Annotated in this window: 59 protein-coding genes, 1 pseudogene and 1 riboswitch (2 of these 61 cut by a window edge); of the genes and pseudogenes, 2 read left to right on the forward strand and 58 right to left on the reverse strand. The window is 29.3% G+C overall.

What is annotated here, in order from left to right; translation table 11 throughout:
- From VLK81_RS07255 to VLK81_RS07305, 11 genes are all read right to left on the reverse strand, one after another.
- Positions 1 to 435 carry the 5' portion of a hypothetical protein gene (locus VLK81_RS07255; RefSeq protein ID WP_070815058.1) on the reverse strand. Its footprint begins 6 nt before the window's first position, so the window shows 435 of its 441 coding nt (coding positions 1-435); its start codon is at positions 433 to 435; its stop codon lies off the left edge, out of view.
- Positions 428 to 634 (reverse strand): helix-turn-helix transcriptional regulator, encoded by a 207-nt coding sequence (locus tag VLK81_RS07260; protein WP_070672512.1) that lies wholly within the window; start codon positions 632 to 634, stop codon positions 428 to 430. The genes VLK81_RS07255 and VLK81_RS07260 overlap by 8 nt, the downstream gene beginning before the upstream one ends.
- 381 nt (positions 635 to 1,015) lie before the next feature.
- On the reverse strand, positions 1,016 to 2,548 hold the full coding sequence (gene guaA, locus VLK81_RS07265; RefSeq protein WP_324619963.1) for a glutamine-hydrolyzing GMP synthase: 1,533 nt from the start codon (positions 2,546 to 2,548) through the stop codon (positions 1,016 to 1,018).
- 55 nt (positions 2,549 to 2,603) lie between these two features.
- On the reverse strand, positions 2,604 to 4,061 hold the full coding sequence (gene guaB / locus VLK81_RS07270) for an IMP dehydrogenase (RefSeq protein ID WP_324619964.1): 1,458 nt from the start codon (positions 4,059 to 4,061) through the stop codon (positions 2,604 to 2,606).
- A 130-nt stretch (positions 4,062 to 4,191) separates the two neighbouring features.
- Entirely contained in the window at positions 4,192 to 5,835 is a 1,644-nt protein-coding gene (locus VLK81_RS07275) for a tryptophanase (RefSeq protein ID WP_324619965.1), read from the reverse strand.
- 238 nt (positions 5,836 to 6,073) lie between these two features.
- Positions 6,074 to 7,711 carry a chaperonin GroEL gene (gene groL, locus VLK81_RS07280; protein WP_324619966.1) on the reverse strand — a complete coding sequence of 546 codons (1,638 nt, stop codon included), beginning with the start codon at positions 7,709 to 7,711 and terminating at the stop codon, positions 6,074 to 6,076.
- A 17-nt stretch (positions 7,712 to 7,728) separates the two neighbouring features.
- On the reverse strand, positions 7,729 to 8,013 hold the full coding sequence (locus VLK81_RS07285) for a co-chaperone GroES (protein ID WP_324619967.1): 285 nt from the start codon (positions 8,011 to 8,013) through the stop codon (positions 7,729 to 7,731).
- A 168-nt stretch (positions 8,014 to 8,181) separates the two neighbouring features.
- Positions 8,182 to 9,057: a DNA-3-methyladenine glycosylase family protein gene (locus tag VLK81_RS07290; RefSeq protein ID WP_324619968.1), complete on the reverse strand. Its 876-nt coding sequence runs from the start codon at positions 9,055 to 9,057 to the stop codon at positions 8,182 to 8,184.
- On the reverse strand, positions 9,047 to 10,978 hold the full coding sequence (locus VLK81_RS07295; protein WP_324619969.1) for an ABC-F family ATP-binding cassette domain-containing protein: 1,932 nt from the start codon (positions 10,976 to 10,978) through the stop codon (positions 9,047 to 9,049). The genes VLK81_RS07290 and VLK81_RS07295 overlap by 11 nt, the downstream gene beginning before the upstream one ends.
- Positions 10,979 to 11,068: 90 nt before the next feature.
- Entirely contained in the window at positions 11,069 to 11,710 is a 642-nt protein-coding gene (locus VLK81_RS07300) for a redox-sensing transcriptional repressor Rex (protein ID WP_324619970.1), read from the reverse strand.
- Between the two features lie 167 nt (positions 11,711 to 11,877).
- Positions 11,878 to 14,319, reverse strand: a complete 2,442-nt coding sequence (locus tag VLK81_RS07305; RefSeq protein ID WP_324619971.1) for a cell wall-binding repeat-containing protein — start codon at positions 14,317 to 14,319, stop codon at positions 11,878 to 11,880.
- A 254-nt stretch (positions 14,320 to 14,573) separates the two neighbouring features.
- Here VLK81_RS07305 and VLK81_RS07310 point away from each other — a divergent pair, with 254 nt between their 5' ends.
- Together VLK81_RS07310 and VLK81_RS07315 are read left to right on the forward strand one after the other, a co-directional pair.
- On the forward strand, positions 14,574 to 15,227 hold the full coding sequence (locus tag VLK81_RS07310) for an AraC family transcriptional regulator (protein WP_324619972.1): 654 nt from the start codon (positions 14,574 to 14,576) through the stop codon (positions 15,225 to 15,227).
- 116 nt (positions 15,228 to 15,343) lie between these two features.
- Positions 15,344 to 15,694: a DUF1232 domain-containing protein gene (locus tag VLK81_RS07315; RefSeq protein WP_324619973.1), complete on the forward strand. Its 351-nt coding sequence runs from the start codon at positions 15,344 to 15,346 to the stop codon at positions 15,692 to 15,694.
- 345 nt (positions 15,695 to 16,039) lie between these two features.
- Here the strand turns inward: VLK81_RS07315 and VLK81_RS07320 are convergent, their stop codons facing one another.
- The 47 genes and pseudogenes from VLK81_RS07320 to hflX all read right to left on the reverse strand — a co-directional run.
- Positions 16,040 to 20,035, reverse strand: coding sequence for a leucine-rich repeat protein (locus VLK81_RS07320; protein ID WP_324619974.1), 3,996 nt, complete (start codon positions 20,033 to 20,035; stop codon positions 16,040 to 16,042).
- Positions 20,025 to 20,828, reverse strand: coding sequence for a cell wall-binding repeat-containing protein (locus VLK81_RS07325; RefSeq protein WP_324619975.1), 804 nt, complete (start codon positions 20,826 to 20,828; stop codon positions 20,025 to 20,027). Before VLK81_RS07325 ends, VLK81_RS07320 begins: the two co-directional genes overlap by 11 nt.
- A 233-nt stretch (positions 20,829 to 21,061) precedes the next feature.
- On the reverse strand, positions 21,062 to 21,787 hold the full coding sequence (locus VLK81_RS07330) for a PHP domain-containing protein (protein WP_324619976.1): 726 nt from the start codon (positions 21,785 to 21,787) through the stop codon (positions 21,062 to 21,064).
- Between the two features lie 7 nt (positions 21,788 to 21,794).
- On the reverse strand, positions 21,795 to 22,805 hold the full coding sequence (gene tsaD / locus VLK81_RS07335) for a tRNA (adenosine(37)-N6)-threonylcarbamoyltransferase complex transferase subunit TsaD (protein ID WP_324619977.1): 1,011 nt from the start codon (positions 22,803 to 22,805) through the stop codon (positions 21,795 to 21,797).
- Between the two features lie 2 nt (positions 22,806 to 22,807).
- The gene (rimI, locus tag VLK81_RS07340) at positions 22,808 to 23,263 is read right to left on the reverse strand and encodes a ribosomal protein S18-alanine N-acetyltransferase (RefSeq protein WP_324619978.1); all 456 of its coding nucleotides are present in this window, start codon (positions 23,261 to 23,263) and stop codon (positions 22,808 to 22,810) included.
- Complete coding sequence (tsaB, locus tag VLK81_RS07345) at positions 23,264 to 23,941, reverse strand: tRNA (adenosine(37)-N6)-threonylcarbamoyltransferase complex dimerization subunit type 1 TsaB (RefSeq protein WP_324619979.1); 678 nt, start codon at positions 23,939 to 23,941, stop codon at positions 23,264 to 23,266.
- Positions 23,938 to 24,372, reverse strand: coding sequence for a tRNA (adenosine(37)-N6)-threonylcarbamoyltransferase complex ATPase subunit type 1 TsaE (gene tsaE / locus VLK81_RS07350; protein ID WP_324619980.1), 435 nt, complete (start codon positions 24,370 to 24,372; stop codon positions 23,938 to 23,940). The genes tsaB and tsaE overlap by 4 nt, the downstream gene beginning before the upstream one ends.
- A 90-nt stretch (positions 24,373 to 24,462) precedes the next feature.
- Positions 24,463 to 25,071 carry an ECF transporter S component gene (locus tag VLK81_RS07355; RefSeq protein ID WP_324619981.1) on the reverse strand — a complete coding sequence of 203 codons (609 nt, stop codon included), beginning with the start codon at positions 25,069 to 25,071 and terminating at the stop codon, positions 24,463 to 24,465.
- Positions 25,072 to 25,135: 64 nt separating this feature from the next.
- Positions 25,136 to 25,253: riboswitch (FMN riboswitch) on the reverse strand.
- A gap of 31 nt (positions 25,254 to 25,284) precedes the next feature.
- The gene (locus VLK81_RS07360) at positions 25,285 to 26,505 is read right to left on the reverse strand and encodes a peptidase U32 family protein (protein ID WP_324619982.1); all 1,221 of its coding nucleotides are present in this window, start codon (positions 26,503 to 26,505) and stop codon (positions 25,285 to 25,287) included.
- 4 nt (positions 26,506 to 26,509) lie between these two features.
- Complete coding sequence (locus VLK81_RS07365; protein ID WP_324619983.1) at positions 26,510 to 27,163, reverse strand: O-methyltransferase; 654 nt, start codon at positions 27,161 to 27,163, stop codon at positions 26,510 to 26,512.
- Complete coding sequence (locus VLK81_RS07370; RefSeq protein WP_324619984.1) at positions 27,163 to 27,495, reverse strand: YlbF family regulator; 333 nt, start codon at positions 27,493 to 27,495, stop codon at positions 27,163 to 27,165. Before VLK81_RS07370 ends, VLK81_RS07365 begins: the two co-directional genes overlap by 1 nt.
- Position 27,496: 1 nt before the next feature.
- On the reverse strand, positions 27,497 to 29,164 hold the full coding sequence (locus tag VLK81_RS07375) for a ribonuclease J (protein WP_378142924.1): 1,668 nt from the start codon (positions 29,162 to 29,164) through the stop codon (positions 27,497 to 27,499).
- A complete protein-coding gene (locus tag VLK81_RS07380) occupies positions 29,161 to 29,598 on the reverse strand; it encodes a Fur family transcriptional regulator (RefSeq protein ID WP_324620503.1) in 438 nt (145 codons plus the stop codon). Before VLK81_RS07380 ends, VLK81_RS07375 begins: the two co-directional genes overlap by 4 nt.
- The gene (locus VLK81_RS07385) at positions 29,579 to 29,827 is read right to left on the reverse strand and encodes a DUF1292 domain-containing protein (RefSeq protein WP_324619985.1); all 249 of its coding nucleotides are present in this window, start codon (positions 29,825 to 29,827) and stop codon (positions 29,579 to 29,581) included. Before VLK81_RS07385 ends, VLK81_RS07380 begins: the two co-directional genes overlap by 20 nt.
- A 1-nt stretch (position 29,828) precedes the next feature.
- Positions 29,829 to 30,239: a Holliday junction resolvase RuvX gene (gene ruvX / locus VLK81_RS07390; protein ID WP_324619986.1), complete on the reverse strand. Its 411-nt coding sequence runs from the start codon at positions 30,237 to 30,239 to the stop codon at positions 29,829 to 29,831.
- 182 nt (positions 30,240 to 30,421) lie between these two features.
- Positions 30,422 to 30,676 (reverse strand): IreB family regulatory phosphoprotein, encoded by a 255-nt coding sequence (locus tag VLK81_RS07395; RefSeq protein WP_324619987.1) that lies wholly within the window; start codon positions 30,674 to 30,676, stop codon positions 30,422 to 30,424.
- Positions 30,677 to 30,696: 20 nt separating this feature from the next.
- Positions 30,697 to 33,306, reverse strand: a complete 2,610-nt coding sequence (gene alaS / locus VLK81_RS07400) for an alanine--tRNA ligase (RefSeq protein ID WP_324619988.1) — start codon at positions 33,304 to 33,306, stop codon at positions 30,697 to 30,699.
- 2 nt (positions 33,307 to 33,308) lie between these two features.
- Positions 33,309 to 34,508 carry an AI-2E family transporter gene (locus tag VLK81_RS07405; protein WP_324619989.1) on the reverse strand — a complete coding sequence of 400 codons (1,200 nt, stop codon included), beginning with the start codon at positions 34,506 to 34,508 and terminating at the stop codon, positions 33,309 to 33,311.
- Between the two features lie 89 nt (positions 34,509 to 34,597).
- Positions 34,598 to 35,029, reverse strand: coding sequence for a Fe-S cluster assembly scaffold protein NifU (gene nifU / locus VLK81_RS07410; protein WP_324619990.1), 432 nt, complete (start codon positions 35,027 to 35,029; stop codon positions 34,598 to 34,600).
- An 8-nt stretch (positions 35,030 to 35,037) separates the two neighbouring features.
- A complete protein-coding gene (gene nifS, locus VLK81_RS07415) occupies positions 35,038 to 36,222 on the reverse strand; it encodes a cysteine desulfurase NifS (protein WP_324619991.1) in 1,185 nt (394 codons plus the stop codon).
- A gap of 16 nt (positions 36,223 to 36,238) precedes the next feature.
- Positions 36,239 to 36,661, reverse strand: a complete 423-nt coding sequence (locus tag VLK81_RS07420; RefSeq protein WP_324619992.1) for an RrF2 family transcriptional regulator — start codon at positions 36,659 to 36,661, stop codon at positions 36,239 to 36,241.
- Positions 36,662 to 37,289: 628 nt separating this feature from the next.
- Positions 37,290 to 39,692 carry a leucine--tRNA ligase gene (gene leuS / locus VLK81_RS07425; RefSeq protein WP_324619993.1) on the reverse strand — a complete coding sequence of 801 codons (2,403 nt, stop codon included), beginning with the start codon at positions 39,690 to 39,692 and terminating at the stop codon, positions 37,290 to 37,292.
- Positions 39,693 to 39,707: 15 nt separating this feature from the next.
- Positions 39,708 to 41,096, reverse strand: coding sequence for an asparagine--tRNA ligase (asnS, locus tag VLK81_RS07430; RefSeq protein ID WP_324619994.1), 1,389 nt, complete (start codon positions 41,094 to 41,096; stop codon positions 39,708 to 39,710).
- Positions 41,097 to 41,476: 380 nt separating this feature from the next.
- Positions 41,477 to 42,781: a replication-associated recombination protein A gene (locus tag VLK81_RS07435; protein ID WP_324619995.1), complete on the reverse strand. Its 1,305-nt coding sequence runs from the start codon at positions 42,779 to 42,781 to the stop codon at positions 41,477 to 41,479.
- Between the two features lie 139 nt (positions 42,782 to 42,920).
- Positions 42,921 to 43,379 carry a transcriptional regulator NrdR gene (nrdR, locus tag VLK81_RS07440; protein ID WP_324619996.1) on the reverse strand — a complete coding sequence of 153 codons (459 nt, stop codon included), beginning with the start codon at positions 43,377 to 43,379 and terminating at the stop codon, positions 42,921 to 42,923.
- Positions 43,380 to 44,432, reverse strand: coding sequence for a cell division protein FtsZ (gene ftsZ / locus VLK81_RS07445; RefSeq protein ID WP_324619997.1), 1,053 nt, complete (start codon positions 44,430 to 44,432; stop codon positions 43,380 to 43,382).
- 235 nt (positions 44,433 to 44,667) lie between these two features.
- Positions 44,668 to 45,471, reverse strand: coding sequence for a cell division protein FtsQ/DivIB (locus tag VLK81_RS07450; RefSeq protein ID WP_324619998.1), 804 nt, complete (start codon positions 45,469 to 45,471; stop codon positions 44,668 to 44,670).
- A 13-nt stretch (positions 45,472 to 45,484) separates the two neighbouring features.
- A complete protein-coding gene (gene murG, locus VLK81_RS07455; protein WP_324619999.1) occupies positions 45,485 to 46,579 on the reverse strand; it encodes an undecaprenyldiphospho-muramoylpentapeptide beta-N-acetylglucosaminyltransferase in 1,095 nt (364 codons plus the stop codon).
- A gap of 2 nt (positions 46,580 to 46,581) precedes the next feature.
- Positions 46,582 to 47,691 (reverse strand): putative lipid II flippase FtsW, encoded by a 1,110-nt coding sequence (ftsW, locus tag VLK81_RS07460; protein WP_324620000.1) that lies wholly within the window; start codon positions 47,689 to 47,691, stop codon positions 46,582 to 46,584.
- A gap of 22 nt (positions 47,692 to 47,713) precedes the next feature.
- Positions 47,714 to 49,024, reverse strand: a complete 1,311-nt coding sequence (gene murD, locus VLK81_RS07465; RefSeq protein WP_324620001.1) for a UDP-N-acetylmuramoyl-L-alanine--D-glutamate ligase — start codon at positions 49,022 to 49,024, stop codon at positions 47,714 to 47,716.
- Between the two features lie 9 nt (positions 49,025 to 49,033).
- Positions 49,034 to 49,993, reverse strand: a complete 960-nt coding sequence (gene mraY / locus VLK81_RS07470) for a phospho-N-acetylmuramoyl-pentapeptide-transferase (protein WP_324620002.1) — start codon at positions 49,991 to 49,993, stop codon at positions 49,034 to 49,036.
- A gap of 9 nt (positions 49,994 to 50,002) precedes the next feature.
- Entirely contained in the window at positions 50,003 to 50,203 is a 201-nt protein-coding gene (locus VLK81_RS07475; RefSeq protein WP_324620003.1) for a PASTA domain-containing protein, read from the reverse strand.
- On the reverse strand, positions 50,190 to 51,005 hold the full coding sequence (locus tag VLK81_RS07480; RefSeq protein WP_324620004.1) for a penicillin-binding transpeptidase domain-containing protein: 816 nt from the start codon (positions 51,003 to 51,005) through the stop codon (positions 50,190 to 50,192). Before VLK81_RS07480 ends, VLK81_RS07475 begins: the two co-directional genes overlap by 14 nt.
- Entirely contained in the window at positions 50,998 to 51,192 is a 195-nt protein-coding gene (locus tag VLK81_RS07485; protein ID WP_324620005.1) for a hypothetical protein, read from the reverse strand. The genes VLK81_RS07480 and VLK81_RS07485 overlap by 8 nt, the downstream gene beginning before the upstream one ends.
- Complete coding sequence (locus tag VLK81_RS07490; protein ID WP_324620006.1) at positions 51,173 to 51,553, reverse strand: penicillin-binding transpeptidase domain-containing protein; 381 nt, start codon at positions 51,551 to 51,553, stop codon at positions 51,173 to 51,175. The genes VLK81_RS07485 and VLK81_RS07490 overlap by 20 nt, the downstream gene beginning before the upstream one ends.
- Complete coding sequence (locus tag VLK81_RS07495; protein ID WP_324620505.1) at positions 51,492 to 51,989, reverse strand: penicillin-binding protein 2; 498 nt, start codon at positions 51,987 to 51,989, stop codon at positions 51,492 to 51,494. The genes VLK81_RS07490 and VLK81_RS07495 overlap by 62 nt, the downstream gene beginning before the upstream one ends.
- Complete coding sequence (locus tag VLK81_RS07500; protein WP_324620007.1) at positions 51,982 to 52,197, reverse strand: hypothetical protein; 216 nt, start codon at positions 52,195 to 52,197, stop codon at positions 51,982 to 51,984. Before VLK81_RS07500 ends, VLK81_RS07495 begins: the two co-directional genes overlap by 8 nt.
- Before the next feature lie 31 nt (positions 52,198 to 52,228).
- Positions 52,229 to 52,678 (reverse strand): hypothetical protein, encoded by a 450-nt coding sequence (locus tag VLK81_RS07505; protein ID WP_324620008.1) that lies wholly within the window; start codon positions 52,676 to 52,678, stop codon positions 52,229 to 52,231.
- A 2-nt stretch (positions 52,679 to 52,680) separates the two neighbouring features.
- A complete protein-coding gene (rsmH, locus tag VLK81_RS07510) occupies positions 52,681 to 53,604 on the reverse strand; it encodes a 16S rRNA (cytosine(1402)-N(4))-methyltransferase RsmH (RefSeq protein WP_324620009.1) in 924 nt (307 codons plus the stop codon).
- Between the two features lie 12 nt (positions 53,605 to 53,616).
- On the reverse strand, positions 53,617 to 54,051 hold the full coding sequence (gene mraZ / locus VLK81_RS07515; RefSeq protein WP_324620010.1) for a division/cell wall cluster transcriptional repressor MraZ: 435 nt from the start codon (positions 54,049 to 54,051) through the stop codon (positions 53,617 to 53,619).
- 150 nt (positions 54,052 to 54,201) lie between these two features.
- Positions 54,202 to 54,937: pseudogene (gene lgt, locus VLK81_RS07520) on the reverse strand (prolipoprotein diacylglyceryl transferase).
- 49 nt (positions 54,938 to 54,986) lie between these two features.
- On the reverse strand, positions 54,987 to 55,208 hold the full coding sequence (locus VLK81_RS09800; RefSeq protein WP_407651962.1) for a lipoprotein intramolecular transacylase Lit: 222 nt from the start codon (positions 55,206 to 55,208) through the stop codon (positions 54,987 to 54,989).
- Positions 55,180 to 55,620 (reverse strand): lipoprotein intramolecular transacylase Lit, encoded by a 441-nt coding sequence (locus tag VLK81_RS07525; RefSeq protein WP_324620011.1) that lies wholly within the window; start codon positions 55,618 to 55,620, stop codon positions 55,180 to 55,182. The genes VLK81_RS09800 and VLK81_RS07525 overlap by 29 nt, the downstream gene beginning before the upstream one ends.
- The gene (locus tag VLK81_RS07530) at positions 55,621 to 56,346 is read right to left on the reverse strand and encodes a YebC/PmpR family DNA-binding transcriptional regulator (protein ID WP_324620012.1); all 726 of its coding nucleotides are present in this window, start codon (positions 56,344 to 56,346) and stop codon (positions 55,621 to 55,623) included.
- 23 nt (positions 56,347 to 56,369) lie between these two features.
- On the reverse strand, positions 56,370 to 57,032 hold the full coding sequence (locus tag VLK81_RS07535) for an IMPACT family protein (protein ID WP_324620013.1): 663 nt from the start codon (positions 57,030 to 57,032) through the stop codon (positions 56,370 to 56,372).
- Positions 57,033 to 57,049: 17 nt separating this feature from the next.
- Positions 57,050 to 57,637, reverse strand: coding sequence for a GTPase (locus VLK81_RS07540; protein WP_324620014.1), 588 nt, complete (start codon positions 57,635 to 57,637; stop codon positions 57,050 to 57,052).
- Between the two features lie 10 nt (positions 57,638 to 57,647).
- Positions 57,648 to 57,671: the 3' portion of a GTPase HflX gene (gene hflX, locus VLK81_RS07545; protein WP_324620015.1), read on the reverse strand. The gene runs 594 nt beyond the window's last position; only the last 24 of its 618 coding nucleotides appear in the window; the start codon falls outside the window, past its right edge; its stop codon occupies positions 57,648 to 57,650.

Below are 57,671 nucleotides of genomic sequence, written 5' to 3' on the forward strand. Positions count from 1 at the left end.
TTCTTTTTCAAATTTAGAACGCCAAAAGACTGCATATATTTGTATAGAAAGATAGATTGCAACTAGTATTATTATTTGTAACTTATCAACACCCATCAATGAAAACATAATAAGCATGGCTGCAAAGAGATAGGTCATTAAGTCGTAGGCCTTTGCCTTTGATTTTTCTGCAATCAATACGTTTCTTTCGTCCTTCTTATCAATTTCAAGCTGTCTGATTAACTCTTTGTTATTTTTTGTAGAGAAATATTTAATTATATTTCCCATGAAATGTCCGAAAACTCCACATCCAATACCGATAAATAAATACGGAATAGCGAGGACTGTCTTATTTACACTATCAATTCTTTTGTGAAGATAGAATCCCGTTAAAACCAGTGCTACTCCAAAAAATACTAAAATCCAATCTTTTAAGATGCTTTTGCTTCTATTCATTTTCTTCCTCCTCATAAATAAAAATGTCTTCAATAGTCAAATTAAAAAATTTAGCAATTTTAAAAGCTAAAATAATTGAAGGGTTATACCTTCCATTCTCTAGTGAACCGATTGTCTGCCTCGACACTTCAAGGATATTTGCCAGTTCCTCTTGAGTAATTCCTCGACTTTTTCTAATTTCTTCAAGTCTATTTTTCACATTTAATTACCTCCCATCAAATGACAAGTTAACTTTACATATATTGTAATTGTTTTTTGAATAAATGTCAAGTACGCTTTCCATTTTTTGTGATGATAAATTTTATTTATGGTGTTGGTTTATTATACATTTTTAATATTTTGTTTAGTCTTCTCTCTGGTCTTTTTCTTGCCATAAAAATTCCTCCTGATTATTATTATCTAATCAGGAGGAGTTTCTATACACAAACTAATTCAAAGTCTCAATTTTTTGTCCAAATGTAAACCACTTGGAACTATTATTTAATTTATTCTTTTTTACTTCCAGTACCATTTGAGTACCAATAGCCATTTTTCATTCTCTTTATAGCTTGTAATTAAGCCATTTTAGAAAATTTTGCTACTATTCCCATTCAATTGTAGCTGGTGGTTTTGTTGTTATATCATAGACTATTCTATTTATTCCTTTTACTTCTGATATTATTCTACTGGATATTTTTTCCAGTATTTCGTATGGAATTTTTGAAAAGTCTGCTGTCATAAAGTCTGTTGTTTCTACTGCTCTTAGGGCAAGTGTATAGTCGTAGGTTCTAAAATCACCCATTACTCCAACTGACCTATTGTTTGTTAGAACTGCAAAGTATTGGCTAATTGTTTTATCTAATCCTGCTTTTCTAATTTCATCTCTATATACAAAGTCAGCTTCTTGTAGAATATTTAATTTTTCTTCTGTTATTTCTCCAATTATTCTAATTGCAAGGCCTGGACCAGGAAATGGTTGACGATTTACTAAATAGTCTTCTATTTTAAGTTCTCTTCCAAGTTTTCTAACTTCATCTTTAAATAGTTCTCTTAGCGGCTCTATAAGGTCTTCGAAGTCAACAACATCTGGAAGACCGCCTACGTTGTGATGAGACTTTATTACTGCTGAATCACCAAGTCCAGATTCTATTATATCTGGATAGATTGTTCCTTGTGCTAAAAAATCTACTTTTCCTATTTTTTTTGATTCATCTTCAAAAACTCTTATAAATTCTTCGCCTATTATTTTTCTTTTCTTTTCTGGATCTGAAACACCTTTTAATTTTTCTAAAAATCTATTTTTTGCGTTAACTCTAACAAAGTTTAAGTCCCATCCTTTGAAGGCACTTTCTACTTCGTCTCCCTCATTTTTTCTCATAAGACCTGTATCTACAAATACTGCTGTTAGATTTTTTCCTACTGCTTTAGATAAAAGTCCTGCTAAAACTGAAGAGTCTACTCCTCCAGATAGAGCCAGTAAAACTTTTTTGTCTCCAACTTTATCTTTTACTTTTTTTATGCTTTCTTCTAATATATTTTCTATTGTCCAATCGCCTTTTGCTCCGCAAATGTTATATAGGAAGTTTTTAAAGATTTTTTTGCCTTCTTCTGTGTGGTTAACTTCTGCATGATATTGAAGTCCATATATTTTCTTTTCTTCATTTTCTATGGCTGCATATTTGCAGTTTTCTGTTTCTTGCAAGGCATAGAATCCTTCTCCAAGCTTTGTTGCCATATCTTGATGGCTCATCCAAACTATTGAACTTTTCTTTACATTTTCAAGTAGTTTTGAATCTTTTATATTTTTTATTTCAACTTTTCCAAATTCTTTATGATTTGTTTTTTCTACTTTTCCACCAAATAAATATGTTAAAAGCTGCATGCCATAGCATAGTCCTAAGACAGGTACTTTTAGATTTTCAATAATTTTCTTATCTATCTTTGGTGAAGATTCTTCATAGACGCTATTTGGACCGCCTGTAAATATAAGTCCTATTGGTTTTTTCTCATTTATTTTTTCTTCTAATCTTTTATATGAGATTACTTCAGAATATACGCCTTGCTCCCTAACTCTTCTAGCTATTAACTGGTTATATTGTCCTCCAAAATCTACTACATATATTGTCTCGTGCATTTTATCCCCCTTAAAAGAAAGGGATAACAAAATGTTATCCCTTTAAAATTTTATTTTATTCTAACCTGCTTGTGTAGTTAGGTGATTCCTTGGTTATTGTTATATCGTGTGGATGTGATTCTATTAGTGAAGCGTTAGTTATCTTTACATATTGTGTATTTTCTTGAAGAGATGTAATATCTTTTGCTCCAACATATCCCATTCCTGCTCTTAAGCCGCCTACTAATTGATAGACAACTTCTGCAAGTGATCCCTTATATGCGACCCTACCTTCTACTCCTTCAGGAACTAATTTATCAGCTTTATCTTGGAAATATCTATCGTTAGATCCTTGTTTCATAGCGGCAATTGAACCCATTCCTCTATAAACTTTAAATCTTCTTCCTTCGTATATTTCCATTTCTCCTGGTGATTCGTTGGTACCTGCTAAAAGTGATCCTAACATAACTACACTTCCACCAGCAGCTATAGCTTTTGCTATATCTCCTGAATATTTAATACCGCCATCTGCGATAATAGGAATATCATATTCTTTAGCTACTTTGTAACATTCCATAATTGCTGTAACTTGTGGAACTCCAATACCTGCAACAACTCTTGTTGTACAAATAGATCCAGGGCCTATTCCAACTTTTACGCAATCTGCTCCCGCTTCTATAAGTGCTCTTGTTGCTTCTCCAGTAGCTACATTTCCAGCTATTAATTGAAGGTCAGGATATCTTTCTTTTATTTCTTTTACCTTGTTTAAAACTCCTTGTGAATGACCATGAGCTGTATCTATAACTACTACATCAACTTTTGCCTTAATAAGTGCATCAAGTCTATCAAATACATCAGCTGTAACCCCTATTGCAGCTCCAACTAAAAGTCTTCCATTTGAATCTTTTGCAGAGTTTGGATATTCAATAGATTTTTCAATATCTTTTATGGTTATAAGTCCTTTTAACTTATTTTCGTCATCGACTAAAGGTAATTTTTCAATCTTATGTGATTTTAAAATATCTAGCGCATCTTCCATTGAAATGCCTTCTTTAGCTGTAACTAGGTTTTTGCTAGTCATTACTTCTGATATTGGTCTATCAAAATTTTCTTCAAATCTTATATCTCTATTTGTTATTATTCCTATTAAATTTTTATCTGATTCAACTATTGGAACGCCAGAAATTTTATAGTGAGCCATTAGGTCCATAGCATCTTGTACCTTATGGTCTTTTGATAAATAGAATGGATCTGTTATTACTCCATGTTCAGACCTTTTTACCCTATCTACCTCTGAAGCTTGAGCTTCAATGGACATGTTTTTATGAATTATACCTATACCGCCTTCTCTAGCCACTGCAATTGCCATTTTAGATTCTGTAACTGTGTCCATACCAGCTGACATTACAGGTATATTAAGCTTTATTTTCTTTGTCAATCTAGTTTCAAGTTTTACTTCTCTTGGAAGCACTTTTGAGTGTGCAGGCACAAGAAGTATATCATCAAATGTTAGTCCATCACCAAAAAATTTCATCTAATCCTCCTAATAATTTTTATGATTTGTATTAAATTATAGTATATTTTTTATTAAATGTAAATAGGAAAATTTAAGCTTTACTCTATAAAATCAAATTTAAAAAATATTAAAATTTTTATAATAAATGTTATTTATTGTTAGGGTATGGTTCTAGGAAAGCGTGGAAATGGCGCATTGGTAAATTTTTACCCCAGACAATTCTCATATTTGGAATACTCTCTCTATCTTCATATAACTGTTTTACTGCAGCAATTACATAATCCAAGTGTTCTTTTGTAAGTCTACTTCTATCAACCGCAAATCTTACTACATTTGCTAATTCAGCTTGTTGCTCTGGAGTTTTAAGGTCGTATTCCATAGAAAAATCACCAAGTTCAGCAACACGTATTCCATATCTACGAATAAGTTCTAGAGAAAATCCTTGTCCAGCAAAAGATTCGTGAGAGCGTTTACCATCAAAAAATTCATCCATATTAATGTAGACAGCATGTCCACCTGCTGGTAAAACTACTCCCTTTACTCCAGATTTATAAAATCCTTGTGCTAAATATTCACACTGTTTAACACGTTCATCCATATAGTTAAAATTACAGCTTTCATAAAGTCCAACACTTAAAGCCATTATATCTCTACCACTCATCCCACCATAAGAATCATTTCCATAGGAAGAAATTTGTTTTACTTTTATTCTAACTCCAACATCCATCTTAAGTGAACCATCTTCATTGAAATCAGAGAAATTTTTCCAAAATAGTCCTTTATCTCTAAAAGCTAACATTCCGCCCATATTGGCATGACCATCTTTTTTAGCTGACATGCAAAAACCATCACAATAAGAAAACATTTCACTTGTAATTTCTGCTATTGATTTATCACTATAGCCCTCTTCATTCATTTTTATAAAGTAAGCATTTTCTGCCCAGCGTGCGGCATCAAATATTAATGGAATATTGTACTTATGAGCAACTCTATTTATTTCTTTTATATTTCCTAATGAAACTGGCTGTCCGCATACTGTGTTGTTGGTTATTGTTGTAAATACAAGTGGAACATTTTCTGGACCAAGCTTTTCAATTAATTTTTCTAGCTTTTCTATATCCATATTTCCTTTAAATGGATTTTTTTCGTATTTCCCACCTTCAGGAATTTCATATAATATTTCTTTATTATATAAATTTCTAGGTATTGATCCCATTTGTTTTATATTTCCCTCAGTAGTATCGAAGTGTCCATTGGAAGGTATTGTAAAAACTTTTCCAGGATGTCTTTCATTTAAAATATTCCTAACTATTTCCATAAGAACAGACTCAGCTGCACGCCCTTGTTGGATAATAAATGAGTTTGGTCTTTCCATTTGAGAAGCTCCAGCATTAAATAAGCCGCCTTCATATTCACAAAGGTAGACTTCATCCATCATCTTTTCTACATCTCTACAATCAGTTCTTACAAGGTCTACGATTTTCTTCCAGTTTTTTTCACCTTTTCTTTCAAAAATATCTCTAAAAGTGTCAAGAAGAACATAGTATCCTGTATTTCTTCCGTATGCCTCGTCGCCATAAAATAAAGATGCCCATTGGGTATTTGTCATGGCAGTTGTACCTGAATCTGAAAGCATATCTACTGTTAAAAGTCCTGAAGGAAATGCAAATTCGTTGTAGTGAGTTGCTTTTAATGCTCTTTCTCTTTGCTCAACTGTTACATCCGCTAAATCTCTTACTGCAAATGTGAAATGTCTTGGTTTTGGAACATCTAAAGAATATTCTTTAGTCATTACTATTACCTCCTTAAGTATTAGCCTAGTTTTATTTTGCTCAATTTAATGTAGTTTTTAATTTATAAACAATAGACTTTTTTAAACTTTTTAATAAAAATATTTTTCTTGTTAAGTCATTTTTATTATATCTATTTATCAAGGAATAGTCAATTTATATAAATTTATTTTTAATATTATAATCAAATAAAAAAAGACCAAATGAAAAGTCATTTGGTCTAAAATATTTTTGGGTAAATTACATCATGCCGCCCATTCCACCCATGCCGCCCATACCTGCCATTGCAGCTGCCGGGTCTTCTTTTTCTACATCTGCTACAGCAGCTTCAGTAGTTATTATCATAGATGCAACAGATACAGCATTTTCAAGTGCAGATCTTGTAACTTTTGTAGGATCAACTATTCCTGCCTTAAACATATCTACATATTCTTCAGTAATAGCATTAAATCCAACGCCTTTTTCTAACTTTTTAACTTGTTCAGCTATAACTGATCCTTCAAGTCCAGCATTTATAGCAATTTGTCTAACAGGTTCTTCTAGTGCTTTTACAATAATATTTACACCTGTTCTTTCATCGCCTTCAGTTTCATCTAGAAGTTTTTTAACTTCTTCTATAACATCAACTAAAACTGTTCCACCACCAGCTACTATACCTTCTTCAACAGCAGCCTTTGTTGCAGCAAGTGCATCTTCAATTCTAAGCTTTCTTTCTTTTAGTTCAGTTTCAGTAGCAGCTCCAACTTCAATGACAGCAACTCCACCAGCTAGTTTTGCAAGTCTTTCTTGTAATTTTTCTCTATCAAAATCAGATTCTGTAATTTCAATTTGTTTCTTAATTGAAGTTACTCTTTCATTTATAGAGTCTTCTTTTCCACTTCCTCCAACTATAACTGTATTTTCTTTTGTTACAGTTACTCTTCTTGCTTCTCCAAGCATTTCAGGAGTAGTTTCTTTTAAATCATTTCCTAAATCTTCTGTTACAACTGTTGCACCAGTTAAAATTGCAATATCTTGAAGCATTTCTTTTCTTCTATCTCCAAATCCTGGAGCTTTAACAGCAACTACATTTAAAGTTCCTCTTAATTTATTAAGAACCAAAGTAGCCATAGCTTCGCCCTCTATATCATCTGCAACAATTAATAGAGGTCTTGATTGTTCCATAATTCCTTCTAAGATTGGAAGAATGTCTTGAATGTTAGTAATTTTTTTGTCTGTTAAAAGAATTTTTGGATTTTCAAGATTTGCTTCCATCTTGTCAGTATTTGTAGCCATATATGATGAAACATATCCTCTGTCAAATTGCATACCTTCTACAACATCTAAAGTTGTACCCATGCTCTTTGATTCTTCAACAGTAATTACACCATCTTTACCAACTTTTTCCATAGCTTCAGCGATTAATTTTCCTACAGATTCATCTTGAGAAGAAACAGAACCAACTTGTGCAATTTCTTCGTTTGAAGACACTGTGTGAGATAAATTTTTTATCTCTTCTACTGCTTTATCTAAAGCTTTTTTTAGTCCTCTTTGAAGAATCATTGGGTTAGCGCCAGCTGCCACATTTTTTGATCCTTCTCTAACTATAGCTTGAGCAAGTAGAGTAGCTGTAGTAGTTCCATCTCCAGCAACATCATTAGTTTTTGTAGCAACTTCTTTTACAAGTTGAGCTCCCATATTTTCATATCTATCTTCAAATTCAATTTCCTTAGCTATTGTTACACCATCGTTAGTGATAAGAGGTGATCCAAATTTTTTATCTAATACTACATTTCTTCCCTTAGGTCCAAGAGTTATTTTTACAGTATCAGATAATTTATTAATACCACTTTCTAAAGACTTTCTAGCATCTTGTGAATATTTTATTTCTTTACTCATTTATTATCCTCCTTAAATTATTTTTCAACAACAGCAAGTACATCAGAGTACTTAACGATAGTAAATTCTTCACTATCTATCTTTACATCTGTTCCAGCATATTTTGAATATATAACTAAATCTCCAACTTTAATATTTGCACTTTTCTTTTCACTCTTTAAAATTTTATCGCCAATTTCAACAACTTCTGCAAATTGTGGAGCTTCTTTTGCTGAAGATGGAAGAAGTAAACCAGATTTTGTCTTTTCTTCAACATCACATTTTTTTATAACAATTCTATCATCTAGTGGTTTTAGTTTCATATATTTTCTCCTTTATAATATAATTTTTATTTGTTAGCACTCATCGCTTCCGAGTGCTAACACTTACAATATAATAATACTATCTAAATCTAATATTATCAAGTCCTAATTTCTTTTAAAATAATCAAAATATAGTTAAAAAAAGCTTTTATTTATATATAAGCATAATTATTTTGCTTTATTCTCTTTTTTTCTTTCTTTTCCTATATTGTTTTCTCTGCCATAATAAAATAGATATTGTTGTGCGTAGCCAGCCAAATTTCCAAAATATTTATTAGCATATAATTTTATTTTACTTTTAGGTACTTCTTCTCCGATAAAAAGTTCTTCCATGACTCTTTTAATCCAAACATCAACAGGAAAAACTTCCGCTCTTCCAAATCCAAAAAGAAGTATGCAGTCTGCAACCTTTGGACCTACTCCAGGAAGCTCAATTAGTTTTTCTCTTAGTATGTCTGTTTCCATATTTTTTAAAAGATTTATATTAAAACTAGGTTCTAAAAGCATTTTTGAAGCAGTTACAATTCTCTCATCCCTAAATCCAACTCTAGCGTACTTTCTAAGATCTTTAGGATCAGCACTAGCTAGTCTTTCAGGACTTGGAAAAGAATAGTATCTTCTCTTTTCATCTTCAAATATTAAATCTCCATACATGGAAGATATAGTTTCTATTGATTTTTTTATTCTAGGAATCATATTATTTGCAGATATTATAAAGCTAATTATAGTTTCGAACTCGTCTTGCTTTAAAATTCTTATTCCATATCCAAATTCTTTCGCTTTATTTAATTCTTCATTATCAATTAAAGAATTTTTAATCTTTCCATAATCTTTTTTTAGGTCAAAATACTTTTCCCAAATTTTGCTATCAAAATCTTCTAGTGGAGAATTGATATAGATTTTATTTTCTTCTTCTCTTATATATATAACCTTGCCCTTATGGATTGAGGTAAAGTGGTCTCCATCATCGTACCATCTAAAAGCTTGCCCGCATTCAAAAATATGTTTTATATTAAAATCTTTTTTTTCAAATTCAATTATCACTGTCTAATTCCTCTTCCAAGGCTTGCCACTTATCAAAAAGCAAATCTATCTCTTCCTTGTTATTTTTAATGATGTTATTTATTTCAAAGGCTTTTTTGTAGTCTTCATAAACTTCTTTTTCTGTAAGTTTATTATTTAGATATTCAATTTCCTCTTCAAGCTCTTCTATTTTATTTGAAACAAATCTAATGTCAGCCCTGATTTTCTTTATATTTTTCTTTTTCAGGTTATCATTTTTCTTAATTTTCTTAAGTTCTGTTTTAGTAAATCCAGAAAAATCATCTGATAACTCTTCTTTTTCTATTCTTCTTTCTTCTAATTTTTCCAAATAATAATCATAATTTCCTAGAAATACTTCACATCCATCTCTATCTACAACAATAAGTTTATTTACAACTTTATTAAGAAAATATCTATCATGACTTATTATAAGAAAAGTTTCCTTGTAATCCTTAAGTGCATTTTCTAAAATCTCTTTAGATTCAATATCTAAATGGTTTGTAGGTTCATCCATTATTAGAAAATTAGGTTTTTTTAGCATTATCTTAAGTAGGCTAAGTCTACCCTTTTCCCCTCCAGAAAGCGAGGATATTTCCTTAAAAACATTTTCACCAGAATATCCAAAAGCTCCAAGATAATTTCTTATTTCACTTAAATCCATATAGTCATAGTTATCATAAATTTCTTCTATAACAGTGTTTTCTTTATTAAGTGATTTTTGCTCCTGGTCATAATACCCAATTACAATATTTGATCCAAAGTTAACTTCACCCTCGTCTAAATGATACTCTCCTAGAATCGACTTTATAAGGCTTGTCTTTCCTATTCCATTTTTTCCTATAATTCCTACACGATCATTCTTATAAATATCAAATGAAATATTTGAAAAAACTTTCTTCTCTCCAAATGATTTTCCAGCATTTTCTACACTTAATATATCTTGTCCACTTTTTATATCCGATTCAAAATTTAAGTGAAAATCTGTAGCCTGCCTTTTTGGATCCTCAAAAACATCAACTTTAGCTAGAAGTTTTTCTCTTGATCTAGCTTTTTTATAGAATTTTTCTGTAGCATAAGATTTAAATCTTCTTATTATTTCCTTTTGCCTTTCTATCTCCTTAGCTTGATTTTCAAAAGCTTTTTTCTTGATTTCATATTCCTTATCACGCAATTTAATAAAATCAGTGTAGTTAGTATTGTAAATTGTTAGCTTTTTGTTTTCCAAGTGAAAAATCTTTTTGCAAACCCTATCTAAAAAATATCTATCGTGACTTATAACCATAAAAGCTTTGTTATAACTTCTTAAAAAATTCTCTAAAAACATAGTAGCTTCTATATCAAGATGGTTTGTAGGTTCATCTAATAAAAGTAGGTCGGGGTTTTCAAGTAAAATAGAGGCTAAAAGAAGTCTTGACTTTTCACCTCCAGAAAGATTTTTTGCCAAGCTTTCAAATTCATCTTCAGTAAAATTTAATCCCTTAAGCATCCCCTTAATTTTAGAATCATACATATAACCTTCTTTTTTATTAAACTGTTCAGTCTTATTCTGATATTCTCTAAGAAGTCTATTTAAAATAACATGATCTTTTTCACTAGAGATTTTTTCTTCTAATTTTTTTATATCTTCTTTTAAATCTATTACATCTTTAAATTTTTCTAGGCAGATTTCATAAATAGTCTTATTTTCATCTACTTCAATGGACTGTCTAAGATAACCAATCTTTAAACCATTAACATAGCTAATACTTCCACTATCAGGACCAATAACATCGTAGATAATTTTGAAGAGGGTAGTCTTTCCAGATCCATTTATACCAATTAAACCAATCTTGTCATTTTTTTCGACATTAAAAGTAATTGATTGTAAAATTTCCTTTAAGTCAAAAGATTTACTTATATTTTGTACTGTTAGTATCGCCATATTTCCCCTCAAAAAATAATGGGACAAATTCACTTGTCCCATCTTATATAATATCTAAGTTTCCAATCTATAATAGATTTTAAACTAATTTTATTTCTTTTCTGCTGCCCATGGATTAGTTAAATAGAAAGTTAAAGTGAATAAAGAGTCATCTAGATGAACGTTTTCAACTCTAACTCCTTCTCTAACCTTTAAGTCAAGTGGTGCATAATTCCAAATTCCCTTTACTCCATTATCCATACAAATATCAGCAAGTTCTTGAGCTGACTCTAAAGGAACGGCTATAATTGCAATATGAACATCATTCTTCTTTAAGTAAGGCTCTAAATAGTCTATTGGATTGACTTCTATGTCTGAAATTTTCTTTCCAACTAATTTTTTAGATTTGTCAAAAATTGCAGTGATATTAAATTTAGTGTCACTTAAACCAGTATATTGAGCAATTGCTTGTCCAATATTACCTGCCCCTAAAATAATAGCATTGTATTTTACAGTCATTCCTAGAATGTTTTGTAATTCACCAATTAATTCTTCTACATTGTAGCCATAACCTTGTTGTCCAAATCCTCCAAAGTGATTTAAATCTTGCCTAATTTGTGATGGAGTAAGACCTGTAATTTGTGAAAGTTCGCTTGAAGAAACCCTAACTATTCCCTTTGACTTAATCTGCTTTAAATATCTATAATATTTTGGAAGTCTTTTTACTACTGCTTTTGATACTTTATATCCCATTTTTTTCCTCCTAATTAATTTTATTGTTTATATTTATTATAAATGATTTTAGATATTATGTCAACTTGCTTTTTATGTATAAAGACGATAGATTATTTATTATTTTACTTTATAAAAAAACCAGCCTATTTTTAAAAATAATAGACTGGTTAGATTTTTACTTAATTTTATTCAACTGGCATTCCATAATATTCAGCAATTGCTGCTGCAGTTTTTTCTGCCATTTGAGCTTTAAAGCCGTTATCCATTAATAGTTCACAATCAAGAGCATTTGTATGGAAACCATGTTCTAGTAGCATAGAGTGGGTTGCTTTGGAATTTCTTAAAACTCCGTACCAATTGGTTCCAGTACCATCATCATTAACTCTATACTTAACACCTCTAAATGGGTGATCAAAGTGGTTTGCAACAGTTTTTCCAATTAATTCAGCTAAATCATTTCTTGGAGTGTTAACAGAATCATATATTTCACTTCCTCTTACATCTTTATAGTTAAGAAGACTTGAAGGCATCGCGTTAGAATGTAGTGAAATTAGTAAATCGAACCCTTCTGCTTTTTCTCCTCTTTCTTTTAAACTAATTCCATCAGATGATGAGAATTTAGATTCAATTAAGTCTTGTAATTCTTTTTCAAAATCTGTCCTTGTAGTTTCAACGTAAAAGCCATATTTTTCAAGTTCTTCTTTTAACTTCAATCCATAATAAAACATAGCTTCTCCCTCATAATAATCTTTATAAAAACCTTGATTATAAAAAGGACCATGACCTTGGTCTAACATAATTCTGATTGGATTATCTTTTGTAGGTATTCTTTTTTCAATATTATGAACAATAACCTTAGCTTCATCTTTATTTTCTCTATTGTCTTCAGTTTTACCAGGTAATTCCTCATTATTTTCATCTTTAGGTGATTTTTCCGGCTTAACGTTAAGATCTGTGTTAGATTTTATCTCTTCAACTACTTCATCTGATATAGTTTCATATCCTCCAAATACATAAGCTTTGTAAACTTCATTTTCAGAGATAAATTTTATAATACCGCTATTCAAGTTATCAGCTTGTGAAAGAATTATAGGTGAACCTAATTTTGAAGCAAGAACCCCTCCAGCTAATGCATCTGGAAACTTTTCTCCACTTGCTACAGTAACTATTTTACTATCCTTAAAAAATCTATTTGCTATTGCATTGGATGTTATATACCTATTCTCTCCCTCTATTCTAATTGATGATATATCTAAGTCACTTAAAATAGACTCAACTTTATTGGATACAGAATTTTTCCCTCCAATAATAATAGCTTCAGATATATTGCTATCTTCTAAGAATTCTGTCACTTTTCCATCTATATTATTTACATCAGTGTAGATAATAGGAAAATTCTTAGATCCTGATAAAGCACCCGCTGAAAGTGCGTCTGCAAATGAATCATAATTTACTAAGATAACTTTATTAATTTTTTTAATAGAATTTAGTTCTTTTGAAACTTTTAATGCAGTTTCAATTCTATTGTCTCCAGAAATTCTTTTAACGCTTAATCCCAAATTTTCAAGAGATTCAAAATAATTTGAAGAAACGGACTCTCTTCCGCCTACGATAATAGCTTTTTTTGCACCTAGTCTTAAAACTTCAGCCTTTGCTTTTGAATCAATAACATCTGAATTAGCAAAAATAATTGGGGCTTTTAGACTTGAGGAAAGTGATACTGCTCCAAGTGCATCAGGAAAATTTAGTCCATTTGCAACTATAACTGTCTTAGCTTTACTATAAGCCTCTTGACTTATAGCTATAGCAGTTTCATATCTGTCACTACCTGAAAGTCTAATTGCTGATGGGCTTGCTGCAGATAGAGTGACAATAGTATTATCTAAAATAGGCATAGATGAAAGTCTAACATAGTCTGACTCAGAATTATTATCAACTACTTCTATCTCTTTTTCTAAAGTCTTTCCTTCTGCTTCAAATCTTACCTTGTAAGTTCCTGGAAGCACTTTTTCTCCAAATTCAAAATCAGAAATTATAGAAAGGCCATCATTTAAAATATTCATTTCATAATTTTTTACACCTTCCATAAGTACATGAACTTCAAGTGCTTTAAGATCCCTGTCATAAAATCTAACTTGACCTAAAGCATTAACTATGTCCTTTGATTTTACTGTAGATATTCCATCAAGATTTTCTGCGTTTGTATATGGGAATTTTTCTCCAGGAAAAATATCTTCTATAGAATTAAAAGCTTCAAAAGAAGCATAAAAATCCTTCCCATCATATTTAGTTCCATTAAAATTTAAATATAGAAATTCATATTTTCCAGTCATATCAGCTTTAAAGTCCAAATAATAATTTCCACTATTTTTATTTTTTAAAAAAGTCTTTTCAATTAGCTGACCATTGGGTTTTTTATATCCTGCTGATACTTCTCCATCTCCAAAAGAAGAGCTAAGTTGTAGCGATAAGCTTGCTCCAACTAGAGTCTTTGATTTATCTGCTTTTAAAAGCTTTATCTTATCCTTACTAATTTTAGTATAAGAATCTGCAAAAGCAGTAGTAAAGCTAGAAAAAATCAAAACAAGTATAAAAAATATTCCAAAGATTTTTTTAATCTTATTCATTTTATCCTCCATAATAAATCTATTAAATCTACATACAGTTTATATTATTTTTATAATAAAATCTATAAAAATTATAAAAGATATGAAAAATGCAAGTCAAAAGTTACAAAATTGTAACTTTTTGTATCCTTTATCCAAAAAGCTTAGAAAATTTATAAAAATTTAAAAATTTACTTGCAAAATTTTAGAATTTATCTTAAAATATATAAATGTATACAGTAATATTAGATTTTAAATAGAAAAGGATGTAATAAATGTACAAATTAGAAATTGCTTTTTTAAAAGCACTAAAAGAACAGAACAAAGAAAAAGCTATAAATAACCTAGATGCAATTTTCGAAACTCTTATTAATAAAAAAGATTTTGGACCAAGAGGATTAAAGAATCAATTATTAACCATGAATGGTATGCTTTATAGATCATTTAGAAATGAATTACAAGACCTAGACGATATTTATGAAATTAGGCAAGAAGTTATAAAGGTAATAGAAAAAGCTCAATCATTTGAAGAAATTAGAGAAGCTGGTTATGTAATGTTAAATAATTATCTTGAACTTTTTAGCTCAAAAACTATGAATTCAAACAATATAGCTGTAAATAGAGCGCTGCACTATATGAATAGTAATATTCATGAAAATATAACTCTTGGAGATGTAGCAAATGAGGTACATATAAGTAAGTCTTATCTATCCTCACTTCTCGCAAAACATACAAAATCTACATTTCCAGAAATAATGAATGGTCTAAGAATAGATAACGCTAAATATCTTTTAAGATATACTAATATATCCATACTAGATATATCTTTTAAATGTGGATTTAACTCACAATCATATTTTTGCTCAACATTTAAAAAACAAACTGGCTATACACCAAGTGAATATAGGGTTATGATACTAGAAGATTAAAAGGACTTAAGTCCTTTTTTTAATTTACACATTAATTTTATTAATGTTATTTCTTATAATAAGCAATAATTTTGATTTCTTCATTAAATATGTTATAATATATTTGAGGTGATAAGATGATTAAGAATATTTTTAATTTAAGAAATGACTTACCAATAATCTACTACTCTCTAAAGAATAAAAAATTACCTATCAAATCAAAATTAATTATAGCAATTGCAATTATATATTTAATAAGTCCTATTGATCTACTACCTGATAACTTTATAGGAATGGGTCTTATAGACGATCTTTTAGTTGTCCCAGGACTACTAAGTTTTTCTAAAACTTTTATTCCGAGTACTGTTCTGAATGAATCAAAAGAAGAAGTTGAAAAAGGTAAATCTAAGATAAAAAAAGATTTAATACTTAGCATAGTTTTATTTGCTACAATAATTATAATTAGTATAATAAGTAAAATTTTATAAATTTTTAAGACTATTGTATAAATAATTTTAATAATAAAAAACTAATAATAGTAAAATAAACTGATCTTTAAAAGCTAGACAAAAAATAGCTTAAGGAGGTCAGTTTTTTGATGGAATAATGCATATAGAATTTAAAATGAATAAATAATATGTAAGTAAAAATATAGGTAGTTTTTTACGATTTAAAAAAATTGTTAAATACTATAAAGAAAGATAAATCTAAAGAGTTAATTATCTATAGTAGAATTATTAAATTATAAAAATGCCAGAGCTATCAATTGTTCTAGCTCTGGCAATAAATTTAGATTTATTTAGTCAGCTTTATTTTCTATTGACCAAAATTTTCTAGTATTTAATAATATTTACATTTTCATCAAAAACGTCTCTTCCTAAAACTGTTTCATTAGGAACTTTAACTTCCTTTATATTATTCGTTTTAAAAGCACCGTCGTCAATCTTTTTAATATTTTTACCTATCTCAATATTTTCAAGTCTATTATTAAAAAATGCTGCTGTTTCGATTGTTTCAAGGCTCAAAGGAAGATCTACATGAACAAGATGATTTACATATAAACATCCTGAACCTAATGTTTTTAAGCCTTCAGGAAGCTTTACTTCTGTTAAGAAGTTTTGAGCAAATGCATAGTCAGCAAGTCTTTCTGTATTTTTAGGAATAGTGACCTTCCTTAAGTTGTTATTTTGAAAAGATTGTACTCCAATTATAGTATCATCTGAAAAATTAACCTCTTCTAAACCGCAGCTATAAAAAGCTCTTTCTCCTATTTTGCTTGCTCCTAAAAAACTTGCAGTTCTAATTGGACTATTTGAGAAAGCTTCTTTACCAATAGTCTTTACTGATTCAGGCACTTTAAGTTCTGTAAGTCTTGTAGCTTTGAAAGCTCCATCACCAATTATTTCAAGTTTTTCAGGTAGACTTATTTTTACTAGAGGATTTCCTATAAATGCTCCCATTTCTATTGAACTAACACTCTCTGGTAATAAAACCTCTGTTAAATCATTAGATGCAAAGCTATTTGCTTCTATAGTTGTTAAAGCTTCTGGTATTTCTATAGTTTTAAGATTGTTATTCATAAAAGCTTCTGGTCCTATACTTCTAACATCTTTAGCCATAATAGCTTCTTCAAGTTCGTTGTTCCTAAATACACCTTCTGGAATTTCCTTAATTTGAGTTGGTATATTTACAGATTTTATTTTATTATCTGAAAAAGCATCTTTTTCTAAAAGCGTTAAAGATTTTGGAAGATTTAGAGCTTTTATTGAATTGTTCTTAAAAGCTCCTTCTAGTATCTCCTCCACTCCTTCAGGTATTGTAAGTTGTAATATCTCTTTTCCTTCGAATGCTCCTATTTTAAATTTTTTTATACCTATATAGTCTTCATAATATCCAATTCTCTTAACTTGTACGCCATCTATGGTACTTGGAATCTTTACAATAGGATCATCTGATAAATATTCTGTTATAGTTCCAGTTTCTTTGTCAAATGCAAAGTCTTTTTCATCAGAAACTTCTTTTTCTGGCTTTTTAGGAATATTTGTTTTTACATTTTCATCAAACGCAAGTAAGTGAACATCACAGTCATCTGCAAGCTCTACACTTAAAAGTTTATTGTTAACAAATGCCATTGAATCTATTTTTTTAACAGAATAAGCAAACTTAGCTTCTGTTAGATTATTATTATAAAATGCTTTTTTACCTATTTCCTTAACTCCATCAGGAATTATTATTTTTTCTAAGTTGTTACTTTCTAATAGAGATTCTGGAATTATTTCTAAATTTTTAGGAATAGTAAATTCACTTATTGAATTTCCTTTAAAAGCACCTTTACCAATCGATTTAATATCTTTTGGAAGTACTATCTTTGTAAGTCCTGCTTCTTTAAATGCTCCATCTCCTATTTTTTCAACTGAATCAGGAATTGTCACAAATCCTAAATTATTTGAATTAAAAGCTAAATCCCCTATCTCTTTAACTGTATCGGGAATTTTTACGCTGTTAAGACCTTTATTGTAAAAAGCATAATCTCCTATAGCTTTTACTTCTACCCCTTTTATTGTTTTAGGAATTATAACGTCTTTCCTTCCACTATAACTATAATCTGTAATAGTTCCAGTATTTATATCAAATACAAAATCGCTTTCTGGATTTGGATCGGTAGGTTTTTGAACATATTTAACTTCAATAGTCGTACACTTATCTAAATAAAAACTATACTTGTTATTTTTTAATTGGCCAATTAAATTTTCACCATTTACAAGAAATTCACTTACAGACTTATCATCTCCAGGATTTACAGTTATTGTTATAAATGTTCCAGGGATTATTTTGTTACTTGGCTCAATATTTGATGTTATCCCTTCTCCAACAAGTTTAAGTTCGCATCTTCTTTCGATTGTAACTTCAATTGTAGTGTCTTTCTCCATAATAAAGCTGTACTTATTATTTTCTACTTTTGAAACTTCATCGACTCCATTAACTAATAGTTTTGTTACAAAATGTTTTTCTTCTGGTGTAAAAGTTAATATAACTTCCTCTCCCTTATCAACCATATCTGAATCCTGATTAGAAGTAACATTTTCACCAATAATTGTAAGCTTAAATCTCTTAATAACTGAATCTTCTGCTAATTTAATAGCTTCTTTTAATTTTTCTGTGGCTTTATCTAATTCATCTTGAGTATTTGCACTCTTTAATGTATCTTCAGCCTCACTTATTGCTTTTTCTAGTGATTCTTTTGCTTCATTTGATATTTCTAACTTTAAAACTTCTTTTGCTCTAGCTATTTCATTTTCAAGGTTACTTTTTATTAGATTATCTTCTTTTGAATCTTCTATAACTAAATCAATATCACCAATATTCCAAATAAATTCATATAAGAAATTAATTTCAAGATTAAGTTTAATTTCTTTCCCAGAATTTGCTTTTAATGTATCATCTTTTATTGTAAGGTTTATTTTATCAGTAGATTTATCATAATAAGCTGTAATTCCAGGAATATCCGTAGAAATATTTTCTAAGATATTTAAGTCATCTTCCAACTCGTAAGCATTTTTTAAGGCATCTTCAATTTCGTGAAAACCCTTATAAGGATTGTCAAATGAAACTGGATTTTCTTTAAAAACTAATTTGTTTGGAATAGTAACTTTTTGACTTGAAAATCCTATACTTGCTAAACCTTCATCTTGTTTTAGCTTAAGATCCGCTATAAGATTACCTAGTCCAGTATAGTCGGATACTCTATTGCCAGAAAAATCTAGATTCTTTAAATTTTTAAAATTTTTAATTACTTCAATATTTTCAATCCTATTTGCTGAAATATCCAAAAATTCTAGTTTGGTAAGATCCTTTAAAGCTGAGATATCTGTGATTCCCTTAGAAATAATCTTGTTATTCTCATCACCTTTAACTGTTACATTATAGTGTAGGTCAAGACCAGTAAGATTTGTTAGACCTTTTAAAGGCGATATGTCTTCTATCAAATTATTATATAATTTTAAGAATTCAAGATTTTTTAAGTTAGCCAATGGTTTTAAATCTACTATTCTATTTCTTTGAATTTCAATATACTTAAGATTTACTAAGTCTTTAAGTTCTGTTATGTCCGAAATTTCATTTTCATTTAGCTTTAATTTCTCAAGATTTTTACAATACTTTATTCCTTCTATGCTTTTAATGCCCCTAGTTACAGCAAATTTAAAATCTTCAGTTCCCGACAAGCTTTTAGGAACACCTAATATAGAATACTTAAAACTTTCTCCAAAGGTTGGATTGCCATTTTCATCTAAAAATATTGATATTCCTTTTAAAGACTCTAATTCTTCTCTAGTAATAGGAGAATCATCTTCTCTATCCATAGATATATTCTTATTTAGTACTTTTTTAAATAAAGGATCTGGAATATTTACATATACTTTTCCTTCATTAGTTTCTATTGCTTCTCTTAGTTTTTCTATAGCCTTATCTATTTCTTCTTGAGTTTTAGCATTTTTTAATGATTCTTCAGCTTCAGCTATTGCCTTTTGTAAATTATCCTTTGCCTTATCTTCAATTTCAGAATTTACAATTTCTTTTGCTCTAGAAATTTCTTTTTCTAGTTCATCTTTTTTTATTTCAGGCTTTTGCGTATTTTCTGTAGGATTAGTATCTTCAATATCAATTCTATTATTATCTTTATTGCTATTATTTGTATTATCTTTTAAACTTTTTAGAATTATATTTTCAATATTTTCCCCTACTGAATTTGTGCCTCCTAAAATTAAAACTGTTTCAATTTTATTTTCATTTAAATATTTTAATAATGAATCTTCAATTTTATCTCTCATAACCAAGACAATTGGTGCACTTTTTTTTCTTTGCTACTAAGGCTCCAGATAAAGCATCTGGAAAGTTCTCCCCACTAGCAATAACTATATTTTTAGAATTAAACTCTCTTGCAATTTCTAGTGAAGTTTCATATCTATCGCTACCTGCTATTCTTTTAATTTCATCAAATCCAGGAATACTATTTTTACCGCCAAAAATTAAACTTGGACTATATTTTTTTAAATCAATACCGCATCCATCATCGTATAAAATAATAGATCCTTCATTATAAATTAAGGGTGCAGCAACTAGTGCATCCGCAAAGTTTTTTCCACTCGCAAAAAATATTTTTGTTGAATTTGGATTAAGCTCTTTTTTATATTCAAATACTAAAATAGAGGTTTCATATCTATCACGACCTGAAATTCTTTTAGTTTTAGCTACTTTTGATAATTCATTTTCAACACTTTTTGAGATTGAATTTTCTCCACCTATTATAAGAATTTCTTTAGCTTCTACTCTCTTAATTTCATTAAGTAAATCATTGTCTATCCTATCTTTTTTTGTTAAAAGAATAGGATATTCGTTTTCGGCTGAAAGTGCTGATGATGATACAGCATCAGGAAAACTATCTCCAGAAACAACAATTACTCTTTCTGATTTTTCTATATTTTTTCTACTAATTTCAAGAGCAGTTTGAAATCTATCACTGCCTGAAACTCTTATTAGTTCTTTTGCCTGATATGTAGTTGGTATAAAAGCCAAAAAAATAAAAGACAAAATAAAAAATAAATACTTTTTACTATTTTTCACATTACCACTCCTTTTTTTAAATTTATCTTGAAATTTATTTTTTCAATAATTTCAATGATAATTATAACACAAATTATAACTTTGTGTATAGTGAAAGTGCAAAAAGTTTTTATATAGAAAAGTATTATGTATTAATAATAAACTCTTTAAAAATAAATTTTAAAAAAATATATAATTTGCTTTTAAATAAAAAACCTACTAATGAATTAATTACATTAATAGGTTTAATATTTTTATAAATCAAAACTTTTATTTAAATTATTTTTAAGAAATTCTCTTAATAGATTTTCATTGAAATTAATTACAAGTTCTTTTGGAAATTTTATTTCTTCTATTAAGTCAATTGCTAGCTTTATATCTCCGACACTTTTATAGTAATGAGAATCAGTATTTATAATAATCTTTCTATCGTCTTCAGCAAGTAGACTTAAAAGTTCAGTTAAATTTTCTTTTGCACCGAGTCTAAAAGAAGTTTCGCTTAAAGATGAGTTGTTAAGCTCAAGTATAGTCTTAGAATTTTTTAATTCACTTACTATTTCTTTATAGTCCACAGGGAATCTACTGTCATCTAAATGACCAATAATATTTATTTTTTCATTATTTAAAGCTTTTAGAATTGTTTTAGTGTTTTCTTTTTTACTGCCAGGAGTAAGAACATTTAAATGCATTGACGCAATAACATAATCAAGGTATTCTATAACCTCTCCTTCACCAATATTGCCATCAAAATCAACAATATTTGCCTCCATTCCTTTTAATAAAAGTGGATTTTTCTCTTCCATTACAGCTAGATTTTTAAAAAACGTTTTATTTACACCTGCATCCATAGCATATCCATGTTCACTAATGCCATATACGTAAAGCCCTAATTCTTTTGCCCTATCGTAGTTTTCTTTAATTGTAGAGTATGCATGTGAACATGAGACTGAATGTGTGTGTATATCAATTAAATTCTTCATCTCTCTCCTATTCTAATCCTAAGTTTGGATAAACTTTCATATCTAATTCATCTGTATTATCTTCTAAATATTCATAATAGCCAGAGGAAGCTATCATAGCAGCATTATCTGTACATAAAATTAAATTGGGATAATACAATTTAACTCCTCTTTTGCCTAATTCCTCTTCAAATCTTTCCCTAATTCTACTATTTGCAGAAACTCCGCCTGATATTGCAAATTCTTTATGACCAGTTTTCTCTAAAAGTTTTAAACTTTTACTTACCAACACATCTACAATTGCTTCTTGAAAAGATGCTGCTAAGTCTTTCTTATCTACTTGTCTACCAGCCATATTTTCTGTATTTATAAAGTTTAAAACAGCCGTTTTAAGACCAGAAAAAGAAAAATTAAAATCTTTTGAATCAATCATAACTCTAGGAAAATCAAAAGCCTTTTTATTTCCCTCTTTTGCTATCCTATCCACAATTGGTCCGCCTGGATAACCTATTCCAACCTTTCTAGCAATCTTATCATAACATTCACCGCAGGCATCATCTAAAGTTCTTCCCACAACTTCAATATCATTATATGATTTTACAATAGCTAAATAGGTATGACCTCCCGAAATAATTAAAGTCGAAAAAGGAGGTTTTAAATCCTTGTGACATAAATAATTTGCAGCAATATGTCCCTTTATGTGATTAACACCAACTAGAGGTTTAGATAAACTTAAACTTAGGGCTTTTGCACAAGATACTCCTACTATTAAAGCTCCTATAAGTCCAGGCCCTTTTGTAACACTAATAATATCTATATCTTTTAGAGAAAGATTTGCATCTTTAATAGCTTTATCTACAACTTTATTTATCATCTCAAGATGAAGTCTAGATGCTATTTCTGGAACAACCCCTCCAAATAATTTGTGAGTGTCTATTTGTGATGATATTACATTCGATAAAACTTCTCTTCCATTTAAAACAATAGATGCAGAGGTTTCATCGCAGGAACTTTCAATTCCTAAACTATATATATCCATAACTACTCCTTAAAAATGAGCTGCATATTATATGCATCTGCATTTTCTTTTCTATAATAATTTTCTCTAGTGGAAATAATTTTAAATCCAAATTTTTCATAAAGCTTAATAGCATTTAAATTTTTAGTAGAGACTTCAAGACTTATCTCTTTAGCTCCATTTTCCCTAGCAATCCTAATTAAATCTTCCAACATAATAGATCCATTTCCCTTTGATCTCTCTTTTTTAAGTATTGCAATATTCATTATGTGACACTCGTCTAAAACAAGCCAAATACCATAAAAGCCAATAACTCTTTCATCATCTAATAACACTCTATATCTAGCTAATTTATTTAGACTAATTTCCTTTTTTATTGAAGTTTTTTCCCAAGGATCTATAAAAGAGTCTCTTTCAATTTTATATATTGCATCTACATGACTAATATCAGCGTCAATTATTGTAGTAATTTTTACCACCTACATTCTACTTTCTTCAGCTTGCGATTTTCTGACATAATTTGGAGCAAGAGTCATTTCATCAAACTCTTCTCTTAAAAACTTATCTTCAGAGATTAAAGCAATTTCTCTAGCTAATCTTGAAAGAATCTTATTATTATAAAAATTTATTTTGATTTCACTTTCATTAATTAACTCTTCTAAATCCTCATTTATTTCTCCACATATAAGATAATTAGGATTGTTCTTTAAAAAGTCAAGAATATCTTCACTTAAAAACAAATCATCTTCGCTTAATCTTATTAGCTTTCCATTTTTTCTTTCAAACCTAGCCCCAAAAGATCTTTCTGCTCTTGCATCAATTAAAGCTAATATTTTACTATCTTCCATTACAGAATTTGCTGCAGCCTCAAGAGTTGATACAGAAATTAATTTTTTATTAAAAACTTCATTAAATGTCTTTATAACTGTCATGCCAATTCTAAGTCCAGTAAATGATCCTGGTCCCTTTCCTACAGCAAATGCATCCATATCATCAAGAGTAAGATGAGAATAGTCTAAAGCATTCTTAACCATTGGAAGTAGAGTTTCCGAGTGAGTTCTAGCCTGATTAATATTTAGTTCACTTATAACTTCTCCATCTTCTACTATACAAACTCCTGAAACAAAAGTTGATGTGTCTATAGCAAGTATTTTCAATTTTCTTCCATTCTTTCTTTTAATTTTCCAAATATATTTATATCTCTTTTATTATCATCAATTTTTATGATTTCAATAGTAGAATATTTTTTAGGTAGGTAGGACTTAGCCATTTCCGGCCACTCTATAAAAGTTAAAGATTTAATTGGATAAAAATAATCCTCAAAGTTAAAAGATTCAATTTCTTTTTCTTCCTCTAATCTATAAAGATCTAGATGATTTATAACTATATCTGCTCTATAAATATTTACTAAAGAAAAAGAAGGTGATGACACCTTGTCTTTACTGTTTAGAAATTCTGCTATATAAGTAACTAAAGAAGTTTTACCAGCCCCAAGATCTCCTTTCAATAAAATAACATCTTTTTCTTTTAAATTTATAGCAATTCTTTTTGCTAAATTTTTTAAATCATTTAAATTTTCAATAACCATAACTTCTCCTAAAAAAAATCTACTTTCCTTTACTATTATATGATTTAAGATATCATAAATCAAGTAAAGAGGAAAGTAGATCTAAATTAGCTATCTTCTTATAATTTTATTTGTTTTTTTATATAAAATAAAAGTAAATATTGAAGTAATTAAACCCTTTAAAAGATTGAAAGGTACAACTGCAAATAGCATCAAACTTAAATAACTATTTACTAGTGGATTAAATTCCTTAACAGGCTCAGCAAATGCTTCTAGCGGAATTCCCATTAGCCTTCCATATAGTGGGAAGATTACAAAATAATTTGAAAGGGTTGCGACAATACTCATTGATACAACACCAACAGCTAATGCAATTATAGCAGATTTTAACGTTTTATTTTTCTTATAAATAAGTCCAGCCGTTACAACAAACACTGAAGATACAATAAGATTCGATAATTCTCCAACATAAGCAGTTGTTGTTCCTTGAAGTAGAGTTTTTAAAACTATCTTAATAAGAACTACTACAAATCCTAAAAGTGGTCCAAATGAAAATGAAGCTATAAGTGCTGGCATTTCTGAAATATCAACATCCATGAATGATGGTGCAAAGAAAACCGGCATCCTTACATACATTAGTAAAAATGCAATAACACTAAACATTGAAACAATAATTAATTCCCTTAATCCAACTTTTTCTTTTTTTGATACTTTTTCCATAAATATCCTCCTTGAATTTAGGGCTAAAAAAAAGCCCCTTTATTTAGGGGCGTAAAAAACATAAATATAACTTCTCCCATCCAGACTATACTGTCGGTTTTGGAATTTCACCAAATCAACCCAAAATAGGTTCACGGACTTTTACCGCCGGTGAGGAATTGCACCTCGCCCCGAAGACAATTACATTATACTATTATTTGTTAATTTGTCAAGTTAATCTATCTTTTTCCTTAACATATAACCAGTTTTAACTTCTTTAGGCATTTTTATTTTTATAATTTGTTGAGCGTGAGGAGCTTCATTAATATTATCTCCATTTTCATCACTTAAATTATCAATAGTCATTTCAAAAAAATCAATATTAGGTCCAAAAACCTCTACCTTATCTCCAAGAGAAATTTTATTCCTTTGTTCTAAAGTTGCTATAGAAGTTTCTTCATCATAGCTTAAAACTTTTGCTAGAAAATCGTATAGCCTAATATAAGAAGATCTGTCATATATTTGTGCATTTGAGTCTGGTTTTTCTAGGAAAAATCCATGAGTAAAATCTCTATGTGATGCTTTTCTTATTTCAGATAAGAGTTTTAGGCTAATATTTTCATCATATCTTCCTTCATAGTAAGCATCAATTGCCATCCTATAGCTTCTAACAACAGTTGCTACATAATATTCACTTTTTACTCTTCCCTCAATTTTTAGTGAATCAATGCCGCATTCAATGAGTTTATCTATATTGTCTATCATACAAAGATCTTTAGAATTTAGAATAAAAGCTCCATCTTCAGTATCTTCTATTTCATAATATTCTCCAGGTCTTTTTTCTTCTACTAAATGATACTTCCACCTGCAAGCGTGGGCACAGTCACCTAAGTTAGCGTCCCTACCACACATATAATTAGATAATAGGCACCTTCCTGAATATGAAATGCACATTGCCCCATGGACAAAAGTCTCAAGATCAATATCAACTTGCGATTTAATTTCTTTGATTTCCTCAAGTGAAAGTTCTCTAGCTAAAATAATTCTATCTACTCCTTGTTCCTTCCAAAATTTACAAGTTTCAAAATTTGTTACTGAAGCCTGAGTTGAAAGGTGAATTTCAGCATTTTTTACAACTTTTTTAAGAAGACTTATCATTCCAACGTCAGAAGCAATAATAGCATCTACACCTATATCATCTAAAAATCTAATATAATCTTCAGCGCCCTTAAAGTGCCTATTGTGTGCAATAATATTCATCGTTACATAGATTTTTTTGCCTCTATCGTGACAATATTTAACAGCTTCTCTCAAATCATCATTTGTTAAATTTTTAGAAGCAGTTCTTAAGCCATAATTTGTTCCTGCTAAATATACTGCATCTGCCCCATAATCAATAGCAGTCTTTAATTTGTTTAAATCTCCAGCTGGAGCCAATAATTCAATTTTTTTCAAACATTTACTCCTTTTCTATAAGGGAAATAGCAACTCCATCGCCAATAGGAATCACACTAGTTTTTATACTATTTTGACTAGTTAAAAAACTTAAATATTCTCTCATATTTCTAACAATTGTCCTATCTCTTCTTGGAACAAGCGAATCATCAGCAATCATACCCTTGAATAAAACATTATCAGAAAAAATAATAGATCTATTACTTAAATTCTTATATATATCATTAAAATATTCTAAATAATGTGATTTGGCTGCATCAATAAATACAAAATCAAAAATTTCATCTTCTCTAAGCTTTGTCAAAAGTTCAGAAGCATCGCCAAATCTAACTTCAATTCTATCTAGTAGTTTCGCCTTTTTAATATTATCAATTGCAATATTATAATTTTTTTCATTTATTTCAAATGATGTTATATTAATTTTGCTATCAAGCTTTGCCATAGATATTGCAGAATATCCTATAGCAGTTCCAATTTCAAGTATCCTATTAGGTTTAAAAATACTTATAATTAATCTTAAAAGCTCTAAAGATTCCTTTTCAATGATTGGAATATTTTCCCTCAAGCCATATTCTTCAATATTAGCTAAAAAAGGGTCCTTTTCTATATAAAGACCCTTTAAATAACTTTCAATATAATCATAATTTATATTTGGCATTAATCTAATTGAACGCTTTCTATAATTATCTTATTTATATCTTGAAAAAGAATGGAGAACTTTACTTCTGCTTGAAGAAAATTTCTAATATCTTCATCTTGAAATAAAATATTTTGTAAATTTTCTAGCTTTTCTAATCCTTCCTTATCCTCTTCTTCTTTACCCATATTTTTCATCTGAAAATCCATAGCCTTTTTTCTAAAATCATCGACCATTTCTTTCTTCCTAGGGTTAGCTAAGATAACACTATTTAATCTCTTGTATTCTTTGAATTCTTCTGAATCTTTTAAAGCATTAGATAATTCTCTAGCCTTATCATAAACGTTAATCATCTTAAACCTCCATAATAATTGGTAATATCATTGGATTTCTCTTAATTTCTTTAAATAGAAATGTTTTTAAGTCATCTCTAATATTATATTTTAATGTTGCCCAATCGTATAATTTTTCATCATTAGAATTTTCCAGTGTCTTTTCAACAACTCTCCTACACTCTTCCATAAGATCAAGTGATTCTTTAACATAAACAAATCCTCTAGATATAATATCCGGCCCAGCTACAACATTTCTCTCCTGCTTAGAAATTGTAATAACTACAACAATAAGTCCATCTTCAGCTAAATGTTTTCTATCTCTTAAAACTACAGAACCAACATCTCCCACGCCAAGTCCATCTACTAAAACATCTCCAGCTTCAACTTCCCCAGCAATTTCAATTGACTCATCATCCATTTCAAAAACAGTACCGTTTTTTCCAATTAAGATATTTTCAGGTGATAGTCCAAGATCCATAGCAAGTTTTGCATGAAGCTTAAGATGTCTTATCTCTCCATGAACAGGTATAAAATATTTTGGTCTAACCAAAGTATGAATAAGTTTTAACTCTTCCTTACAAGCATGGCCAGAAACATGGACTTCAGCTAAAGCTTGATAAACTATTTGACATCCAATTTCTGTAAGTTTATTTAAAACATTAAATACAGTTTTTTCATTTCCAGGTATTGGAGATGCAGATATAACAACTAAGTCTAGAGGAGTTAATTTCACCTTTCTATGTTCTCCACTAGCCATTCTTGCAAGTGCACTCATTGGTTCTCCCTGAGATCCAGTTGTTAGAATAGTGATTTGATTTGGCTCATAATCGTCAATTCTATTTATATCAATCATAGTACCTTTTTTAACTTTTAAATATCCAAGCTCTAAAGCAACAGAAATAGTATTAACCATACTTCTTCCAGAAACTGCAACTTTTCTTCCAAAATATTCAGAAGCACTAATTACTTGCTGAACTCTATGAAGGTTTGATGCAAAAGTAGCAACGATAATTCTAGCAGTTGCCGTTGAGAAAACATCTTTAAATGTTTCACCAACCCTTCTTTCACTCATGGTGTATCCTTCTCTTTCTACATTTGTAGAGTCAGATAAAAGGCAAAGCACACCCTCATCTCCTAAAGCGGCAAGTCTAGGTAGATCCATTAAACATCCATCAATTGGAGTATAGTCAATTTTAAAGTCACCTGTAAATAAAACTGTTCCAACTGGAGATTTTATGGCAATAGAGCAAGAATCAGGTATTGAATGTGAGGCTCTTATAAATTCAATATCAAATTTTCCTAGTTTAATCCTAGATCCTGCTTGTACTTCTCTTAAATTTTCAGTTGAAAGTTTATGTTCAGAAAATTTATTCTTTATTAAACCTAGAGTTAGTTTTGTAGCATAAACTTTAATATCTAATTTTTTTAATATATATGGAACTGCTCCAATATGGTCTTCATGCCCATGAGTTATAACAAGTCCCTTTATTTTATCTTTGTTTTTTTCTAAATAAGTAATATCTGGAATAACAATATCTATCCCAAGCATTTCCTCACTTGGAAAAGTTAACCCGCAGTCAACTATAACTATATCATTTCCATATTCAACTACGGTCATATTTTTCCCTATTTCAGCTAATCCTCCAAGGGGAATTATCTTTAATTTTTGTTTCTTTCTTCCCATCATTCATTCCTTTCCCTGCATTTTTTACATAGTCCATAGAAAATCAATTCATGATTCTCAACTATGAAATCATACTTTTCCTTTACTTTCTCCTCAACACTTTTTAATAAATCACTATCAACTTCAATAATTTTTTTGCAATTCTTACAAATCAGATGGTGGTGGTAGTGATCCATTTTGTTACTCATAAGCTCATAATAATAAGTTCCTTCAATTGAAGTTTTTTGAACAATACCCAAGCTTAAAAATAAGTCAAGAGTCCTATAAATTGTCGCAATCCCAATATTATTATCTTTTTTATATGCTTTTTGGTAAATTTTTTCAATCTTAAGGTGAGAATTTTCATTCTCCTTCAGAGTTTCAAAAACTAGTATTCTCTGCCCTGTTACCCTAAAATTGTATTTTCTTAAAATTCCCTTAAATTCTTCTAGTGTCATTTTCTTCAATTAACTCTTCATAACAATCAATAGCTTCATTTAATTCTGCATCATCTTCAATTTGAACTAAATCATAACCATCTTCATTTTCTTCTAATCTATAAATATATTCATCTTCATCATTTTCTTCTTTAACTACTGCGTAAGTAATTTCATCTAAAGAAAAAGTTGAAAGTATATATAAATATATTTCTTTTCCATCAAAATCTGTAAATTTAACCTTTTCCAACTTATCTCCTATCTAAATAACTTTTTAATATAATGCTAGCAGCAATCTGATCCACGTATTTTTTTCTATTTTCTCTTCTAACTTTAGACTCAATTAAACATCTCTCTGCTGATACTGTAGTTAGCCTTTCATCTTCATAAACAAGATTAATCCCAGACCTATCTTTAATTCTTTCAGCAACATTTTTTACCCTACTTACTTGCTTACCAGAATCACCATTCATATTTAGTGGTAGTCCACAAACTAAAAGTGTAACATCATATACATTTATGACATCAATAACACTTTGTATATCAGTGTTTAAATCTTTTCTTTTAATAGTCTTTAGGTTAGAAGCTATCATGCCTAAAGGATCAGAAATGGCTAGACCAATTGTCTTCGTACCTATATCTAGGCCGAGTATTCTTCCCATATAACCATCCTTTTTATATAATAAATAATACAAAATTAAAAAAAATTAATTAAAAATTATTATATAGAAAATCTAATTTTAATTATAGCTTATCTTTTTATATAGCTATGTAAATTTAAATTATGTTAAGCTGTAACAAAATTAGAGAGTAGCAGTAGTATAACTACCACTACTCTTAATTTTTATTTATTTTTTAAATAATTATCAAGCAATTCTCCTAGGATTTTATCTCTATCTATCCTTCTTATAAGGTTTCTTGCATTATCATGACTAGTAATATAGGTAGGATCTCCAGATAGAATGTAACCTATTATTTGATTTTTTGGATCGTAACCTTTTTTTTCTAGTGCTGAATATACTTTAGTTAAAATATCTTTTACTTCTACAGTTTCTTTTTGTGGTTCAAATCTCATAGTTTCATTAAATTTTTCATTCATAATAGATCCCCCTATCTTTTTTATATTAAGTCTTTTACTTTTTTTAGAGCATCATCTAATTTAGATATATCCTTACCTCCAGCAGAAGCAAAGTCATCTCTACCTCCACCGCCGCCTCCAGTTAGCTTAGCAACCTCTCTAATAATATTACCCGCTTTAACACCTTTTTTAATAAAGGATTTACTAACTCCAGCTGTAAATTGAATAGACTTTCCATTGGTACTTGCAAGTACAACTACCCCATCTCCAATTTTATCTTTGATTTTGTCAGTTAAGCTTCTTAGTGTGTTCATATCAAGTCCATCAAATTTAAATGTGACAAGTTTTCCGCCATCAAAATCTTTTGCCTCACTAATTGCTTTTTCTATATCACTATCAGTAGAGCTTAATCTTAACTTTTCAATTTCCTTTTCCTTTTCTCTAAGATCTATCATAACAGTTTTAGCTCTCTTTGACAAATCATTTTGATTTGTTTTTAATTCAATAGCAGTATCTTCAATAGTCTTTTCAAGCATTTTAAAGTTTTTATAAAATTCTCTACCTGTTATAGCTTCGATCCTTCTTACGCCAGCTGCAATTCCTTCTTCTTTTTGAATGGAAAACATTCCAACTTCACTTGTTCTAGAAAGGTGAGTTCCTCCACAAAGTTCCATAGAAACATCGCCCATCTTTACTACCCTAACAATATCCTTATACTTATCTTCAAATAATCCAATTGCTCCTATTTTATTAGCCTCTTTAAGATCCATCTGGCTAGTTTCAATTGGAAGATTCATATCAATATAGCTATTTACAAGCTCTTCTATTTTTTCAAGATCTTCTTTCTTTATAGCTTCAAAGTGAGTAAAGTCAAATCTTAACCTCTTATCATCTACCAATGAACCAGCTTGATTAATATGAGGTCCTAAAACTTCTTTAAGCGCCTTGTTTAGTAAGTGAGTTGAAGAGTGATTTTTAGCAATTTGATGGCGTCTAATTCTATCTACTTCAAAAGTAAGCTTATCATTAATTTCCACAGTTCCTTCTACTATTTCACAAATATGATAGATAATTCCATCTGCATTTTTCTTAGTATCTATAACCTTAATTTTTAAATTATCTCCATAAATAAATCCAGTATCTCCAACCTGTCCTCCACCTTCTCCATAAAAAGGAGTCCTGTCGGCAACTAGAATAAATTCACCTTCACTTACTTTATTTTTTCTATCTTCATCTACAAAAAGTTCAGTCACGCATCCCTCAGATTTAAGTTCAGTGTATCCTAAAAACTCAGTTGATTTGCTATTAAACTCAATATTAATGCCTGTGTTTGAAAATCCACCGCTTGAAGTTCTACTTGCCTTACTTCTTAGCTTTTGCTTATTCATTAATTCTTTAAAAGCATTTTCATCAACATTGATATTTTTTTCATCAGCTATTTCTCTAGTTAGATCAATAGGAAATCCATAGGTATCGTAAAGCTTAAAAACTTCTTCTCCATCCAAAATATCTCCATTTTTTAAATTAGCTAGAAGATTATTTAATTTTTGAAGGCCTGCCATTATAGTTTCTTGGAATTTTTCTTCTTCTGCATAAATAATTTTAAAAATTCTTTCCTTATCACGTTCTAAAACAGGATAAGCATTTTTATATGATTCAATAACAGTTTCTCCAACCTTAGTTAAAAATTCTCCATCTATACCAATAAGTCTACCATGGCGGATAGCTCTTCTCATAATTCTTCTAAGAACATATCCCCTAGCCTCATTTGAAGGAATAACTCCATCAGCTATCAAAAACATAAGAGCTTTTATATGATCGGTTATAACCCTTATAGAAGAATCAATTTTTTTGTCTTCACCATATTTTTTATGTGAAAGATTTTCAATAGTCTTTATTATTTTATCATTTACATCAATTTCAAAAATATTTTCCTTACCTTGAACAATTAAAGCTAATCTTTCAAGGCCCATTCCAGTATCTATATTTGGATGATCAAGAGGAATATATTCGCCATCTTTAGTTTTATTAAATTGAGTGAAAACTAAATTCCAGAACTCTAAAAACCTATCACAATCACATCCAGGCTTGCAATCATCTTTGCCGCATCCATATTCTTCTCCCCTATCAATATGGATTTCAGAACATGGTCCACAAGGTCCAACTTCTAGTTCCCAAAAATTATCTTCTTTACCTAGTCTAACAATTCTTTCCTCTGGAAATTTAACCTCATCTTTCCATATATTATAAGCTTCATCATCATCCTTATAAACTGATACCCAAAGCTTATCTGTATCCATTTCAATAACTTCAGTAATAAATTCATAAGCCCATTTAATTGCATCCCTCTTGAAATAATCTCCAAAAGAAAAATTCCCAAGCATTTCAAAGAAAGTTCCATGTCTTGAAGTCTTACCAACTAAATCGATATCAGCAGTTCTTATACATTTTTGAGAAGAAGTAGCTCTATTGTTAGGCATCTTCTTAACGCCCATAAAATAATCTTTTAGTGGTGCCATTCCTGCATTTATAAGTAGAAGAGAGTCATCATTCTCAGGTACTAAAGAAAAAGATTCAAGTCTATTATGTTTTTTTTCAGCAAAAAACTTTAAAAAAGCTTCCCTTAACTCATTAACACTTAAATTTTTCATAATTACTCCTTTTTATAATCGATTAAATTAAAAAACTTTTCCTTCATAGTAGGGCCAAGGTGTTTAATAACAACTTTTCCTGTTGCAACTACAGGAACAGAAAAAATCATTCCTGCAACTCCAAACATTCCTCCACCAATTATTAAAGATAAAAGAATAACGAGTGGGTGAAGGCCAACAGATTTACCCAAAATTCTTGGTCCAATAACATTATTTTCAACCCACTGAATTGCAACAAAAAGTATAGCCACAAGAATAGCCATATAAGGTCCTTTTATAAGGGCTAGGACAATAGCTGGTACAAATCCCAAAAATGGACCAATATATGGAATAATATCAGCAATCATAGTTATAAGACCTATAACTAAAGCAAAATCTATTCCTAAAATAAGTAGCACAATAGTGGTTACTACTCCAACGAAAATAGCCATGAGTATTCTAGCTCTTACAAATTCTGACATAGATTCATCAATATCTTTAAATAAATTTGAAACCTTGTTATTTTTATAAATGCTTAAACTTTTTATTTTAGAAATTAACTTATCCTTATCAAGAAGTATGTAAAAACTTACAACTGGAATTAAAGCTATCCTTATAAAAACACTGGCATAACCGGAAGCATTAGATCCAAGTTCTGTAATGAATTTAAAAAGTGAAATTTGTATTTTATTTGCATATTCTTGAAAACCTTCTGAAATATTATTATAAAAAACAGCTAACTGTTCATTGTTTCCTGTGAAGTTAACTGCAATAGAATCAATTGTCTTTTCAACTTCATTTAAAATATTTGGTAGGGACCTCAAAAGTTTCTTTAACTCATCAATAGTAATAGGTACAACTAGTCCAATTAAAATAATGAAAAATCCAAAAATTATGAGATAGCTTACAAGAATAGCATAGGCTCTTTTGTTTAGCTTCTTTTCAAAATAATTAACTAATGGATTTATAATATAAGCTACTACTACCGACAAGATTAAAGTTATTATAGTGCTAAGTATAATAGGATATTTTTTAAAAATAAAAATAACAAAAATAACACTTATAATTAAAATTAAGGTTCTTATAATATTAACTCTACTTAAAATAATTTTATTTGATTCACCAACGTGCTTATTACCAATATTAATTAGATAATAAATTGAAGTTAGAACAAAAGCTATTATAATAATAATTAAAATATTTTGTAAATTAATTTGTTCCATAACTCCTCCTATATAATATATTATACCATTTTTATCTAATAAAGAAAAGTAACCAGCTTAAAGTCTTAAAGCTTCAAGCTGGTTAAAAATTAATGATCGTGATCAAAATCTTTATTTGGGTCGTAATTTTCTAGTCCCTTGATTTTATATCCTGATTTTTCTTGATAATCATATAGAGCAGCTTTTAAGGCACCTTCTGCTAAAACTGAGCAGTGCATTTTAATAGGTGGAAGTCCGTCAAGTGCTTCAGCAACAGCCTTATTGGTAAGCTTAATTGCCTCATCAACTGATTTTCCCTTAATAAGTTCAGTTGCCATTGATGAAGATGCTATAGCAGATCCACATCCAAAAGTTAAAAATTTTACATCTTCAATAATTCTATCTTTATTAATCTTTAGATACATTCTCATAATGTCTCCACACTTAGCATTGCCAACTTCGCCAATTCCATCAGCATCAGCTATCTCACCGACATTTCTTGGATTTCTAAAGTGATCCATTACTTTTTCTGAGTATAACATATTTTAAATTATTTCCTTTCAATAAAATTTTTATATAAAGGTGACATATCTCTAAGTCTCTGTACAATTTCCCTTAGTGATTCTACAACATAATCAACATCTTCTTCAGTTGTTTCATCTGAAAGAGTTAATCTTAAAGAGCCATGAGCAATTTCATGAGGTAGACCTATTGCTAACAAAACATGCGATGGGTCTAATGAACCTGAAGTACAAGCTGATCCGCTTGAACCCATAATTCCCTTGTCATCTAATAATAAAAGTAAAGACTCTCCCTCAATATATTTAAAGCAAATATTAAGATTGTTTACAAGTCTTTTTTCATCATCCTTTGCTCCATTGAGTCTAGAAAATTCAATTTCATTTAAAATTCTATCCCTTAATCTATCTCTTAGGGCTGAAATTTTTTTGTTTCTAGCTTCTAAGTTTTCATAGGCTAATTCAAAAGCCTTAGCATATCCAACTATACCTGCAACATTTTCAGTTCCAGCTCTCTTTCCTCTTTCTTGGTTTCCACCGTCAATTAAATTGTCAAGTTTAACCCCAGTTCTAACATATAAGATACCAATTCCCTTTTGAGCGTGAATCTTATGTCCAGACATACTCATCAAATCAATATTATATTCGTCTGGGTTAATCCTGATTGAACCAACGGCTTGAACTGCATCTGTGTGGAATAATACTCCCTTGTCCTTACAAATTTTACCAATTTCTTTAATTGGTTCTATAGTACCAATTTCATTATTCGCAAACATAATAGAAACTAAAATAGTCTTATCTGTAATTGCGTTTTCTACATCTTTTGGATTAACAAATCCTTCTTCATCAACGTCAAGATAAGTTACTTCAAAACCTTCTTTTTCAAGAGCAGCCATAGTGTGTAATACAGCATGGTGTTCAATCTTTGTCGTAATAAGATGATTTCCCTTATTTTTGTACTTATGAGCTACACCTTTTATAGCCCAATTATCTGACTCAGAACCGCCTGATGTAAAGAAAAGTTCTTTAGGTTTGCATCCAAAATAGGAAGCAATTTTATCTCTAGATTCTTCTATAGCAACTTTGGATTTATTTCCAAATGAATATATAGAAGAAGCATTTCCATAGCCTTCTTTAAGCCATGGTAGCATTGCATCTAAAACTTCATCAGCTATCTTTGTAGTAGCTGCATTATCTAAATAAATTTGTCTATTCAATTTTTATCCTCCAATCTTATAGACTCATTTGCTTTTTTTCATCACTTAGCATATCTTCAAGCGTATAACCATCAACTGCCTCATCTAGATAACTCTGAATTCTCTTATAAACTATCATTTCAGCAACTGCATCACTTCTCTTGAAAATATTATCTTCTAAAGCACTTTCGGCTGAAAAAAATTGATTTTCCATATTTCTAAAAATATCACCAATTGTAATATCTTTAGGACTTCTAGCAAGACTATATCCTCCATGAGCACCTCTTGTACTCACAACTAAGTTAGCTTTTTTAAGTTTTCTAACTAACTGTTCTAAATAATTTTCAGGAAGCTCCATATTTTCTGCAATTTCTGAAAGAGGAGTAGGCTGATCAGAAGAGTATTTTGCTAAGTAGTACATAATCTTTAGTCCGTAACGACCTTTTGTAGATAATCTCATAATTTCTCCCCCTTAGAGAAATAATATATGTTAAATTTATATTTTAAAATACCCTCTGCTTTATATAGCAAATTTTAATACATACTAATATCATAAGTATTATACTATATATAGATTTAAAATAAAAGCAAAAATATAAAATAATTACTCTATCAAAGATAGAATGCCAATATTTTATATATACCCAAAGTTTATATTATTTAATAATTTGTAGTAAAAAATATTATAACCTATTTATGCTTTGTAATTTTAGTGTTTTTTTGTTAAAGATATAGTAGTTTTTAAAAATCCTGCTTAAAATTTATAATTTTATTGTTAAAATATATAATTTAATATTAAAATTTTGGAAAATAAAATAATTAGTAAATAAATTTTGACTAAAAGACTAATTAATGAAAAAACCACCTAAGTATAGGTGGTAAAAAGAAAAAAAAGACAAAAACATATATAAAAGGTAATTTAGAAACATACCTTCCAATTTATGTTTCTATATTAATTTTATCACAATTAAAATAAATTACAACAATATTAAAATTGTATCTCATAATTTATGATTAAGTGAAAATTTTTTTGTGCTAAAACATAGTAAAAAAACAAGGGTCGATATTGACCCTTGTCCATTAATTTTTTATTTTACTATTAAATTGATGATTTTTTCCTTAATATATATTACCTTTACTATATTTTTACCTTCTAGATATTTTTTGAACTCATCTTTAGATTTTATTAGTTCTACTAAATCTTCCTCATTAATTTCTCTGTCAACATCAATAGTATCTTTTGTTTTTCCTAAGATCTGAACTGGAATAGTTACTGTGTTTTCAGTTAATTTATTTTCATCATAACTTGGCCAGTCTTCATCATATACATAACTATCAAAAACTTCTTTGAAAAGCTCACTGGTAACATGAGGAGCAACAGGATATAGTAGTGTTAAATAAGTGCTAAAGTCTTTTTTAGTGATTTTATCTTTCTTTCTAAACTCATTCAAAAGTTCCATTAGAGCAGCAATAGCAGTATTATATTTTAAATTTTCATAATCATCTGAAACTTTTTTTATAGTCTTATTGATTAATATTTCTAAATCCTCTGAATAATTTTCCCCGTCTGTGATAATATCTCTAAGATTAAACACCTTTTCTAAAAACTTTCTACAGCCATTCATGCTACTATCTGACCAAGGAACGCTTTTTTCGAAGTCCCCTATAAACATTTCATAGCATCTTAGGGTATCTGCTCCATATTTTTCTACAACTTCATCTGGATTTACAACATTTCCTCTTGACTTAGACATTTTTTCACCATTTTCTCCAAGAATCATACCATGGCTCGTTCTTTTTAAGTATGGTTCTTTTGTTGAAACAAGATTTAAATCATATAGGAATTTATGCCAAAATCTTGAATAAAGTAAGTGTAGAGTTGTATGTTCCATTCCACCGTTGTACCAGTCAACTGGGCCATAATAATCTACAGCTTTTTTTGAAACTGGTTCTTTGTCGTTATGTGGATCCATATATCTTAAATAATACCAACTTGATCCTGCCCATTGAGGCATTGTATCTGTTTCTCTTTTTGCTGGTTTTCCACAAATTGGACAAGTTGTGTTAACGAATGAATCTATTTTTGAAAGAGGACTTTCTCCATCGTCTGTAGGTTCATAGTTTTCTACATCTGGTAATACTAATGGAAGATCTTCTTCTTTAACTGGAACATAGCCATGTTCCTCACAATATATAAGTGGAATAGGCTCTCCCCAATATCTCTGTCTAGAAAATACCCAGTCTCTTAATTTAAAGTTTTTAGTTTTCTTTCCTACACCTATTTTTTCTATTTCTTCTATGGCTTTTTCTTTTGCCTCATCTACGCTAAGTCCATCTAAGAATGAAGAGTTTATTAATGTTTTTCCCTCTGTATCAGTTATAGCTTGATCTTTAAAATCTCCTGAAATTACTTGTTTAATTCCCATATTAAATTTCTTAGCAAAAGCGAAATCTCTATCATCGTGGCAAGGAACAGCCATTATAGCTCCTGTTCCGTAAGACATAAGTATATAATCACTTACGAAGATTGGAAGTTTTTCCTTAGTAAATGGGTGAATGGCATATATTCCATCAAGAACTACGCCAGTTTTATCTTTATTAACTTCAGATCTTTCAAAATCAGATTTTTTTAGAGTAGCCTCTATATATTTTTTAACTTCATCGTAATTTTTGATTTTATCTTTATTTTTTTCAATTAGTTTATGTTCACAAGCTATTGCTAGGTAAGTTACACCAAAAATGGTGTCTGGTCTAGTTGTAAATACATTAATCTTTCCACCATCACTTGTTTCAAAATTAATTTCAGCCCCGTAAGATCTTCCAATCCAATTGATTTGAGCTGCCTTAACTCTTTGAGGATAATCTACTTCTTCAAGATCATCTATTAGTCTATCTGCATATTCTGTGATTTTAAGCATCCATTGGTTTTTAACCTTGTGAATAACTTCTCCTCCACACCTTTCGCAGCAGCCACCAATAACTTCTTCGTTAGAAAGACCTGTTTTACAAGATGGACACCAATTTATTGGCATTTCTTTTTTGTAAGCTAAACCTTTTTCAAAGAATTTTAAAAATATCCATTGTGTCCACTTATAATATTCTGGATCTGTCGTATTAATTTCTCTATCCCAGTCAAATGAAAATCCTAATGAGTTTAATTGACGTTTAAAATTGTCAATGTTTGCTTTTGTAACTTTTGCTGGATGAATTTTATGCTTTATAGCATAATTTTCAGTAGGAAGTCCAAATGCATCAAAGCCCATAGGATATAAAACATTATATCCTTCAAGTCTTCTTTTTCTAGCAACTACATCAAGAGCTGTATAGCTTCTAGGGTGACCAACATGAAGTCCTTGACCAGATGGATAAGGAAATTCAACTAAAATATAATATTTTTTCTTGTCTTCATTAATTTCTGTTTTCCAAGGTTTTTCTTTTCTCCAAATTTCCTGCCATTTTTTTTCAATAGCATTTGGATTATATTTATCCATTATATATTCTCCTTTCTAAAAGTCACAAGAGTTTACAGTTCTTGGGAATGGAATTACATCACGAATATTTTTCATACCAGTTAAGTACATTACCATTCTTTCAAAGCCCAATCCGTATCCTGCATGCTTAACTCCGCCATATTTTCTAAGTTCTAAATACCACTTGTAATCTTCTATCTTCATATGATTATCTTTTATTTTTTTCTCTAAAATATCAAGTCTTTCTTCCCTTTGTGAGCCACCTACAATCTCTCCAACTCCTGGAACTAGAAGGTCCATAGCTGCTACAGTCTTGTGATCATCATTTTCTCTCATATAAAATGCCTTGATTTCTTTAGGGTAATCAATTATAAAAACTGGACCATTAACTACTTTTTCAGAAATATATCTTTCGTGTTCAGTTTGTAAATCTATTCCCCACTCAACTGGATAATCAAATTTTTCTTTTGACTGTTTTAAAATTTCAACAGCTTCAGTATAAGTCATAACTTTAAAATCTTTACTTATAACATCTTCTAGCCTTTTTATAATACCTTTTTCAATAAAAGAATCAAAAAATTTCATTTCATCTTTTGCATTTTCTAAAACATAGCTAATAATATATTTAAACATATCTTCACAAAGGGCTATATTGTCATGTAAATCTGCAAAACTGATTTCAGGTTCCATCATCCAGAATTCTGCTGCATGTCTAGCTGTATTTGAATTTTCAGATCTAAAAGTAGGTCCAAAAGTATATATGTTTCTATGAGAAAGTGAATAAGCTTCACCTTGTAACTGACCAGATACTGTCAAATGTGTTCTTTTATTAAAGAAATCTTTAGTATAATCAACTTTACCATCTTCATTTTTTGGTGGATTTTCTATATCTAAAGTTGTAACTTGAAACATTTCTCCCGCACCTTCTGCATCAGAACCAGTGATTATAGGAGTGTGAATATATAAAAATCCTCTTTCGTTAAAGAATTTATGAATAGCAAAACTTAGCAAACTTCTAACTCTAAAAACTGCATTAAAAGTATTGGTTCTAGCTCTTAGATGTTCCATAGTTCTTAAATACTCAAATGTATGTCTTTTCTTTTGTAGCGGATAATCACTTAAAGAATCAGCTAAAAGTTCTACTTCTTTTGCTTGAATTTCGATTGGCTGTTTTGCTCCTTTTGTTTCAACTAATTTTCCAAAAACTCTAATACCGGTATAAAGATTAAACTTTCTAACTTCTTCAAAGTTTTCTAATTCCTTATCAACGACAATTTGTATTGGCTTAAAACAAGTTCCATCAGAAAGTTCTATAAATACAATGTTTTTAGAGTCTCTAAGATTTTTTACCCAAGCCATTATTTCAATATCATTTTCAATTAGTTCGGATTTTTTTTCAAAAATATCTCTTACTGTAAGCTTCATTTTTCCTCCTAAATTTAATTATATAAAAAAGCCTCCGTCCCTAAGGACGAAAGCTATTATTTCGTTATGCCACCCATAGAAGATTTTAACGCTATCCAATGCGTAAAGGCCTAATTAATTTCAGCATTTAAGCTCATAAGTGTTCTTCATATAAGTATTTGTTCGCTTCTCTCACCCTACAAGCGCTCTCTGTGACAAATTTAACCTATACTACTTTCTTAATCATAGCTTATTTTTTAAAATTATACCGAAATAATCTGGTTTTGTCAAATAAGATAAATTTTTATAAATGATAAAGTATTCTTATTTCTTACTAAGAATATTATAATAAAAATATTTTTTAGAATTCTTTTTATAATTAATATCTTATTTATATATGACTAACTTTTTTTCTTTATTTCATTAAGTCTTTCATTTAAAAGTTTTTCTTCTCCCCTCATTACTTTTTCATAAAACTTTTCACTTATGCCATCTGGAAGATAGTTTGCATCTACATATCCATTTTCATAATTATGGGGATATTTATAATTTATACCATAGCCAAGTTTTTTAGCAGATTCATAATGTGTATCTTTTAAAAAATTAGGTACATCATTATTTGGATTATTTCTAACAAAATCAATTGCCTTATCTATAGCTAAATATGAGGAATTAGACTTAGGGGAAAGAGCTAAGTAAATAGCTGCTTCTGCTAAAGTAATCCTTGCTTCAGGCATGCCTATTTTCTCAACTATATTTAATGAGCTTGAAGCAACATTAATAGCGTTTGAATTAGCTAGCCCTATATCCTCACTTGCAAGAATACATAACCTCCTAGCTATAAACATCGGGTCCTCTCCAGCCTCTAAAAGTTTTGCTAAGTAGTATATAGCAGCATCAGGACTTGATCCCCGAACTGATTTTATAAAGGCAGAAATCGTATTATAATGTTCATCATCCCTATTTCCTATATTCTGATATTTTTTTTCTAAAATATCTTCAAGATTTGATTTTGTAATAATTGATTTTCCATCTTTATAATCAGAGCTTACAGCAGCATTTTCTATAATATTTAAAAGCATTCTTGAATCTCCATTAGAAAATCTTAGTAAAAAATCTCTAGCATCGCTGTCAATTTCAACTCCCAAGTTTTTAATAATTTCATCCTCATTAAGCGCCTTATCAATAAGTCTATTAAGATCCTCTTTTCTAAGAGCCTTTATTTCAAATACAATTAATCTTGAAAGAAGTGCCTTATTTACGGAAAAATAAGGATTTTCTGTAGTTGCTCCAATTAAAATTATAAGCCCATTTTCTACAAAAGGTAATAAATAATCCTGTTGCGATTTATTAAATCTATGAATTTCATCTAGAAATAATATACTTGGCTTTTTATATAATTCTATATTTTGCTTAGCTTCTTTGACTAGTTTTTTTATATCCCCAACCCCGCTTGTTACAGCCGATAATTTATAGTAAGGGTATGAAAAACTATCTGCCAATATTGAAGATATACTAGTTTTTCCAGTTCCTGGTGGGCCAAAAAATATACAAGAGGGTAAATGATTAGACTTTATCATTTTTTTAAAATAAGCTACAACTTTTTCTTGCCCTAATATATCATCCATTGTTTTTGGCCTTAATCTATATGGTAGAGGTTTAAAAGCACTTAGATTTTCCTTAGCTTCCATTTCAAATAAATTCATTAGTTTTCTCCTTCTTTCTTAGAAAATCCGCATTATATAAATATATTTCTTATGTATAAATAAAATAATAGGTAAATCTACTATCAATTATAACAATTAAATATATAAAAACAAAAAATAGGAGGAAAATCCTCCTATTTTAATTATCTTCCTTGTTTAAATTTTTTACCTCGCTTAAAAAGCCAGTAACATCTTTAAACTCTCTATATACGCTTGCGAATCTAATGTATGAGACTTCATCAAGCTCTTTGAGTTTATCCATAACCATATCTCCAATAAGTGTAGAAGTTACTTCCTTTTGATTTAAGTGATTGAGTGAAATTTCAATTTCATCAACAGCAGCTTCAAGGTCTTCAATGCTTACCGGTCTTTTCTCGCAGCTTCTAATCATTCCCTTTAAAACTTTTTCTCTAACAAAAGCTTCTCTTGTTTGGTCTTTTTTAATAACCATCAAAGTCGTGTCCTCGTATCTCTCATAAGTTGTAAATCTTTTATTACAGTAAAGACACATCCTTCTTCGCCTAATTGACATATTGTCTTCAGTGGGTCTTGAATCTACAACTTTGGTATCATGAAAATTACAATATGGACACTTCATCTAAAAACCACTTCTTTTTAAGAATGAAGGTATGCTAATTTCAGAATCTATTTCTTGTTCTTTTTCTTTCTTTTCTTCTTTAGTTGTATTAACTGCTGGCTTTTCTGGATCAAATCCAGTAGCTATAACAGTAATTTTAATATCATCTTTCAATGTTTCATCAGTTCCAGCACCGAAGATAATGTTGGCATCTTTATCAACTGATTCTCTAATTAAATCTGCTGCTTCATTAATTTCAAAAATTCCAAGCTCTCCACCAGTTACATTAATTAGAACTGACTTTGCACCATCAATTGAAGTTTCTAATAAAGGAGACTTAATAGCAGCCTTAGCAGCTTCAATACTTCTATTTTCGCCACTAGCAATTCCAATACCCATATGAGCGATACCTTGATCACTCATAACAGATTTAACATCAGCAAAGTCAAGATTAATTAGATTTGGAACAGCAATTAAATCTGATATACCCTTAATACCATTCATAAGTACTTCATCAGCCATTTCAAAAGCTTCTACCATAGTTGTTCTCTTTTCAGCAATTTGTAAAAGTCTGTCATTTGGAATAGTTACTAAAGTATCTACCTTTTCTTTTAATACTTGAATCCCTTGTTCTGCTTGAATTTGTCTTTTTCTTCCTTCAAATGAAAAAGGTTTTGTTACAATTCCAACAGTAAGTATTCCCATTTCTTTAGCAGTTTCTGCAACAATAGGAGCAGCTCCAGTACCTGTTCCGCCTCCCATTCCAGCAGTTATAAATACCATATCTGCTCCTTGTAAAACATCGGCAATTTCATTCTTAGATTCTTCTGCTGCTTTTGCTCCAACTGTAGGATCTCCTCCCGCGCCTAATCCTCTAGTAAGCTTTGTACCAATTTGTAGTGCAACATCTGCATTAGAAGATGCAAGAACTTGTTTGTCGGTATTTACTACTATAAATTCAACTCCCTTTAGTCCATGATCAATCATTCTTTTAAGTGCATTATTTCCACCGCCGCCAACTCCAATGACTTTAATCTTAGCAAGGTCATTAGAATATACTTCCATATCAAACATTTATTTCATCCTCCAATTCAAATTCACAAATTAATAAATTTAATATCAATGTAATTATAGCAAAATTTAAATATTCTTTCTAATAAAAAAAGTCCTAAACTAGTATAATTTAGGACTTTTTCAGAGAAAATCATATTTTTTTGTATTACTTATATAGATGTAAAAATCTTATATTTTAGCCATTTTTGATTATAAAATTTTTATTTTCTTTAAATATTGTATCAAAAATATAAACTTAATCTTTTACAACAATTGGATTATCTGTATCTTTTAAAATAATTTCCTTAGGAGAAATTTTCTTTTCTTTTAAGTCAATTATAATCTTTTCAATTAGAGAAAATTTGTAATCATAATCTTCTAATTTGCCAAAACTTATAATTGTATGAGAGTTAACTCTTAATTTAACATCATCCTCAGCTTCACCAAAGTCAATTTCTTTTGTAACTGTATATAAGTCTTTATCAATGAGTGTTTTTAAAAATTCTTCTTCTCTAGGACTACTTGTAATCTTAGCTCCAATTTGTAAACTGTCATAGGATGCATTGATAATTTTAATAAGTTTATTTTGCTGTTCTTCACTTAATTTTTTTTCAAGTCTATCAACTATAAGATCAGAAGAAATAATTAAATAACCCTTATCCACACTAACGTAAGCAAAATCAGCATCTTCAACAACATTAATTACAATCTTATTTGGTAAAAGTTTTTCTACTTTTACAGATTTTATATTATCTAATTGCTTGATATTATTCTCTATATTCTTAGTATTTAGCTTGAAGAAATTCTCCTTACTTATATTTGCCTTTTCAATAATTTCTTCATCCTTTAATAGAATATTGCCCTTAACGACAATATCATCTCCAGTTTTAAAATAATCATGAGTTAAGGCTAAAAAAGCTCCCATGAGAATCAAACCTATGATAATAAATAGAGAAGTGAATGCTATCCATTTAGAATTATTCTTCTTTTTTCTTTTTTTATTATATTTTTCATCTTCTATAGTTTTATTATCGATATCATAATCATTATTTGAAAACATTACTCTCTCCTATTTATAAAATTTTTAAAATCTCATCAACTATTATCTGAGAAGAATTTTCTTTGGCTAATTTGTAAGAATTCTTGCTCATAGCCTCTAAAATTTTTTCATCAGCTAGTATTTCTTTTATTTTATCATATAATAAAGAAGAATTTAAGTCTTTTTCTAAAATCATAGAAGAAGCACCAACATCTTCATATAATTTAGCATTATATTCTTGGTGGTTTTCCGCTGTATAGCTTTTAGGAATTAAAATCGAAGGAATTTTTAAAAGAGATAGTTCAGATAAAGTTATAGCCCCGCTAGAAGTAACAGCTAGATCTGTAATATCATAAACTGTGTCTATATCATGAACAAAATCTACAATCTTTATATTGTCTTTTAAAGGACCCTTTAATCCATCCATAAAGCTTTTATAATTATCTTTTCCAGTTTGATGATAAATATTAAAATTTATCTCATCGCTATATTTGTTAATCATATCAAGTACAACTTTATTTAGTTTTTCATATCCATTAGATCCACCAAATGAAAAAATAGTTTTAAGTGATGGATTAAGTCCTAATTTTAAATATGAGTCTATAAGTTTCTCTCTTTTTTTCTTGAAATTTCTAATTGGATTTCCAGTAACTACTATTTCATTTTTATTTTTTAAATAAGTTTTAGAGGCTTCATAAGTCGTAAGTACTTTATCTACTCTTTTTGCTAAAAATTTATTTGTAATACCTGGAAGTGAATTTTGCTCATGAATAACTGTTTTTTTTCTTAAAAGCGTTGCAGCTAATAGTACTGGTCCAGATACATAACCACCTGTACCTATAACAACATCAGGTTTAAAATCTTTAATTATTTTTCTAGCATCATTAATTCCAATAAGAAGTTCTTTTAAACTTATAAAAAGTTTCTTTCCAAACCTTCTTGGAAGAGGTAAAACTCTAACCGTTTTAAAGTTTATACCATTTTTCTTAGCTACTTCCTCTTCCATAGAATCTTTTTTCCCTACGTATAAAATCTCAACGTCTTTAAATCTATTTCTAAATTCTTCTACTATAGCAACAGCAGGATATATATGTCCGCCAGTACCACCGGCAGATATTATTAATCTCATAGTTATTCCTCATTTCTATATCTATCTTTTGAAATATTTAAAAGTACACCAGACATAATAAAAGTAATTATTAAAGATGTTCCTCCATAACTTATAAAAGGAAGAACCAAACCTGTTGGCGGAATTGCCCCAAAAGAAACTCCAATATTTATAGCAGCTTGAATACCTATCGATAAAGTTATTCCGCTAGCTAAAAATCTTCCAAATTCATTTTTTGCATCTTTAGCTATAGCTAGTCCTAGCCTTATGAAGTAAAAAAACAAAATAATTATAATAAAAGCTCCAACTATACCAGTTTCTTCAGCAATAATTGAAAAAATAAAATCATTATGCGCTTCAGAAAGGTATAAGTATTTTTGCCTGCTCATACCTAGTCCCTGACCAAAAACACCGCCCGTTGTTACAGCAAAAAGGGCCTGAGAAAGCTGCCATCCCTTATCATGAAAGTCCTTAAGCGGATCTAAAAAAGCTAAAACTCTGTTTTTTCTATAATCAGCACCTGAAAAAAATATAAAATAAATTACACTAACTACAAACAAAGTAGAAGAAACAACAAAATGACTTATTTTCATACCGCTTAAAAAATACATAGCTCCTAATGTAAGTGCTATAACTAATGTTGTGGATAAGTTTGGCTGTAAATATATAGGAATAATGGTAATGGCTATAATAATCAAAACAATAAGTAAACCTTTTTTTAAATCAGTTCTCATTTTTTTATTTTTAGATAAATATGAAGCCATTAAAAGTATACTTGCCCCCTTCATAAAATCCGAAGGCATAAAAGAAATTGGTCCTAGATTTAGCCACCTTCTAGCAAAAGTTCCATAATCGCTTGATAAAGGAGTGAAAATTAAAATAAGTAGGATTAAAGATAGAAGATAAATTACTAGGCTAAACTTTTTATATACTCTATAATCAATAAAACTTATTAAAATCATAGAAATTATTCCAATTATACCAAATATTAATTGTTTTTTTGCAAAATAATTACTTGCATAGTTAAGTCTTTGAGCGTATGGCCAAGAAGCACTATATACAAAAATTACGCCTATAATAAATAAAAGAATTATTAGAGCAAACAACTTTTTATCAAATTTAATCCTATTCATATCATAGTCTCCAATATATCTATTATAAATTATTTACTATCTCCTTAAAATGTCTACCTCTTGTTTCATAATTAGGATACATATCCCAAGATGCACAAGCAGGAGATAATAAAATATTAGATCCATCTTTAGCCTTATCGAAAAGAACATCAACAGCTTCTTCAAGGTCACTTACGCTAATAATATTTGTAAAACCACTTTTTTTAGCTTGGTCTAGAATCTTTTCTTTAGTTTGACCAAAAACTGCTATCATCTTTACTCTGGATTCAAAAGCATTAAATAAATCTTCAAACGAAACAAACTTGTCATATCCACCAAGTATTAAATAAATATCTGAATCAAAGGCCTTTATTGCATTTATGGTTGCATCTACATTGGTTCCTTTAGAGTCATTATAGAATTTTACACCTTGTACTTCTCGCACAAATTCTATTCTATGTTCTACTCCTTTGAAGGTTTTTACAGTGTTTCTGATACATTCAAAAGGTACAGATAGTGAATCTGCTATAGCAATAGCAATTAAAACATTTTCTAAATTATGTTTTCCTAAAAGTTTTATCTCACAAGTCTTCATTATAACATTATCTTCTGAATCTTTTACTATATTTTCACCACTTACAAAAATTCCTTTTGATAGTTTTCTTCCCTTACTTGTTCTAACTAGATTAGCTTTAGTTTGAACTTCATGTAGTATTTTATCATCATCATTAATAATTAAAAAATCTTCCTCAGTTTGATTTTTTGTTACTTTAAGCTTTGCGTCCCTATATGCTTCAAAAGATCCATGCCAATCATTATGATCTGGGGTAATATTTATAATTGAAGCTATATTTGGTTTGAATTTTGATGTATCTTCTAGCTGAAAGGAAGAAGATTCAATAACATATATATCTGAATCAGATCCACTAATAAAATATGGAAGCATACCAATTCCTATATTGCCAACTAAATGTGATTTATATCCTGCATTTAAAAGAATTTCATTTACAAGTGTAGATGTAGTAGTTTTACCATTAGTACCTGTAATTGAAATTATTTTTCTCTTCGGATATAGTCTATATGCAAGTTCCAAATCAGAAATAATTTCAACTTTTTCTTTAATTTTTTTGACAATTGGGTTTGATGGTTTGATCCCAGGAGATTTTATGCAATATGAAAAATCTTCTAAATTATCTAATTCTTTTAAAACTTTTAAATTTTTATTGTTAGCTAGTATCTCTTCCTCTTCTAATTTCTCATCATAAATATAGACTTTTTTACCTAGCTCTAATAGGGAACTAGCTGATGCCTTTCCTGTAATTCCATATCCTAAAATTAAAACTTTTTCTTCCATTTTTATCTCCTAAAGTAAATTTGTAGCTATTAAGCAGCAAATAACAGATATCACTGAAAATGCTGTTACAATCTTTTGTTCATTGTATCCTTTAAGCTCATAATGATGATGAATTGGGCTCATTAAAAATACTCTTTTTTTATTTCTTGTCTTATAACTTATAACTTGAATTATTACTGATAATGCTTCTATTAGATAAATAAAACCAAATATTGGTATGAAAAGTGCCATATTATACATAAGTGCAATTGTTGTTATTAGTCCACCTAAAAGCATGGATCCTGTATCCCCCATGAATACAGATGCTTTATTGGAATTAAATACTAAAAATCCTAAAAGTGCTCCAAATGTAATTATAACTATTCCACTTGTACTCAAATCATGATTTGAGGCAACTAGCAAAAATCCTAATACTGGAAGTGTAACTGTTGAAACTAATCCATCTAGTCCATCAGTTAAATTAACTGCATTTACAGTACCAAGCATTATAAATGGGTAAATAATAAATATTGAATATCCAAGGTGAATTGTATTTTTTGAAAATGGTAAAATTACTTTATCATAGTCCACACCTAACTCTTTTTTTAAAAGATAAATAACTATAAAAGATATGGCAAATTGTAAGAGTAATTTGCCTTTTGCACTTAAACCAAGCGATCTTTTCATAACTAATTTTAGGAAATCATCTATAAAACCTACAAATCCAAATCCTAAAGATCCTATTATTATAATTAGTAATTTTAAATCTTTTGGTAAGTATATGATAGATAAAATAATTATGGTAAGAAGTATTATTATTCCTCCCATAGTAGGTGTTCCTGATTTTTTATAATGTTCTTTTGGACCTTCTTCTCTTATGTTTTGTCCTATATGCATTTTCTTTAGAATCGGTATAAATAGTTTTCCTAAAATAATGCTTAAAACTATCGCATTCAAAAGAAGTAGTGTTATACTCTTTATTTTTTCCATTAATATCTCCTATTCATTGGTCTCAATATAAATATATGATCCTTCTTCAACATAAAAACCAGCACTTGGTTTTTGGTAGCTTATTACACTATCACCTTTATGCTCATCATAACTTAGGTGCATACTGTCTAATATACTCCTTGCATCTTTAAATTTCAAGTTTAATATATCTGGCACTTCAACTTTTCCAATTAAGTTATTTTCTGTCATTATATCTACAATAGATCCTTTTCTGATTTTTTTCTCCTTTTGCTGGTGCTTGTGATAAAACAAGATCATCTGAATCTACTTCAAATGAAGTTATTGAGTGTTCAAGTCCATTTTCAATAAGTAAATTAACTGCATCTAAAACTTTTAAACCAACTATATCTGGAACCTCTACTTCCTCACTATCAGTTTCTGCGCTACTATCAGGTAGTATCCCTTCAAGGTCAATTATAGACTTTATGATATTTTTGACACATGAAGCTGCTACAACATTTCCTGAAGAAGCTCCCTTTGGTTCATCAATAACAGCAAGTATTGTATATTTTGGGTTTTCTGATGGAAACACTCCTAAAAATGAAGCTACTGTAGTTTCCATTTGATAAGCTCCATCTACAAATTTAACACTTGTACCTGTCTTCCCACCTACGTCATATCCTGAGATTTTTGCTCCATCAGCAGTTCCATGTTCCACTCCAGATTTCATCATCTCTCGCATTTTTTTTGATGTTTCCTTAGATATAACTCTTCTAACAACTTGCGAGTTATTTACAAAAACATTATTTGTATCACTATCTTCAATTTCCTTAACAATTCTTGGTTTATATAAATTTCCACCATTTACAACTGCGTTTATAGCAGTAATCATCTGGATTGGTGTAACAGCTATCCCATGACCATAACTAAGAGTAGCCAGTCTTACATTTGAAATTTCATCCAAACTTTTAGGTATAATTCCCTCTTCTTCAGCTGGTAGGTCAATTCCAGTCTTCTTTCCAAATCCAAATTTCTTTATATATTCATACATTTTTTTCTTTTCCAAGATCTTGTGCTATTTTTATGAATGCTGGATTGCAAGAATGGTCCATAGCTTCTACAAAATTTTGATCACCATGTGGATCATAATACCTATAACATCTAAGTATTGTATCATCAACCTCAACTTCTCCATCACACCTGTAGTTAATGCTGTCATTAGCAGTTTTTTTCTTCATAGGCTGCAGAAGCTGTAATAAATTTAAATACACTTCCTGGTTCATATACATCATTAACTGCAAAACTTCTCCACATATCATAATATTTTTCTGTTACAGCTTCATCTGATAAGGATTCGAATAATTTTTGCTCCTTTTCATCTAATGACTTTCTTGGAAAGTTTGGATCATATTTAGGATAATTATCTAATGCTAGTACATCACCATTATTAGGATCCATAACTATTATAGAAAGTTTTTTGGGCTTGTATTTATTATAATTTTCTTCTCCAAACTTTGATACAAATTCTTGTATCCTCTCATCTATAGTGAGAACTACATCGTTTCCCTGATCTGCTTCTACTGTTTCTTTTTTTTTCAAATGGAATTAACTGTCCAAGTGGATTAACTGCTTCCTTGCTTTTCCCACTTTTGCCAAAGAGTTCTTTATTATAGGATGCTTCTATTCCATATTGACCTATCCCATCTGAATTTACAAAGCCAAGCACAAAAGGTAGACTTTTTCCTGAAGGATAAAATCTATTCTCCTCCGGAGAAATGGATACACCCGTAATATAGTCATCATTTTTATAATCCATAGCTTTTTCTAGCTGTGTTTTCATTTCATTAGAAACACGATCTTTTATTTTGACAATACTTTTCCCAACTATTTTCTCATAAATTTCTTCCTCATCTATGCCTGTAATTTCAGAGACTTTAGAAACTGTTTTTGCAACATTCTTCATTTCATTTGGCCAAAGATAAAGACTATTTATAGAAACATTTGTTGCTAAAATATTTTTATTTCTATCAAGTATCTGTCCTCTTTTTCGGTTTAAGTTCTACTTCACTTATTCTTTGCTCAATCGCTTTATTCTTGTACTCATCCCCACCTTCAGAGTTTAAATAAATTAGTCTTACTCCATAGTAGATAAAAAGTATTATAAAAAGAGAAGTAATAAACTTAACCCTAGAAGAAAAATTATAAGATATTGTTTTCTTTTCTCTCTTTTTCCTATCTCCCATATTAATCACCTAATATATTATCTAAAAAAGTTTAATATAGAAGACAAAAGCCCATAAGATTTCTCAGGGTTTTTTTTTCTTCAGCTAATTCATGCTCTTTAAAATCAGTATCTACACTTACATACTGGTCAGTTCTAGGATAGTCCATCCCAAGTCTAATCTTGGCTAAGCTTTCTATCCTATCTGTAGCCTTATATGGTTCTATCTCTGTTATTAAAAAATCTCTCTCTGCTTGTAAGCTTTTTATCTCATTATCAAGTTCAAAAGACCTATTCGATAACAGAGAAACTTTAGAATATCTAGATAAAAGTGTAAATATCATGGCAATAGATAAAATCCCCATTATGGATAGTTTTATATTTCTTAACTTTAATCTTCTATATAAAGTTTTTTTTCTATTCTCATTATTAGGCATGACAGTTTTAACTATTTTTACTCTTTTTCTTTCAAGACTGTCTTTTTTTCTAATTCTTTCTTCCATATCTAAACTCTTTCTGCAACCCTAAGTTTTGCACTTCTAGCTCTAGGATTTTCTTTGTTTTCACTATCACTTGCAACTATAGGCTTTTTAGTTATAATCTTTATTTTCTTCTTATGTCCGCAAACACAAATTGGTAATTCTTTAGGACAAATACAATTTTTACTTTCTCTTTGAAAAATTGATTTTACAATTCTATCTTCAAGTGAATGAAAAGTAATTATAGCTATTCTTCCTTCTTTATTTAAAATATCTAGTAATAAAGGGATAGTCTTTTCTAGGACATCAAGCTCCTTATTTACTTCAATTCTTAAAGCTTGAAAAACTCTTTTGGAAGGATGAGTTTCATAATTTCCCATAACACTTTTTTTGATAATTTCATTTAACTCAAAACTTGTTCGAATTTCTTTTTTTTCTCTTTCTTTTAAAATATTCGAAACAATTTTCTTTGAATACTTTTCTTCTCCATATTCAAAGAAAATTGTTTCCAACTCTTCTTTTGAATACCTATTTATTATATCTTTTGCTGTTAAAGGATTTGACCTGTCCATCCTCATGTCTAGCTCACTATCCTGAGAATATGAAAAGCCTCTTTCCTTATCATCTATTTGCATAGATGATACGCCTATATCCATTAAAATTCCATCAACAGAATATATTCCAATTTCCTCAAGTCTTTTTACTGAATTAACAAAATTATCCTTAATAATTGTTACATTTTGGTAGGATTCTAATCTTTTTTTAGCTATATCAATAGCATTTTGATCTTGATCAAATGCATAAAGCCATCCAGTATTGTTTAAATGCTTTAATATCTCATTGCTATGTCCACCAAGACCAAGAGTTAAATCTAAATATATTTTATTTTCTCTAATATTTAATGATTTTATAGTTTCTTCTAATAGAACTGGTTTATGTGATGGATTCATATTATTCTCCTACTAAATTTCTAGATCTTGTAACTTTTCCGTAATTGAATCATAGTTAGAACTTTCATCTTCATTGAAGGCTTCCCACTTTTCCTTGTCCCAAATCTCGATTCTTTTAGCAACTCCAATTATATATACTTCCTTATCCAACTGAGCATATTGTCTTAAATTTTGTGGTATTGATAGTCTTCCTTGCTTGTCAAGTTCACAAGGACTAGCTCCAGCGAAAAACAATCTAGCGAAAGATCTGGCCTCTTTCATTGATAGTTGCTTAAGTCTACCAATTTTTTCCGCTAAAATTTCCCACTCATTATTTGTATATATAAAAATGGTATTTTCCATTCCTTTTGTGGCATAAAAAGTAGTCCCAAGTTCTTCTCTGAACCTAGGAGGAAATACTACTCTACCTTTTGAATCAATGCTATATTTAAATTCTCCAGTAAACATAAAGTCACCTACTTTTTACCACTTTTTACCACTTTTATACCACTCATATATATAATACCCTATTTTTATATATTTTTCAAATAAGCAAAAAAAAATAAAAGGCTATTTCTAGCCTTTTATAACTTATGTGAAAATTTATTTTATAAAAATCTATTTAATTATTTTTTTTCTAGAATTTATTAATAAATAAATACCCACCAAGATAAATATTATACTAACGATTTGAGAAATTCTAAATCCTAAAAAGTAAAGTGAGTCTGTTCTTAGGCCTTCTACAAAAAACCTAAGTATTCCATAAAATATAAGGTAAAAGCTAATAACTTCTCCCTTAGCTTTTTGTTTTTTTCTAGAATAATATAAGAGAAAGATAAATATAATAAAATTTCCTAATGATTCATATAAAAATGTCGGGTGGTAGCTTTTCCCATCAATTATTACTGCCCAAGGAAGATTTGTTTCAGTTCCATGAGCCTCCATATTAATAAAATTTCCCCACCTGCCAATAGCTTGGCCAAGTGCAAGTGAAGGGGCAGTTAGGTCTGTAATATCTAAAAAGTTAATCTTTTTTTTTCTTAGACATAAAGTATGCAGCCAAATATGCAGCAATTATACCCCCATAAATAGCAAGTCCACCGCCTCTAATATTTATTATTTCAATTGGATTGTTCTTATAATAATCCCACTGAAAAATGACATAATATAATCTAGCACCTATTATTGATAAAGGTAGAGAAACTAATAAAATATCAGATAGATCATCTTCTGAAATTCCTCTTCTCTTGGCTTCCTTAGTTGCTAATAGTATTCCTAAAACCATCCCTAAAGATATAAGAATGGCATACCACATTATATCAATTCCAAAAATTGAAAATGCTACTCTGTCCAGTTTTGGTATCAATTTAAACCTCCTTGAAATTTATCTACTAATAGATTTTTTAAAATTTAATGAAATTATCTTTAAAAATAAAGATAATATAAAAGAAAAAAATCAAAAAGTATATAATAATTCTAATACAAATTTGATAGAAAAAGTCTCCAGTTAAAATTCTAATCATAATATCAGTATTTGGGTTCATTAGCCATAAATCATTGTTAAAAAATATCTTATGAAAAATAATAAAACTGTTTTCAAAATTCAAAAACAATAAGCCAATCAAGGCTAAAAAAATAAAAGAACCAAAAAAAAATATTTTTGCTAAGTTTATTGAATAATATATAAGTATTAGTTTTTTTTAAATAGTATAAAAGAATGATAATTACAAATATAATTAATATTAGTCTTAGAGCTTTTCCACCACTATATAACTTATATACATCTTCCATGTGTTTTACTTCATTTTCATTAAAATGTTTATCTAAAAGTGAAGTATCACCCTTCTTTAAAAATAAGATAAAATCATTATTAATTTCTTTTAATTTTTCTTTGCTTAATCCGCTATCCTCACTAATATTATTTTTTTCTTGAAAATTATTATAAAAATTTAAATCATAAGAATTTATTTCTAATGAAGTTAAAAGTAAAATAATTAATATAAAGAAAGAAAGAGTAAATGAAACAACTCTATTCATCTACTCTTCATCCCAATTATGATATACTTCTTGAACATCATCGTTATCTTCAAGACTGTCAATTAATTTTTCCATCTTTTCTATGTTTTTTTCGTCTGATATTTTAACATAATTTTGAGGAATATATGAAATATCAGCTTTTTCAAACTTATATCCCTTATCTAAAAGATAATCTCTAACTTCAGCAAAATCCTTATCAACAGTTAATATTTCAAAAAAACCATCTTCAGAGATGAAATCCTCAGCTCCTGCTTCGAGTGCATCATTCATAACACTTTCTTCGTCAAGTCCTTCACCATTTATTACTAATTGTCCTTTTTTATCAAACATAAAGGAAACCGAACCATTTTGACCAAGATTGCCACCAAATTTATCAAAAACATGCCTTACATCAGGTGCAGTTCTATTCCTATTATCTGTTAGACAAAGAACCATAACTGCAACACCTTCGGGTCCATATCCCTCATAAAATAATTCTTCATAACTTCCAGCATCTTCTGCGCCTTGGGCTTTCTTTAATGCCCTTTCTATGTTGTCATTTGGTATATTTTCTGCTTTTGCTTTTTCAATTGCAGTTTTTAGCTGAGCATTATATTCAGGATCAGCTCCTCCTTCCCTTGCAGCAACAAAAATCATTCTTGCAAGTTTAGTAAACATCTTTCCTTTTTTTGCATCTTCGGCACCTTTTTTATTTTTAATCTTACTCCATTTATTATGTCCTGACATAAATTCACTTCCTTCATTGTTTGTTATAAAATTATTTTACCATCAAGTTCTGGTAAAAAAAGTTCTTTATTTATTTTTATATCTATATTACCATTTGTAAGATCATTAAGATCTTTAATAAGTTTCTCCCTACCTTGAGTGTGTATATAGATTCGTATGCACACCTTATCAGTAAAATCTTCTTTTAAAATATGGATATTTTCTATAGACAGGTAATTTTTTATTCTTCCCAAATCTAAGTAACTAACGATTAATTGTACATCAAAATATAGGGCCTTGTCAATAATTAAGGCCTTATCTAGTGCTAAAAGAGTAGCTTTTGAGTATGCCCTAACTAATCCTCCCTTTCCAAGAAGTCTGCCACCAAAATATCTAGTAACAACTACTACCGTCTTTTTTAAATTTTTATTTTGTAGAATTGATAAAATTGGAGGACCAGCAGTACCACTCGGCTCTCCATCGTCAGAATATTTCATAACTGTATTATCTATTATATAGGCATATACATTGTGTGTTGCGTCTTTATATTTCTCACTAATTTCCCTTATGAAATTTTCTGCTTCTTCTTGAGTCTCGGCAAATTGTGCACTTCCAATAAATCTAGACCTATCTACCTCAAATTCATCTATCCCTCTTTTTAGTATAGTTTTATAGCTATTTGCACTCATATTTTTTAAATCTTTCATAGTAGTATTTTTCTAAATCAGCATGAATTAATAGGCCTGTATCTTTTTTTTTCTACTTTCTTATTGCTTGCTAGATCTAAAAGTTCTGAAATTATCTTTTGCTCCTTATAATCAATAAAAAAATCTGTACTTACTAAATCTTCAGTTAAAAGTTCTTCTATCTTTTCAAATAATTTTTTAATATCTTCATCTTTTCTAGCTGAAATCCTAATCTTATTATCAGATAAACCAGCATCTGATATTAAATAGTCATCTTCAAGCAAATCTATTTTATTGTAAACTTCAAGTTTTTTTATTTCTTTTAAGTCTAACTTTTCTATTAAATCATTAATAGCATGAATTTGCCTTTGGGCATTTTCACTAGAGGTATCTAGCACAATTAATATTAGGTCAGAATACTTAAGCTCCTCTAAAGTAGACTTAAAAGACTCAACTAGTCCAATAGGTATATCTTCTATGATTCCTACAGTATCAGATAGAATAAACTCATATCCACTAGGACTTACAACTTCCCTTAGAGATGTATCTAAAGTTGCAAATAAAAGGTCATCTGAATATACTTTTTTATCTTCTCTTTGACTTGAAGACTCAATCATTTTATTCATAATAGTGGATTTACCAGCATTGGTATATCCGAAA

This window comes from Citroniella saccharovorans (assembly GCF_035481615.1).
In the GTDB taxonomy this organism is placed as follows: Bacteria; Bacillota; Clostridia; order Tissierellales; family Peptoniphilaceae; genus Citroniella; species Citroniella saccharovorans.

Excerpts from the sequence above, each read along its gene's own strand:
- guaA (WP_324619963.1), bottom strand. The coding sequence starts at position 2,548 with ATGCACGAGACAATATATGTAGTAGATTTTGGAGGACAATATAACCAG.
- guaB (WP_324619964.1), bottom strand. The coding sequence starts at position 4,061 with ATGAAATTTTTTGGTGATGGACTAACATTTGATGATATACTTCTTGTG.
- VLK81_RS07275 (WP_324619965.1), bottom strand. The coding sequence starts at position 5,835 with ATGACTAAAGAATATTCTTTAGATGTTCCAAAACCAAGACATTTCACA.
- groL (WP_324619966.1), bottom strand. The coding sequence starts at position 7,711 with ATGAGTAAAGAAATAAAATATTCACAAGATGCTAGAAAGTCTTTAGAA.
- VLK81_RS07285 (WP_324619967.1), bottom strand. The coding sequence starts at position 8,013 with ATGAAACTAAAACCACTAGATGATAGAATTGTTATAAAAAAATGTGAT.
- VLK81_RS07295 (WP_324619969.1), bottom strand. The coding sequence starts at position 10,978 with ATGGCGATACTAACAGTACAAAATATAAGTAAATCTTTTGACTTAAAG.
- VLK81_RS07300 (WP_324619970.1), bottom strand. The coding sequence starts at position 11,710 with ATGGGATATAAAGTATCAAAAGCAGTAGTAAAAAGACTTCCAAAATAT.
- VLK81_RS07305 (WP_324619971.1), bottom strand. The coding sequence starts at position 14,319 with ATGAATAAGATTAAAAAAATCTTTGGAATATTTTTTATACTTGTTTTG.
- VLK81_RS07310 (WP_324619972.1), top strand. The coding sequence starts at position 14,574 with ATGTACAAATTAGAAATTGCTTTTTTAAAAGCACTAAAAGAACAGAAC.
- VLK81_RS07315 (WP_324619973.1), top strand. The coding sequence starts at position 15,344 with ATGATTAAGAATATTTTTAATTTAAGAAATGACTTACCAATAATCTAC.
- VLK81_RS07320 (WP_324619974.1), bottom strand. The coding sequence starts at position 20,035 with ATGAGAGATAAAATTGAAGATTCATTATTAAAATATTTAAATGAAAAT.
- VLK81_RS07330 (WP_324619976.1), bottom strand. The coding sequence starts at position 21,787 with ATGAAGAATTTAATTGATATACACACACATTCAGTCTCATGTTCACAT.
- tsaD (WP_324619977.1), bottom strand. The coding sequence starts at position 22,805 with ATGGATATATATAGTTTAGGAATTGAAAGTTCCTGCGATGAAACCTCT.
- tsaE (WP_324619980.1), bottom strand. The coding sequence starts at position 24,372 with ATGGTTATTGAAAATTTAAATGATTTAAAAAATTTAGCAAAAAGAATT.
- VLK81_RS07355 (WP_324619981.1), bottom strand. The coding sequence starts at position 25,071 with ATGGAAAAAGTATCAAAAAAAGAAAAAGTTGGATTAAGGGAATTAATT.
- VLK81_RS07365 (WP_324619983.1), bottom strand. The coding sequence starts at position 27,163 with ATGCCAAATATAAATTATGATTATATTGAAAGTTATTTAAAGGGTCTT.
- VLK81_RS07370 (WP_324619984.1), bottom strand. The coding sequence starts at position 27,495 with ATGATTAACGTTTATGATAAGGCTAGAGAATTATCTAATGCTTTAAAA.
- VLK81_RS07375 (WP_378142924.1), bottom strand. The coding sequence starts at position 29,164 with ATGATGGGAAGAAAGAAACAAAAATTAAAGATAATTCCCCTTGGAGGA.
- VLK81_RS07380 (WP_324620503.1), bottom strand. The coding sequence starts at position 29,598 with ATGACACTAGAAGAATTTAAGGGAATTTTAAGAAAATACAATTTTAGG.
- ruvX (WP_324619986.1), bottom strand. The coding sequence starts at position 30,239 with ATGGGAAGAATACTCGGCCTAGATATAGGTACGAAGACAATTGGTCTA.
- VLK81_RS07395 (WP_324619987.1), bottom strand. The coding sequence starts at position 30,676 with ATGAATGAAAAATTTAATGAAACTATGAGATTTGAACCACAAAAAGAA.
- alaS (WP_324619988.1), bottom strand. The coding sequence starts at position 33,306 with ATGAAAAATTTAAGTGTTAATGAGTTAAGGGAAGCTTTTTTAAAGTTT.
- VLK81_RS07405 (WP_324619989.1), bottom strand. The coding sequence starts at position 34,508 with ATGGAACAAATTAATTTACAAAATATTTTAATTATTATTATAATAGCT.
- nifU (WP_324619990.1), bottom strand. The coding sequence starts at position 35,029 with ATGTTATACTCAGAAAAAGTAATGGATCACTTTAGAAATCCAAGAAAT.
- VLK81_RS07420 (WP_324619992.1), bottom strand. The coding sequence starts at position 36,661 with ATGAGATTATCTACAAAAGGTCGTTACGGACTAAAGATTATGTACTAC.
- leuS (WP_324619993.1), bottom strand. The coding sequence starts at position 39,692 with ATGGATAAATATAATCCAAATGCTATTGAAAAAAAATGGCAGGAAATT.
- asnS (WP_324619994.1), bottom strand. The coding sequence starts at position 41,096 with ATGAAGCTTACAGTAAGAGATATTTTTGAAAAAAAATCCGAACTAATT.
- VLK81_RS07435 (WP_324619995.1), bottom strand. The coding sequence starts at position 42,781 with ATGAATTTATTTGAAATGGAAGCTAAGGAAAATCTAAGTGCTTTTAAA.
- nrdR (WP_324619996.1), bottom strand. The coding sequence starts at position 43,379 with ATGAAGTGTCCATATTGTAATTTTCATGATACCAAAGTTGTAGATTCA.
- ftsZ (WP_324619997.1), bottom strand. The coding sequence starts at position 44,432 with ATGTTTGATATGGAAGTATATTCTAATGACCTTGCTAAGATTAAAGTC.
- VLK81_RS07450 (WP_324619998.1), bottom strand. The coding sequence starts at position 45,471 with ATGTTTTCAAATAATGATTATGATATCGATAATAAAACTATAGAAGAT.
- murG (WP_324619999.1), bottom strand. The coding sequence starts at position 46,579 with ATGAGATTAATAATATCTGCCGGTGGTACTGGCGGACATATATATCCT.
- ftsW (WP_324620000.1), bottom strand. The coding sequence starts at position 47,691 with ATGAATAGGATTAAATTTGATAAAAAGTTGTTTGCTCTAATAATTCTT.
- murD (WP_324620001.1), bottom strand. The coding sequence starts at position 49,024 with ATGGAAGAAAAAGTTTTAATTTTAGGATATGGAATTACAGGAAAGGCA.
- mraY (WP_324620002.1), bottom strand. The coding sequence starts at position 49,993 with ATGGAAAAAATAAAGAGTATAACACTACTTCTTTTGAATGCGATAGTT.
- VLK81_RS07475 (WP_324620003.1), bottom strand. The coding sequence starts at position 50,203 with ATGACAGAAAATAACTTAATTGGAAAAGTTGAAGTGCCAGATATATTA.
- VLK81_RS07480 (WP_324620004.1), bottom strand. The coding sequence starts at position 51,005 with ATGTATGAATATATAAAGAAATTTGGATTTGGAAAGAAGACTGGAATT.
- VLK81_RS07485 (WP_324620005.1), bottom strand. The coding sequence starts at position 51,192 with ATGAAGAAAAAAACTGCTAATGACAGCATTAACTACAGGTGTGATGGA.
- VLK81_RS07500 (WP_324620007.1), bottom strand. The coding sequence starts at position 52,197 with ATGGGAGATAGGAAAAAGAGAGAAAAGAAAACAATATCTTATAATTTT.
- VLK81_RS07505 (WP_324620008.1), bottom strand. The coding sequence starts at position 52,678 with ATGGAAGAAAGAATTAGAAAAAAAGACAGTCTTGAAAGAAAAAGAGTA.
- rsmH (WP_324620009.1), bottom strand. The coding sequence starts at position 53,604 with ATGAATCCATCACATAAACCAGTTCTATTAGAAGAAACTATAAAATCA.
- mraZ (WP_324620010.1), bottom strand. The coding sequence starts at position 54,051 with ATGTTTACTGGAGAATTTAAATATAGCATTGATTCAAAAGGTAGAGTA.
- VLK81_RS07525 (WP_324620011.1), bottom strand. The coding sequence starts at position 55,620 with ATGAATAGAGTTGTTTCATTTACTCTTTCTTTCTTTATATTAATTATT.
- VLK81_RS07530 (WP_324620012.1), bottom strand. The coding sequence starts at position 56,346 with ATGTCAGGACATAATAAATGGAGTAAGATTAAAAATAAAAAAGGTGCC.
- VLK81_RS07535 (WP_324620013.1), bottom strand. The coding sequence starts at position 57,032 with ATGAAAGATTTAAAAAATATGAGTGCAAATAGCTATAAAACTATACTA.
- VLK81_RS07540 (WP_324620014.1), bottom strand. The coding sequence starts at position 57,637 with ATGAATAAAATGATTGAGTCTTCAAGTCAAAGAGAAGATAAAAAAGTA.